Origin of the sequence: Micromonospora sp. NPDC049060 (assembly GCF_040649055.1) — a bacterium.
GTDB lineage: Bacteria > Actinomycetota > Actinomycetes > Mycobacteriales > Micromonosporaceae > Micromonospora > Micromonospora reichwaldensis.
Genome location: NZ_JBEZEV010000046.1, coordinates 1 through 43,831 on the forward strand (window position 1 = coordinate 1; position 43,831 = coordinate 43,831).

The 43,831-nt window shown below is 74.1% G+C and carries 41 protein-coding genes and 2 pseudogenes; 32 read left to right on the forward strand and 11 right to left on the reverse strand.

Annotated features, from left to right (window positions below; genetic code table 11):
- Positions 1-13: 13 nt before the first annotated feature.
- From pnuC to AB0B83_RS17830, 6 genes are all read left to right on the forward strand, one after another.
- Positions 14-709 carry a nicotinamide riboside transporter PnuC gene (gene pnuC, locus AB0B83_RS17805; RefSeq protein WP_357579137.1) on the forward strand — a complete coding sequence of 232 codons (696 nt, stop codon included), beginning with the start codon at positions 14-16 and terminating at the stop codon, positions 707-709.
- 156 nt (positions 710-865) lie between these two features.
- Entirely contained in the window at positions 866-2,131 is a 1,266-nt protein-coding gene (locus AB0B83_RS17810; RefSeq protein WP_357579109.1) for a bifunctional 3,4-dihydroxy-2-butanone-4-phosphate synthase/GTP cyclohydrolase II, read from the forward strand.
- A gap of 2 nt (positions 2,132-2,133) precedes the next feature.
- Positions 2,134-2,631, forward strand: coding sequence for a 6,7-dimethyl-8-ribityllumazine synthase (gene ribH / locus AB0B83_RS17815; protein WP_357579110.1), 498 nt, complete (start codon positions 2,134-2,136; stop codon positions 2,629-2,631).
- Between the two features lie 106 nt (positions 2,632-2,737).
- Positions 2,738-3,001, forward strand: a complete 264-nt coding sequence (locus AB0B83_RS17820) for a phosphoribosyl-ATP diphosphatase (RefSeq protein WP_088947482.1) — start codon at positions 2,738-2,740, stop codon at positions 2,999-3,001.
- Positions 3,002-3,046: 45 nt separating this feature from the next.
- On the forward strand, positions 3,047-3,892 hold the full coding sequence (gene hisG / locus AB0B83_RS17825) for an ATP phosphoribosyltransferase (protein WP_357579111.1): 846 nt from the start codon (positions 3,047-3,049) through the stop codon (positions 3,890-3,892).
- Positions 3,889-4,929 (forward strand): DMT family transporter, encoded by a 1,041-nt coding sequence (locus tag AB0B83_RS17830; protein ID WP_357579112.1) that lies wholly within the window; start codon positions 3,889-3,891, stop codon positions 4,927-4,929. Before hisG ends, AB0B83_RS17830 begins: the two co-directional genes overlap by 4 nt.
- A gap of 40 nt (positions 4,930-4,969) precedes the next feature.
- Here AB0B83_RS17830 and AB0B83_RS17835 read toward each other — a convergent pair whose 3' ends face one another.
- From AB0B83_RS17835 to AB0B83_RS17845, 3 genes are read right to left on the reverse strand one after another with little or no spacing between them, the layout of a single operon-like run.
- Complete coding sequence (locus tag AB0B83_RS17835) at positions 4,970-5,800, reverse strand: hypothetical protein (protein ID WP_357579113.1); 831 nt, start codon at positions 5,798-5,800, stop codon at positions 4,970-4,972.
- On the reverse strand, positions 5,797-8,112 hold the full coding sequence (locus AB0B83_RS17840) for a hypothetical protein (RefSeq protein WP_357579114.1): 2,316 nt from the start codon (positions 8,110-8,112) through the stop codon (positions 5,797-5,799). The genes AB0B83_RS17835 and AB0B83_RS17840 overlap by 4 nt, the downstream gene beginning before the upstream one ends.
- The gene (locus AB0B83_RS17845) at positions 8,109-8,954 is read right to left on the reverse strand and encodes a hypothetical protein (protein ID WP_357579115.1); all 846 of its coding nucleotides are present in this window, start codon (positions 8,952-8,954) and stop codon (positions 8,109-8,111) included. The genes AB0B83_RS17840 and AB0B83_RS17845 overlap by 4 nt, the downstream gene beginning before the upstream one ends.
- Before the next feature lie 176 nt (positions 8,955-9,130).
- Here AB0B83_RS17845 and AB0B83_RS17850 point away from each other — a divergent pair, with 176 nt between their 5' ends.
- From AB0B83_RS17850 to argH, 19 genes and pseudogenes are all read left to right on the forward strand, one after another.
- The gene (locus AB0B83_RS17850) at positions 9,131-10,021 is read left to right on the forward strand and encodes a Crp/Fnr family transcriptional regulator (protein WP_357579116.1); all 891 of its coding nucleotides are present in this window, start codon (positions 9,131-9,133) and stop codon (positions 10,019-10,021) included.
- Positions 10,022-10,092: 71 nt separating this feature from the next.
- Positions 10,093-10,566 carry a PH domain-containing protein gene (locus AB0B83_RS17855; RefSeq protein ID WP_132240188.1) on the forward strand — a complete coding sequence of 158 codons (474 nt, stop codon included), beginning with the start codon at positions 10,093-10,095 and terminating at the stop codon, positions 10,564-10,566.
- 368 nt (positions 10,567-10,934) lie between these two features.
- Entirely contained in the window at positions 10,935-11,558 is a 624-nt protein-coding gene (infC, locus tag AB0B83_RS17860; RefSeq protein ID WP_089000940.1) for a translation initiation factor IF-3, read from the forward strand.
- A 19-nt stretch (positions 11,559-11,577) separates the two neighbouring features.
- Positions 11,578-11,772 (forward strand): 50S ribosomal protein L35, encoded by a 195-nt coding sequence (gene rpmI, locus AB0B83_RS17865; RefSeq protein ID WP_007458415.1) that lies wholly within the window; start codon positions 11,578-11,580, stop codon positions 11,770-11,772.
- Between the two features lie 31 nt (positions 11,773-11,803).
- Entirely contained in the window at positions 11,804-12,196 is a 393-nt protein-coding gene (gene rplT / locus AB0B83_RS17870; RefSeq protein ID WP_030335718.1) for a 50S ribosomal protein L20, read from the forward strand.
- Positions 12,197-12,228: 32 nt separating this feature from the next.
- Positions 12,229-13,074 (forward strand): RNA methyltransferase, encoded by an 846-nt coding sequence (locus AB0B83_RS17875; RefSeq protein WP_357579117.1) that lies wholly within the window; start codon positions 12,229-12,231, stop codon positions 13,072-13,074.
- Between the two features lie 210 nt (positions 13,075-13,284).
- Positions 13,285-14,364 (forward strand): phenylalanine--tRNA ligase subunit alpha, encoded by a 1,080-nt coding sequence (gene pheS / locus AB0B83_RS17880; protein ID WP_357579118.1) that lies wholly within the window; start codon positions 13,285-13,287, stop codon positions 14,362-14,364.
- A gap of 39 nt (positions 14,365-14,403) precedes the next feature.
- Entirely contained in the window at positions 14,404-16,950 is a 2,547-nt protein-coding gene (pheT, locus tag AB0B83_RS17885; RefSeq protein WP_357579119.1) for a phenylalanine--tRNA ligase subunit beta, read from the forward strand.
- Between the two features lie 369 nt (positions 16,951-17,319).
- Positions 17,320-18,525: a nucleotide sugar dehydrogenase gene (locus AB0B83_RS17890; protein WP_357579120.1), complete on the forward strand. Its 1,206-nt coding sequence runs from the start codon at positions 17,320-17,322 to the stop codon at positions 18,523-18,525.
- Complete coding sequence (locus AB0B83_RS17895; protein ID WP_231925639.1) at positions 18,522-19,316, forward strand: glycosyltransferase family 2 protein; 795 nt, start codon at positions 18,522-18,524, stop codon at positions 19,314-19,316. Before AB0B83_RS17890 ends, AB0B83_RS17895 begins: the two co-directional genes overlap by 4 nt.
- 8 nt (positions 19,317-19,324) lie before the next feature.
- Complete coding sequence (locus AB0B83_RS17900) at positions 19,325-20,350, forward strand: NAD-dependent epimerase/dehydratase family protein (protein ID WP_357579121.1); 1,026 nt, start codon at positions 19,325-19,327, stop codon at positions 20,348-20,350.
- 158 nt (positions 20,351-20,508) lie between these two features.
- Positions 20,509-21,510, forward strand: coding sequence for an N-acetyl-gamma-glutamyl-phosphate reductase (gene argC, locus AB0B83_RS17905; protein ID WP_357579122.1), 1,002 nt, complete (start codon positions 20,509-20,511; stop codon positions 21,508-21,510).
- A 90-nt stretch (positions 21,511-21,600) separates the two neighbouring features.
- Positions 21,601-22,773 (forward strand): bifunctional glutamate N-acetyltransferase/amino-acid acetyltransferase ArgJ, encoded by a 1,173-nt coding sequence (gene argJ / locus AB0B83_RS17910; RefSeq protein ID WP_357579123.1) that lies wholly within the window; start codon positions 21,601-21,603, stop codon positions 22,771-22,773.
- Positions 22,770-23,654: pseudogene (gene argB, locus AB0B83_RS17915) on the forward strand (acetylglutamate kinase); the annotation flags it as partial. The gene argJ and the pseudogene argB, both read left to right, overlap by 4 nt.
- A gap of 179 nt (positions 23,655-23,833) precedes the next feature.
- Positions 23,834-25,006, forward strand: a pseudogene (locus tag AB0B83_RS17920) (acetylornithine transaminase); the annotation flags it as partial.
- A 404-nt stretch (positions 25,007-25,410) separates the two neighbouring features.
- Positions 25,411-26,388, forward strand: coding sequence for an ornithine carbamoyltransferase (gene argF, locus AB0B83_RS17925; protein ID WP_357579124.1), 978 nt, complete (start codon positions 25,411-25,413; stop codon positions 26,386-26,388).
- A complete protein-coding gene (locus AB0B83_RS17930; protein ID WP_311414714.1) occupies positions 26,385-26,900 on the forward strand; it encodes an arginine repressor in 516 nt (171 codons plus the stop codon). Before argF ends, AB0B83_RS17930 begins: the two co-directional genes overlap by 4 nt.
- Positions 26,897-28,102, forward strand: coding sequence for an argininosuccinate synthase (locus AB0B83_RS17935; RefSeq protein WP_357579125.1), 1,206 nt, complete (start codon positions 26,897-26,899; stop codon positions 28,100-28,102). The genes AB0B83_RS17930 and AB0B83_RS17935 overlap by 4 nt, the downstream gene beginning before the upstream one ends.
- Before the next feature lie 14 nt (positions 28,103-28,116).
- The gene (argH, locus tag AB0B83_RS17940) at positions 28,117-29,580 is read left to right on the forward strand and encodes an argininosuccinate lyase (protein ID WP_357579138.1); all 1,464 of its coding nucleotides are present in this window, start codon (positions 28,117-28,119) and stop codon (positions 29,578-29,580) included.
- Between the two features lie 59 nt (positions 29,581-29,639).
- Here the strand turns inward: argH and AB0B83_RS17945 are convergent, their stop codons facing one another.
- A complete protein-coding gene (locus AB0B83_RS17945) occupies positions 29,640-29,996 on the reverse strand; it encodes an MmcQ/YjbR family DNA-binding protein (protein ID WP_357579139.1) in 357 nt (118 codons plus the stop codon).
- 50 nt (positions 29,997-30,046) lie between these two features.
- Positions 30,047-30,463: a DNA-binding protein gene (locus AB0B83_RS17950; protein WP_357579126.1), complete on the reverse strand. Its 417-nt coding sequence runs from the start codon at positions 30,461-30,463 to the stop codon at positions 30,047-30,049.
- Positions 30,464-30,553: 90 nt separating this feature from the next.
- Here AB0B83_RS17950 and AB0B83_RS17955 point away from each other — a divergent pair, with 90 nt between their 5' ends.
- A complete protein-coding gene (locus tag AB0B83_RS17955; protein WP_357579127.1) occupies positions 30,554-31,189 on the forward strand; it encodes a DNA-3-methyladenine glycosylase in 636 nt (211 codons plus the stop codon).
- Positions 31,190-31,300: 111 nt separating this feature from the next.
- Here the strand turns inward: AB0B83_RS17955 and AB0B83_RS17960 are convergent, their stop codons facing one another.
- Together AB0B83_RS17960 and AB0B83_RS17965 are read right to left on the reverse strand one after the other, a co-directional pair.
- A complete protein-coding gene (locus AB0B83_RS17960; RefSeq protein WP_357579128.1) occupies positions 31,301-31,525 on the reverse strand; it encodes a type II toxin-antitoxin system HicA family toxin in 225 nt (74 codons plus the stop codon).
- Positions 31,522-31,734 (reverse strand): type II toxin-antitoxin system HicB family antitoxin, encoded by a 213-nt coding sequence (locus tag AB0B83_RS17965; RefSeq protein WP_357579129.1) that lies wholly within the window; start codon positions 31,732-31,734, stop codon positions 31,522-31,524. Before AB0B83_RS17965 ends, AB0B83_RS17960 begins: the two co-directional genes overlap by 4 nt.
- A gap of 237 nt (positions 31,735-31,971) precedes the next feature.
- Between AB0B83_RS17965 and AB0B83_RS17970 the strand changes: the two genes are divergently transcribed.
- Positions 31,972-33,087, forward strand: coding sequence for an LLM class flavin-dependent oxidoreductase (locus AB0B83_RS17970; RefSeq protein WP_357579130.1), 1,116 nt, complete (start codon positions 31,972-31,974; stop codon positions 33,085-33,087).
- Positions 33,084-33,707, forward strand: a complete 624-nt coding sequence (locus tag AB0B83_RS17975) for an FMN reductase (RefSeq protein WP_357579131.1) — start codon at positions 33,084-33,086, stop codon at positions 33,705-33,707. The genes AB0B83_RS17970 and AB0B83_RS17975 overlap by 4 nt, the downstream gene beginning before the upstream one ends.
- 48 nt (positions 33,708-33,755) lie before the next feature.
- On the opposite strand, the gene AB0B83_RS17980 is transcribed toward AB0B83_RS17975, so the two are convergent.
- The 3 genes from AB0B83_RS17980 to AB0B83_RS17990 form a co-directional block, all read right to left on the reverse strand.
- On the reverse strand, positions 33,756-34,613 hold the full coding sequence (locus AB0B83_RS17980; protein ID WP_357579132.1) for a universal stress protein: 858 nt from the start codon (positions 34,611-34,613) through the stop codon (positions 33,756-33,758).
- A gap of 127 nt (positions 34,614-34,740) precedes the next feature.
- Entirely contained in the window at positions 34,741-35,637 is an 897-nt protein-coding gene (locus AB0B83_RS17985) for a universal stress protein (RefSeq protein WP_357579133.1), read from the reverse strand.
- A gap of 49 nt (positions 35,638-35,686) precedes the next feature.
- Positions 35,687-38,392 (reverse strand): cation-transporting P-type ATPase, encoded by a 2,706-nt coding sequence (locus AB0B83_RS17990; protein ID WP_357579134.1) that lies wholly within the window; start codon positions 38,390-38,392, stop codon positions 35,687-35,689.
- Positions 38,393-38,705: 313 nt separating this feature from the next.
- Between AB0B83_RS17990 and AB0B83_RS17995 the strand changes: the two genes are divergently transcribed.
- The 3 genes from AB0B83_RS17995 (at position 38,706) to AB0B83_RS18005 (ending at position 41,336) form a co-directional block, all read left to right on the forward strand.
- Positions 38,706-39,188 carry a GNAT family N-acetyltransferase gene (locus tag AB0B83_RS17995; protein WP_357579135.1) on the forward strand — a complete coding sequence of 161 codons (483 nt, stop codon included), beginning with the start codon at positions 38,706-38,708 and terminating at the stop codon, positions 39,186-39,188.
- A gap of 52 nt (positions 39,189-39,240) precedes the next feature.
- Positions 39,241-39,885, forward strand: a complete 645-nt coding sequence (locus tag AB0B83_RS18000; RefSeq protein ID WP_132240207.1) for a hypothetical protein — start codon at positions 39,241-39,243, stop codon at positions 39,883-39,885.
- Between the two features lie 131 nt (positions 39,886-40,016).
- Positions 40,017-41,336 carry a hemolysin family protein gene (locus AB0B83_RS18005; RefSeq protein ID WP_357579136.1) on the forward strand — a complete coding sequence of 440 codons (1,320 nt, stop codon included), beginning with the start codon at positions 40,017-40,019 and terminating at the stop codon, positions 41,334-41,336.
- A gap of 51 nt (positions 41,337-41,387) precedes the next feature.
- On the opposite strand, the gene AB0B83_RS18010 is transcribed toward AB0B83_RS18005, so the two are convergent.
- Complete coding sequence (locus AB0B83_RS18010) at positions 41,388-41,795, reverse strand: PaaI family thioesterase (RefSeq protein WP_357579140.1); 408 nt, start codon at positions 41,793-41,795, stop codon at positions 41,388-41,390.
- Positions 41,796-41,878: 83 nt separating this feature from the next.
- Here AB0B83_RS18010 and tyrS point away from each other — a divergent pair, with 83 nt between their 5' ends.
- A complete protein-coding gene (gene tyrS, locus AB0B83_RS18015; RefSeq protein ID WP_357579141.1) occupies positions 41,879-43,165 on the forward strand; it encodes a tyrosine--tRNA ligase in 1,287 nt (428 codons plus the stop codon).
- Positions 43,166-43,831: the final 666 nt, after the last annotated feature.

A 43,831-nucleotide genomic window follows, 5' to 3' on the forward strand; every position in this document is an offset into this window, starting at 1 on the left:
GCGGAGCGGCCTGATGGGCCCGCTCGGGTGGCTGCTCCACGCGCAGGTCGACATCGCCGGGTCGCCGGTGCTGGTCCGGGAGATCGTCGGCAACGGCTTCGGGCTGGCGTCGGCGGTGTTCGGCCTGCGCCGGCTGGTCTGGGCCTGGCCCGTCGGCATGATCGGCAACGCGCTGCTGTTCACCGTCTTCCTGGGCGGCGTCTTCGCCACCCCGCAGGCGCACGACCTCTACGGGCAGGCGGGCCGGCAGGTCTTCTTCTTCTCGCTGAGCGTCTACGGCTGGTGGCGCTGGTCGCGCAACCGCCGCCACGGCGTCGGCGACGGGGCCGCCGTGGCGCCCCGCTGGGCCACCGGCCGGGAACGGCTCGGCCTGCTGGCCGCGGCCGGGATCGGCACCGCGGCGGCGTACCCGCTGCTCGCCGCACTCGGCTCCTGGGGGCCGCTGCCGGACGCCTGGATCCTCACCGGCAGCCTGCTCGCCACGTACGGCATGGCGCGCGGCTGGGTGGACTTCTGGCTGATCTGGATCGCCGTCGACGCGGTCGGCGTGCCGCTGCTGCTGCGCGGCGGGTTCTACCCCTCGGCCGCCATGTACCTCGTCTACGGCGCGTTCTGCGCCTGGGGCCTCGTCGCCTGGTGGCGCACCTCGCGGGCCGCCCGCCCGGCGCCCGCCCCGATCCCGTCGACCTACTCGGAGGCCGTGGCATGAGCGAGCGAAGCGAGCGAATCATGAGGCTCAGTGTGGTGGTGCCTCATGGCGGCACGGAGCGAAGCGGAGTGCCGGCATGAGCGAGCGAAGCGAGCGAATCATCAGGCTCAGTGCGGTGCTGCCTCATGGCGGCACGGAGCGAAGCGGAGTGCCGGCATGAGCACCTTTGGCAGCATCGAGCAGGCGGTGGCGGACATCGCCGCCGGCCGGCCCGTCGTCGTGGTCGACGACGCCGACCGGGAGAACGAGGGCGACCTGATCTTCGCCGCCGAGCTGGCGACGCCGGAGCTGCTCGCCTTCATGGTGCGCCACACGTCCGGCTACATCTGCGCGCCGCTGACCGAGAGCGAGTGCGACCGGCTGGACCTGCCGCCGCAGCACCACACCAACCAGGACCGGCGCGGCACCGCCTACACGGTGACCGTGGACGCCCGGGAGGGCGTCAGCACCGGCATCTCCGCCGCCGACCGGGCGCACACCATCCGGCTGCTCGCCGACCCCGGCACCGGCCCGGCCGACCTGGCCCGCCCCGGGCACGTGGTGCCGCTGCGGGCCCGCGAGGGCGGCGTGCTGCGCCGGCCCGGCCACACCGAGGCCGCCGTCGACCTGACCCGGATGGCCGGGCTGCGCCCCGCCGGCGTGCTCTGCGAGCTGGTCAACGACGACGGCACCATGATGCGGGTGCCGGACCTGGAGAAGTTCTGCGCCGAGCACGCCCTGACCCTGGTCACCATCGCCGACCTGGTCGCGTACCGGCGGCGGACCGAGAAGCAGGTCGAGCGGGTCGCCGACGCCCGGATGCCCACCCGGCACGGCGTGTTCCGGGCCCTGGGCTACCGCAGCGAGCACGACTCGGCCGAGCACGTGGCCCTGGTCACGGGCGAGATCGGCGACGGGCGCGACGTGCTGGTGCGGGTGCACTCCGAGTGCCTCACCGGGGACGTGTTCGGCTCGGTGCGCTGCGACTGCGGCCCGCAGCTCGACGCCGCCCTGGACCGGGTCGCCCGGGAGGGGCGGGGCGTGGTGCTCTACGTACGCGGCCACGAGGGGCGCGGCATCGGCCTGCTGCACAAGCTCCAAGCGTACCAGCTCCAGGACCAGGGCCGGGACACGGTCGACGCCAACCTCGACCTGGGCCTGCCGGCCGACGCCCGCGACTACGGCACCGGCGCACAGATCCTCTACGACATCGGGGTGCGCTCGATGCGGCTGCTCACCAACAACCCGGCCAAGCGCGCCGGACTGGAGGGCTACGGGCTGACCGTCATCGGCCGCGAGGGGCTGCCGGTGCGCCCGCACCCGGAGAACGTGCGCTACCTGCGCACCAAGCGGGACCGGATGGGGCACCTGCTGGACGAGCTGGACGAGGTGACCGAGGCCCCGATGGGCCGCCCGGTCCTCGGCGACGAGATCGGAGCGTAGGCATGGCGGGTTTCGGTGAACCGGGCGTGACGGCGGTGGACGCCGCCGGGATGACCGTCGGCGTGGTCGCGGCGCGCTGGCACGGCGAGCTGACCGACCACATGCTCGACCGGGCGGTCGCCGCCGCCGAGGCGTGCGGGGCCCGGGCGGTCACCGCCCGGGTGGCCGGCTCGGTCGAGCTGCCCGTGGTGGCCCAGGCCCTCGCGCGGCGCTGCGACGTGGTGGTCGCGCTCGGCGTGGTGATCCGCGGCGCCACCGCCCACTTCGACTACGTCTGCCGCTCGGTCACCGACGGGCTGACCCGGGTGGCGCTGGACGAGGGCAAGCCGGTCGCGCACGGCGTCCTGACCGTCGACACCCTCGCGCAGGCCCGGGACCGGGCCGGGCTGCCCGGCTCGGCGGAGGACAAGGGCTGGTCGGCCACCGTCGCCGCCCTCGACGCCGCCCTGGCCATCCGCGCCCTCGCCAGCAACGGCCACCGGGCCGGCTTCGGCGGCTGACCCCCGACCGACCGGGGCCGCGCCGCCGCCGTGCCGCGTTCCCGGTCGGTGAGCGGGGCCTGACCCGGCGCACCGGCGCCGTCGGGGCGGCTGGAAGAATCGCGGCGTGAAGACGTTCGAGGAGTTGTTCGCCGAGCTGCAGGCCAAGGCCGCCGCGGGCACCCCCGGCTCGGGCACGGTCGCCGCGCTCGAGAAGGGCGTGCACTTCATCGGCAAGAAGGTCGTCGAGGAGGCGGCCGAGTCGTGGATGGCCGCTGAGCACGAGGGGCCGGAACGCACCGCCGAGGAGATCTCCCAGCTGCTCTACCAGGTCCAGGTGCTGATGCTGGCCAGCGGCCTCGACCTGAAGGACGTCTACCGACATCTGTGAGTGCGCCCCGTCGTTGATCAGTTTCGATCGAAGGAGCACTCCGTCATGCTGCGTGTCGCCATTCCGAACAAGGGCGCCCTGGCCGAGAAGGCCGCCCAGATGCTGCGCGAGGCGGGCTACCGCCAGCGCACCGACCCGAAGGACCTGGTCTGCCGGGACGAGCCCAACGACGTCGAATTCTTCTACCTGCGCCCGAAGGACATCGCCACCTACGTCGGCTCCGGCGACCTCGACGTCGGGATCACCGGCCGGGACCTGCTGATCGACTCCGGCGCGCCGGCCGAGGAGGTCATCGATCTCGACTTCGGCCGGGCCACCTTCCGCTTCGCCGCCCGCCCGGAGGACGTCGACGACGTGCGGGAGCTGGGCGGGCACCGGATCGCCACCGCGTACCCGGGGCTCGTGGAGCGGCACCTCGCGGAGCTGGGCGTCAAGGCCGAGGTGACCCGCCTCGACGGCGCGGTGGAGAACGCCATCCGGCTGGGCGTCGCCGACGTGGTCGCCGACGTGGTCGAGACCGGCACCACGCTGCGCCAGGCCGGCCTGGTGGTCTTCGGTGAGCCCCTGCTGCGCTCGTCGGCGGTGCTGGTCCGCCGCGCCGACGCCGAGGCCCACCCGCAGGCCGCGCAGCTGCTGCGCCGGCTGCACGGGGTGCTGGTCGCCCGCCGCTACGTGATGCTCGCCTACGACGTGCCGGCCGGCCTGCTCGACCGGGCCAGCTCGCTGACCCCGGGCATCGAGTCGCCGACCGTCTCCCCGCTGCACCGCGAGGGCTGGGTGGCGGTGCAGGCGATGGTGCTCCGCGACGACGTGCACCGGATCATGGACGAGCTGTACGAGCTCGGGGCCCGCGCGATCCTGGTCACCAACATCCACGCCTGCCGGCTGTGAGCCGCTCGCCCACGGCGGCGGGTGCCCCGGCGCCGTCCCCGGTGTCGCGTGCCCTGCCGCCGTGGGTGGCGCTGACCCTGGTCACCCTCGCCGGCGTCGCCTCGGCGGCCCAGGGCGCGGCCAACGCCGAGCTGGGCGAGCGGGCCGGCAACGCGACCCTGGGCGCGGTGGTCAACAACCTCGGCGGGGCGCTGCTGGTCGGCCTCGGGGTCCTGGCGCTGCCCTCGGCGCGCACCGGCCTGGCCGCGCTGCGCCGGGCCCGGCTGCCCTGGTGGACGTACCTGGGCGGGCTCGGCGGCGCGGGCATCGTGCTGGCCGGCGCGTACATCGTGCCGGTGCTCGGGGTGGCGGTCTTCACCATCGCCCAGGTCGCCGGCGGCAGCCTCGGCGGGCTGGCCGTCGACCGGGCCGGGCTGGCGCCGGTGGGGCGGCTGGCGCTCACCCCGCCCCGGGTGGCCGGCGCGCTGCTCGGCGTGACCGCCGTGACGCTGGCCCAGGTCGGCCAGCCCGTCGGCGACCTCGCCCTCGGCCTGGTCCTGCTCGCCGTGGCCGGCGGGCTCGGTGTCGCGCTCCAGTCCGCGCTGAACGCGCGGGTCTCCGCCGCCAGCTCGGCCGCCGCCGGAATGGTGGTCAACTTCGCCACGGCCACGCCCGTCGTGCTGCTGGTCGCGGCGCTGGCCGGCGCCCTCACCGGGCCGGGCCCGACCTGGCCGGACGACTGGTACCTCTACACCGGCGGCCTGCTCGGCGTCGTCATCGTGGCCGCCCTGCTGGTCGGCGTCCCGGCGGTCGGCGTGCTGCGCACCGGGCTCGCCCTGGTCGCCGGCCAGTTGGGCGGCGCCCTGCTGCTGGACGCGCTGCTGCCGGGCGGCCCCGGCCTGCGGCTGCCGGTGCTGGCCGGGGCGCTGCTCACCCTGGCGGCCGCCCTGGTCGCCGGCCGAGGGGCCGGCCGGCGGGGTCCGCGCGACGCCGTGCCGCCGACCGCCACCGGTCCGGGAGCCCCCGCCGCGACCGCCGGATCAGCGACGCCGGGGTAGGCGCCGACGATCCGGCGGTACGCGGGAGGGGGCCCGTCGGTCAGTTCGTCCGCTCGGAGAGCCCGTGCCGTCGCTCGTACGTCCGGATCGCCGCGTCCCACGCCTCGGTGTACTCCGACGGCCCCATGCCGAGGTCGCCGTGCCCCCGCACGGCCTCCCGCAGCAGCTGCACCAGGTCCGGCACCGTCCCCCGGCGCTCCTCCACGTACCGGCGGAAGACCTCCGCGAACTGTTCACCGGTCAGCCGGGCCGCGTGCGCGGTGACCGGATCGTCCTCCAGGCTCTGCAGCACGGCGCACCACCGGCGGGTCAGCTCGTCGGCCTGCTGGGCCCTGATCTTCTCCAGCTCGTGGTCGCACTCGAGCTTGATCCGCTGCTCCCAGTACGGCCGCAGCCGCTCCCGCACCCGCTCGTCCGGGCTGACCCGCACCTGCACCCAGAAGTAGGGCTGGGAACCCTCCCGGGGCCAGCGCTGACCGGCCAGCCGGTCGTTGAGCGCCCGCTCCAGGTCGTGCGAGCGGTGCGGCTCGTACTGGCGGGCCAGATCCACCGCCCGCTCCCGGACGATGCCACCCGCCCAGGCGAGATACCGCTCGGCCCGCAGCCGCAGCGCCTCGTAGGGCATGTTCTGCGCGGTCCAGTTGTAGACGACGTGCAGCCGGAAGTCGAAGGCGTCGCCCCTGGCCGGGACCAGGATCGGCTGCGGCACGTCGTGGCGGAACGTCACCGTGTCGGGGACCGGGGGCGCCGGTGGCCCGGCGGGAGGGACCGGTTCGACCGGCGGGAAGAAGGCGTGCCACCAGCGGCGGCGCTCCGGCTGGGGCGGTACGAACGCTGCCGTGGGGGGTGGCCCGGTGGGGTGAGTCGTCATGACAGGTCCTCGTCGATGAGTGCGTGTACGGCGTCGAGCAGGTCGTTGCGCGGCATGATGGGCCGCCAGACGTGGCGGACCTGGTGGTCGAGGCGGTGCCGCAGCGGCGGCCGACCGGCGATCACGTGCCGGAGCAGGGCCACGCAGTGGGCGGCGACCTCGGGATTGCCGTCCGCCCGGTTCAACCAGAAGCCGAGCGTCCGCCACGAGCGGTAGGCCGTCTGCGGCATGCCCAGCGCCACGGCCCAGAGCGCGGCCACGTCGCCCGGGCTGACGATCCGCCGCCGGACGAGGTCCAGCAGCTCCGGCCAGTGCTCCCTGGGCGGCTCGGCCCAGCGGTCGGCGAGGACGCGCAGCGTCCGCGCCGCGTGCAGCCGCACCTCCGGGTCGTCGGACGCGGTCCAGTCGACCAGCTCCGGCACGAGCGTGGCCGCGTGGCCGTCCCGGTAGACCTCGACCAGGCCCCGGACCACGGAGTTGTTCCGCCGCTGCATGCGGGCCTGCGCCACCAGGCGCAACTGCACGAGGGCGGCGTCGGGCCAGAGGCGGGCCAGTCCGAGGCCGTACGCCCGCGCGACGGTGTCCCGCAGGTGCGCCGCCGGCCCGGCGGCCCACTGGTCGAGTTCGGTCCGTACGCGCTGGCGCAGGCCGGGTTGCATCGCCATGGCGACCAGCACGATGGCGGCGGCCTGCCGGACGCCCGCCCGCCGTTCCCGGGCCAGGTCGCCGACCGTCTCCAGGGCTGCCCGCACGTCCCGCCCGGCCGACCAGCCGATGGCGCCCGCGGCGGCCTGCCGGATCCCCGGCACGTCGGAGCGGACCAGGTCCGCCAGCCAGCCGAGCAGCTGCCCGGGCAGCCACCAGTCCGTCCAGGCGACCTCGAGCAACGTCGAACGGAGCTGCTCGCTGCCGGCGCCGAACTCGATCCGCCGGCCCCCCGCGGCGCCTTCGTCGCCGACCACGACGACGGCCTGGCGCAGCGTCGACCCGAGGAGCGTGTCCAGTTCGGGGCCGCGCAGCCGGGGTCCGACGGAGGCGGTCCCGGCGAGGTCGGTCCCGGTGAGGTCGGTTCCGGCCAACCGTCGGGCCGCCTGATCGATCTCCGCCACCGGCTGCCCGGCCAGTACGGCGCAGGTCAGCCGGAAGGCGCGGGCCCGGTCGGCCGCCCAGGCGTCGACCCCGTCCGGGCCGTCGGGTCGGCCGGCGTCGAGGATCTGCGCCGCGCGCTCCCGTAGCTGGCGGGGGAGCAGCTGCTCCAACCGCTCGGTCAGGGCGGGGCCGTGCGGAACCGTCCGGGCGATCAGCTCCACGACGGGCACCACCTCGCCCGGACGGGGCTCGCCGGCGAGGTAGGCCGAGAGCAGCGGATGGGTGACGCACTCGTCGTCGACGTACCGCTCCACGCAGGTGCCGTCGCATCCGTCCGGGCACCAGCCGACGCACAGCCCGGCCAACTGCTGGCGCAGCCGCGCCCGGAACACCTCCACCGCCGGCGGCACCCGATGCTCCACGACGTGCCCGGCGAGGTCCTGACCGCGCCGGGAGAAGTCCCCGACCAGGATCAGCGTCATGCCGGTCGCCTCGGCCCGTGCCGCGAGCGCCACGAGGGTGAACCCGTCGACGGCGTTCGCCGCGCTGTCCGCGAGCCGGAGCACGTACCCGCGTCCGGCGGGCAACCGTTCGCTCGACCCGAGCAGGTCGGCGGGCTGTTCCGCGCCGAGGACGCAGGCGCGGTCGAGCCCGTGCCGGCGGGCGGTGGCGAGGACGGCGGAGGTGAACCGGCCGCTGGCGGACGGGCCGGACAGGCACACCAGGTGGCGGCGCTTGAGGTGACGGTCGAGCTGCTGGTCGCTGGACGTCGGCGCGTACCCCTGCGCCAGTTCCCCGACCTCGTTCCCGCTCAGGCTCTCGTACCAGATCCGCCCCGTGCCGTCGGCTCCCGCGGTGGTCACGTTGACGGTGCCGATCGCGACGGCGCCGTGCCCGGTGGCGTTCTGGCCCCGTACCCGTACGTCGCCCAGGCCGATCGTGGCGCCGCCGAGCAGGTCAGCCAGTCCGCGGATGACGTCCGCCGAGTCGAGCGGCTCCTCCGGCTCGTCCGCCTCGCCGCCCTCCGACGACCCGGTCCCCGTCACCGGGTCCGCCGGGTCCGCCGGGTCCGTCCGCCCGTCCGGTGGGTCCTGGTCCGGGCCCGCCGCCGGGCCTTCCGTGGGACGGTCGTACCCGTCGTCACCGGGGGCGTCCCGGGGCCCGTCCGGGTCGGCGTCGTCGCCGACGACGACGGGCGGGTACGGGAAGTGGGGTGCGGTCACCGTGCCCGGCCCTCCCGTCCGCCACCGAAGGTCAGGTCGCGCCCGACGGAACCGATCGCCGTGGCGCCGTGCCCGATCGCGTTCTGGCCGTCGACCCGGATGTCACCCGTGCGGATGTCGCCCGCGCCCGGCCGCGTCCGGGTCGCCGGGGACTCCGGCGGCCCCCCACCCGGGGCCCCGCCTCCCGGAGCGGGCGGCGTCGTGGAGACGGGCGCCGGGGAAGGCGTACCGGCGTCCTCCGCTGCCGGCAGGGCGGACATGTCCTCGTCCACGACGCAGAACCAGGCGTCCTCCCGGAACCCCTTGTCCGGGTGGGTCACCTCGACCCGCCGGAACCGCTCGGGGCGCATCTCCTCCGGGTACTCGGTGACGACGTCGCGGTAGATCTCCGCCGACACGACCAGCGCCACGCCGGCGTCGGGAAGGGCCGCCAGGGCCTGCTTCACGGGTGCCGCCTCGCAGAGCCGGCAGACGAGGACGACGGCGTTGCCGGGGAAGCCGTTGGCCCCGTCCAGGTGGACGAGTCCCTGGTGGACGGCGACCCGCAGGCGGATCCGGGCGGCCGGCACCCGGCTGCTGTTGTAGCTGCGCAGCCGCCTGTTCAGCTCCGGTACGAAGCGGCCGATGACGCGGGACTCGGCCACGTCGCGGGGGAGGATCGCCAGCTCGCCGTCGCCGGCCTGCTGCGTCGTCCAGGCGACCCGGTCCAGGCCGACGTCGCCGGCCGCCTCGTGCAGCAGTTCCCGGAAGTCCTTCTGCGCCTCGTACTGCTGGAGGTTGGTGCGCCGGCTGTACCGCTCCATGTCCACGGAGATCAACAGTCGTCGCTCGGGATGTCGCATCGTCGTGCCGCCCTTCGTCGCCCGACCCGCCCCACAGGCGGGCACCGCAGGGGACATCGAACCGGGGCGGGCCCGGCGGAACCCCGTAGAAGTACGGCATCGCCCGGAACTGTCGGTGGGGCGTCATCCCGTCCTGTTCGGGGGTCCGGCACACGGCGGACCGGTGTCCTGGTCGCATGAGGATCGGGCTGATGGAGCTGCTGCTCGCGGTCGGCTGGCCGCCGGGCGTCCTGCTGGCGTGGGTGATCGTCCAGCTCGCCGTCGCCGCCGCCCTGCGCCTGCGGGCGTCGCGCTACGCGCAGGGCCGGCTACGCTTCGACGGCTGTCGCTGGCCGAGGAGGATGAGAGCGCTGATGCGACGACCAGCCGAACTGTCCGACGTCACCTGGCCGTACGGCACGTTCCTGCAACGGCTCGGCCCCCCGGTTCGTGCCGCCCTGCTGGAGCTGGGGGTGCGCCGGCGGGTGCCGCCCGGACAGATCGTCATCCACGAGGGCGTACGGGAGTCGCACCTGGTGCTGCTCGAGGAGGGGCTGACGAAGGTCACCGCGACCCTTCCGGACGGGCGGGCGGCACTGCTGGCCCTGCGCGTCGGCGGCGACCTCGTCGGCGAGATGTCGGCGCTCAACGACCGGCCCCGCTCGGCGAGCGTCACCACCTGCGGGCCGGCGACGTACCGGGTCATCCAGCCCGACCGGTTCAAGATGTTCCTCAAGGAGCACCCGGACGCCGCGCTGGAGCTGGCGGCGATGGTGTCGGACCGGCTGCGCTGGTCCAACCGGCGGCGCATCGACTTCACCTCCTATCCGGTGAAGATCAGGGTCGCCCGGGTCGTCGCCGAGCTCTGCCGCACCCACGGCCGCCAGGTTCGCGACGGCGTCGTCATCGACGTGCGGCTCACCCAGCCCGAACTCGCCAGCATCTGCGGCGCCGCCGAGACCTCCATCCAGAAGGCCCTGCGTGACCTGCGCACGGAGGGCCTGGTCGACACGGACTACCGCCGGATCACCGTCCGCGATCTGCCCCGGCTGCGGCGGCTGGGCGAGCTGGAGGCCGGGGAGGACTGACGGGGCGCCGGGCGGGGGGCGGAGCGTGTGGCGGCGCGGGAACGGCCGGGACCGGGTGGCAGACTGGTGGGGTGAGCGAAATCGAGTCCGTCCACCTGCGCCCGCGCCGCATCCGAGTGGTCTGCTGGGCCTGCGCGGCCGTGCTGTTCGTGGTGTTCAGCCTGCTGGCCACCTCGCTGAGCGGCGCGACGGGCAACGGCTACGGCAGCTTCCAGCGGGGCGACCAGATCGCGATGGTCGGGCTCGGCGTCCTCGGTGCGCTCGCCGTCCTGATCTTCACCCGCCCCCGGGTCGACGCGAACGCGTCGGGGGTGCGCGTGCGCAACCTCGTCGGCTCGTACGAGCTGCCGTGGGAGGTCGTCCGGGGGGTCCGCTTCGACCGGGGCGCGCCCTGGGCCAGCCTGGAGCTGCACGACGACGACCTGCTGCCGATGGTCGCCCTCCAGGCCGCCGACAAGGAGCGGGCCGTCGAGGGGGTTCGCGCCCTGCGCCGGCTGCACCAGGCGCACCAGGCCCGGCTCACCGAGGGCGCCGCCGGCCGCTGACCCGGGTGCCCGGTTGAGTGGGTGCCCGGTTGAGTGGGTGTCCGGTTGAGTGGGTGTCCGGGCGAGGGTGTAGTGTTACCAAGTCGACCAGGCTGTCTTCGTGTGTGCGCATCGCGCCCATGCGGGCAGCCTTGAAAGAGGAGCGCCTGCTCCCACCCGAGTCACCACCACGGTGGCCGGGTCCGGTCACCGGTTCCGGGCACGCCCCGGCACCGGATGCGCGATCATGTGATCGTGCCGACCGGTCGAGCGGGCCCTGGCATGCGCCGGGGCCTTCTGCTTTCCGGGTCGGCTCCCACCCGGGAGCCGCGAGGGTCGGCCACGTAGAGATTCCGACTCGAGGAGGCCCCATCAGCGTCGAACCACGCGTGAACGAGCAGATCCGGGCACGTGAGGTCCGACTGGTCGGCCCCGAGGGTGAGCAGGTGGGCATCGTCCCGCTGGAGCGCGCCCTTCAGCTGGCCGCGGACGTCGACCTGGACCTGGTCGAGGTTGCGCCGATGGCGCGCCCGCCGGTGTGCAAGCTCATGGACTTCGGCAAGTTCAAGTACGAGAGCGCACTGAAGGCGCGCGAAGCGCGGCGTAACCAGCAGCAGACCGTCATCAAGGAGATGAAGCTCCGCCCGAAGATCGACCCGCACGACTACGAGACCAAGAAGGGTCACGTGGTGCGGTTCCTCAAGGCGGGCGACAAGGTCAAGGTGACGATCATGTTCCGCGGTCGCGAGCAGAGCCGCCCGGAGCTGGGTTACCGGCTCCTGCGCCGGCTCGAGTCGGAGATCTCGGAGCTGGGGTACGTCGAGGCCGCTCCGAAGCAGGACGGTCGAAACATGATCATGGTGCTCGCGCCGCACCGCGCCACCAAGGCCGCCGCGGTCGCCGCCACGGCCACCCGGGGCGGGCCGCGGGAGCGGGACGCCGAGGGCGCCCCGGCCGGCGAGCCCGCAGCGGCCGGTGACACCGGCACCGTCGCCGACAACAGCGGCGAGTAACAGGGGAGAGACGTTCCACATGCCGAAGATGAAGAGCCACACGGGGATGGGCAAGCGGGTCAAGGTGACCGGCAAGGGCAAGATCGTTGCCCAGCAGGCCGGCCTCCGGCACAACCTGGAGAAGAAGCCCTCCACCCAGACCCGTCGGCTGACCGGCACCGTGGTGCTGGCCAAGGCCGATGTCAAGCGCATCAAGAAGCTGCTCGGCCGCTGACGCGCGCCACCTTACGTAATTAGGAGTTGAGATGGCACGCGTCAAGCGGGCTGTGAACGCCCAGAAGAAGCGTCGTACCCTGCTGGAGACCGCGAGCGGCTACCGCGGTCAGCGCTCCCGCCTCTACCGCAAGGCCAAGGAGCAGGTGCTGCACTCGATGCAGTACGCCTACCGGGACCGTCGCGACCGCAAGGGCGACTTCCGGCAGCTCTGGATCCAGCGGATCAACGCGGGCGCCCGCGCCAACGGGATGACCTACAACCGCCTGATCCAGGGCCTGCGCCTGGCCGGCATCGAGGTCGACCGCAAGATCCTGGCCGACCTGGCCGTCAACGACGCCGCCGCCTTCGCGGCGATCGTCGAGCTGGCCCGGGCCGCGGTCGCGGCCGAGGGCACCGGCGGCGCGGCGGCCCAGGCCGCCTGATCCCCGCGCACCAGCAGATCGAGGCGTCTCCCATGCAGTCACCATCGCGCGGGAGACGCCTCGACGCTGTCTCCGGCCCCTTCACCCCGCGTACCCCCAGGGTGGTCGCCGCCCGCCGGTTGCAGCGCCGCCGGGACCGCGAGGCCGCCGGCCGCTTCCTGGCCGAGGGGCCGCAGGCGGTCCGCGAGGCCCTGGCCCGCCCGGGCGTGGTCACCGAACTCTTCGGTACGCCCGCCGCCCTGGACCGGCACGCCGACCTGGCCGCCGTCGCGGCCCGTGCCGACGTGCCCGTCTCCGAGGCGACCGACGAGGCGCTCGCCGCGCTGGCCGAGACCGTCGCCCCGCAGGGCCTCGTCGCCGTCTGCCGCCACCTCGACGTGCCGCTGGAGCGGGCCCTGGCCGACGGGCCCCGCCTGGTGGCCGTGCTCGCCGGGATCCGCGACCCGGGCAACGCCGGCACCGTGCTGCGCACCGCCGACGCCGCGGGCGCGGGTGTGGTGGTCTTCGCCGGCGAGGCCGTCGACCCGTACAACGGCAAGTGCGTGCGGGCCTCGGCCGGCAGCCTCTTCCACGTCGACGTGGTCCGCGCGCCCGACCCGGTGGACGTCGTCGCGGCGCTGCGCGCCGCCGGGCTCACCGTGCTCGCCACCACCGGCTACGGCGAGGACGACCTCGACGACCTCGCCGACGACGGGCGGCTCGCCGCCCCCACGGCCTGGCTCTTCGGCGCGGAGGCGCACGGCCTGCCCGAGGCGCTCACCGCCGCCGCCGACGCCCGGGTCCGGGTGCCCCTGCACGGGCGCGCCGAGAGCCTGAACCTGGCTGCGGCCGCCGCCGTCTGCCTGTACGCTTCGGCGAGAGCACAGCGGCGGTCGTGACCCGGCCGTCGAGACAGATCGCAGGGGAGACCGTCCGCCCATGAACGCGCCACGGCGTTCGTTTAGCCAGCCCGCCGGTGTCGGCGGGCGGCGGGCCTGACCTGCTCCCCGCACAACTCCCACCGGCGGGCTGCGGCACAGCCGCGCGTCCGTAGACTCGCTTCGCCGCCCGTGAGGGCTGGCGCCGCCGTGAGGGAGTGCCCGTACGCCATGAGCTACCGCAACGATCCGTACGACCCGAAGCAGGTCGCCCTGCTCGACCCGGCCGCCCTGGCCGAGGCCGTCGCCGCCGCCGAGAAGGCGTTCGCCGAGGCCGGTGACCCGGACGCGCTGACCGCGCTGCGCCCGGCGCACCTCGGCGACCGGTCCCCGGTCTCGCTGGCCCGCCGCGAGATCGGCGCGCTGCCGCCGGCCGCCAAGTCCGACGCCGGCAAGCGGGTCAACGAGGCCCGCCGCGCCATCGACGCCGCGTACGCGGCCCGCCAGGAGGTCCTGGACCGGGAACAGGCGCAACGGGTGCTGGTGGAGGAGCGCGTCGACGTGACGCTGCCCCACGACCGGCGGCCCCGGGGCGCCCGGCACCCGATCAGCACCCTGATGGAGCAGGTCAGCGACCTGTTCGTCGGCATGGGCTACGAGGTGGCTGAGGGGCCCGAGGTCGAGCTGGAGTGGACCAACTTCGACGCGCTGAACATCCCCGCCGACCACCCGGCGCGCGGCCTGATGGACACCTTCCACGTCGCGCCGCCGGAGGGCACGGAGGGCTCCGGCCTCGTCCTGCGTACGCACACCTCGCCGGTGCAGGCGCGCACCATGCTGACCCGCAAGCCGCCGATCTACGTGATCGTGCCGGGCCGGGTCTATCGCACCGACGAGCTGGACGCCACCCACGCGCCGGTCTTCCACCAGGTGGAGGGGCTCGTGGTGGACCGGGGCATCACCATGGCGCACCTGCGCGGCACCCTGGACCACTTCGCCCGGGCGATGTTCGGCGAGGGCGCGAAGACCCGCTTCCGGCCGCACTACTTCCCGTTCACCGAGCCGTCGGCCGAGTTCGACGTCTGGTTCCCGGAGCACCGCGACGGCCCGCGCTGGGTCGAGTGGGGTGGTTGCGGCATGGTCAACCCGCGGGTGCTGCGCGCCTGCGGCATCGACCCCGAGGTCTACTCCGGATTCGCGTTCGGCATGGGCATCGACCGGACGGTGATGTTCCGGCACGGGGTCAGCGACATGCGGGACATGGCCGAGGGCGACGTGCGGTTCACCCGCGCGTTCGGGGTCGGGGCGTAGGCGATGCGGGTACGAGTCATGGAGACGGTGGTCTGAGTCATGCGAGTTTCTGTCAGTTGGCTGCGGGAGTACGTCGACCTCCCGGCCGACCTGCCCGCCGGCGACCTGGAGCAGGCCCTGGTCGGCCTGGGCATCGAGGTCGAGTCCGTGGTGGACCTGCGGGAGACCGTCACCGGTGCGCTGGTGGTCGGTGAGGTCCGCGAGATCGAGGAGCTGACCGGCTTCAAGAAGCCGATCCGGTTCTGCCGGGTCGACGTCGGCGACGCCAACGGCACCGGCGAGCCGCAGGAGATCGTCTGCGGGGCGCGCAACTTCGCCCCCGGCGACCGGGTCGTGGTGATCCTCCCCGGCGGCGTGCTGCCCGGCGGCTTCGCCATCGGCGCGCGCAAGACGTACGGGCGCAACTCCCACGGCATGATCTGCTCCGCGCGGGAGCTGGGCCTGGGCGACGACCACGACGGCATCGTCGTGCTGCCCCAGGACACCCCGGCCAAGCCGGGCGACGACGCGCGGCCCGTCGTCGGCCTCGACGACGTCGTGGTCGACCTGGAGATCACCCCCGACCGGGGGTACGCGATGAGCGTCCGCGGCCTGGCCCGGGAGCTGTCGCACGCCCTCGGCGTGCCGTTCCGCGACCCGGGCCTGGCGCCCGCGCCCGGCGGCACCGCCGAGCCGGCATACCCGGTCGAGGTGCGCGACACCGTCGGCTGCGACCGGTTCGCCGCCCGCCTCGTGCGCGGCGTCGACCCGACGGCGCAGAGCCCCGACTGGATGCAGCGGCGGCTCACCGTCGCCGGCATCCGCAGCATCTCGCTGCCGGTCGACATCACCAACTACGTGATGCTCGAACTGGGCCAGCCGATGCACGCCTTCGACGCCGACCGGATCGCCGGGCCGCTGGTGGTCCGCCGCGCCGAGGCGGGGGAGAAGCTCACGACCCTGGACGGGGTCACCCGCGCCCTCGCGCCCGAGGACATGGTGATCTGCGACGACTCTGGCCCGATCTCGCTGGCCGCCGTGATGGGTGGCGAGACCAGCGAGGTCGTCGCCGGGACGACGAACGTGCTCTTCGAGGCCGCCCACTGGGACCCGGTGATGGTCGGGCGTACCGCCCGCCGGCACAAGCTGTTCAGCGAGGCGGCGAAGCGGTGGGAGCGGGGCGTCGACCCGGCCCTGCCGCTGGTGGCCGTCGCGCGGGCGGTCCGGCTGCTCACCGAGCACGCCGGTGGCGCGGCCGGTGACGAGATCCTCGACATCGACCACGTCCGGCCGCGTACCCCGGTCGTCCTGCCGGCCGACCTGCCGAGCCAGCGGATCGGCGTGAGCTATCCGCCAGCGCGGGTGGCCGCCCTGCTGGAGCAGGTCGGCTGCACGGTGGCCAGGGGCGCCGACCGGCTGGCCGAGGACCCGGGCGAGGTCGGCGTGGCCGCCGGCACCGGGGGCGCGCTCAGCGTCACTCCGCCGACCTGGCGGCCCGACCTGACCGACCCGGCCGACCTGGTCGAGGAGGTGGTCCGCCTCGACGGGTACGACCGGGTGCCGTCGGTGCTGCCGACCGCGCCGCCCGGCCGCGGCCTGACCTGGCAGCAGCGCCGCCGCCGGGCCGTGGCCCGGTCGCTCGCCGAGCGGGGGTACGTGGAGGTGCTCGCGCACCCGTTCGTCGCCCCCGGGCTGGCCGACCAGCTCAGCCTGCCGGCCGACGACCCGCGCCGGAGCGCGGTGCGACTGGCCAACCCGCTGTCGGAGGAGGAGCCGCTGCTGCGCACCACGCTGCTCGGCCCGCTGCTCGGCATCGCGAAGCGCAACCTCGGCCGGGGCCAGCGCGACCTCGCCCTCTACGAGATCGGCGCGGTGTTCCACCCGCGTCCCGACGCCGGCCGCCCGCCGGCGATGGGCGTGGACCGGCGACCCACCGACGAGGAGTTCGCCGCCGCCGACGCGGTGGTTCCCGACCAGCCCCGGCACGTCGCCGTCGTGCTGACCGGCGACGTCGAGCCGGCCGGCTGGTGGGGCGCGGGCCGCCCGGCCGGCTGGGCGGACGCCGTGGAGGCCGGCCGCGACGTGCTCGCCGCCGCCGACGTCCCGGTGGACCGGATCGAGGTCCGGGCCGCCGAGTACGCCCCCTGGCACCCCGGCCGCTGCGCCGAGCTGCTGGTCGACGGCACGGTGGTCGGGCACGCCGGCGAGCTGCACCCGGCGGTCGTGGCGGCGCTGGAGCTGCCCCGGCGTACCAGCGCCATGGAACTGGACCTGGACGCGCTGCCGGCCGCCCCGGTGGCGTCCGGGCCGGTCGTCTCGGGCTTCCCCCCGGCGCTGATCGACGTGGCGCTGGTGGTGGACGCCTCGGTGCCCGCGGCGCAGGTGCAGCAGGCCCTCGTCGAGGGCGCCGGCGGGCTGCTGGAGCAGGTGCGCCTGTTCGACGTGTACGCCTCGGAGCAGCTCGGCGAGGGGCGCAGGTCGCTGGCGTACAAGCTCACCTTCCGGGCCCCGGACCGGACGCTGACCGTGGAGGAGGCGGTGGCCGCCCGGGACGCGGCGGTCGCCCGCGCCACGGAGCGCTTCGGCGCCACCCTGCGCGGCGCCTGAGTGACGACGAATGCCCCTCCCGCCGGCGCGGGAGGGGCATTCGGCATGCTCCCGGAGTTCCTGCGCCTCGCGGAGCAAGCGACTCGCTACATGACCGCACGAGCTCGGCGACGACGAGGTTCCCGCGAACACCGCGAGCAGCGATCCCGACGTGACGGGCCTGACCGGGTGTCGCGGTACGTGTCTGGCCGGACTCGGGTGGCCGCCCGCCAGCCGTGCTGCTGTCCAAGATCATCTCCGACGAATCGGCTGAAAGGTCAGGGGCCTCGGAATTTTTGGCTACCCGCCAGTCACATCCGAGCGGTTAACCTGCTTTGATTCCAGGTGTAGCCGGAGTCACACCCCCGCCGCCCCCACGGGAGTCGAGTCATGTCCGAGGATCCGCCGATCACCACCGTCGATGTCTGCATCGTGGGCGGCTGCGGGCGGGTGGGGCTGCCGCTGGGCATCGCCTTCGCCTCGCGCGGCCTCTCCGTCGTGCTGTACGACATCAACGCCGACGCGGTCGACACCGTCAACGCGGCCGGGCTGCCCTTCGCGGAGCCCGGCGCGGCCGAGGCGCTCGCGGAGGCGGTGGCCGCCGGCCGGCTGCGCGCCAGCACCGACCCGGCCAGTGTCGGCGCCTCCGAGCACCTCGTCGTTGTGGTCGGCACCCCGGTCGACGAGCACCTCAACCCGGACCTGAGCGCCGTGCCCCGGGCCCTGGAGCGCTGCGCCGAGCACCTGCGCGACGGGCAGCTCGTCGTGCTGCGCAGCACCGTCTACCCCGGGGTCACCGCGCTGACCGAGAAGCTGCTCGCCGGCAAGGGCATCCGCGCCGACGTGGCGTTCTGTCCGGAGCGCATCGCCGAGGGGCGGGCGATGACGGAGCTGTTCACGCTGCCGCAGATCGTCGCCGCCCGTACGCCGGGGGCGCTCGCTCGCGCCGAGAAGTTGTTCCGGCACCTCACCAGTCAGATCGTGCCGCTCGAGCCCGAGGAGGCCGAGCTGGCGAAGCTGTTCACCAACACGTGGCGCTACATCAAGTTCGCCACCGCCAACCAGTTCTGGATGATGGCCAACGACTTCGGTCTGGACTTCGCCCGGATCCGGCACGCCGTGGCGCACGACTACCCGCGCGCGGCGGACCTGCCGATGCCCGGGTTCGCGGCCGGGCCGTGCCTGTTCAAGGACACCATGCAGCTGGCCGCGTTCAACCGGAACAACTTCGTGCTCGGCCACTCCGCCATGTTGATCAACGAAGGACTGCCGCTCTACCTGGTGTCCCGCCTGGAGGACCGCTTCGACCTGTCCGAGCTGACCGTGGGCATCCTCGGGATGGCCTTCAAGGGCGGAAGCGACGATCCCCGGGAGAGCCTGGCGTACAAGCTGCGCAAGATCCTGACGCTGAAGACCCGCGAGACGCTCTGCACGGACCCCCACGTGGTCGACGAGCGGTTCGTCGACCTGGACGAGGTGCTGCGCCGGGCCGACCTGCTGGTGATCGCCGCCCCGCACGAGCAGTACGCCCGCCTGGAGACCGACAAGCCGATCATCGACATGTGGGGCCTGACCGGGCAGGGGGTGCGGGTGTGAAGCCCCGGGTCTCGGTGATCGTGCCGGTCTACAACGAGGGCGAGGCGATCCTGCGCTGCCTCGAGCGGATGCTGCGCGAGATGCTGCTGCCCGCCGAGGTGCTGGTCGTGCACGACATGCCCGAGGACACCACCGTGCCGTACGTCGAGCAGGTCGCCCGCACGGACCCGCGGGTGCGGGCGGTGCTCAACACCTACGGTCGCGGTCCGGCCAACGCGATCCGGTTCGGCATCGACGCGGCGCTCGCCCCGGTGGTGGTCGTGACCATGGCTGACGGCTGTGACGATCCCCGCCAGATCGACGAGCTGGCCCGGCTGGTAGACCGGGGGGTGGTGGTCGCGGCCGCCTCCCGCTACATGCCCGGGGGCCAGCAGGTCGGCGGGCCCCGGCTGAAGCGGATCATGTCGCGCTGGGCGGGACGCAGCCTCTACACCCTCGCCCGCGTCGGCACCCGCGACGCCACGAACAGCTTCAAGGCGTACGACACCGCGTTCGTGCGGGAGGTGGGGATCGAGTCGCGGACCGGCTTCGAGATCGGGCTGGAGCTGACCGCGAAGGCGACCCGGCTGCGGCTGCCCGTGGCCGAGATCCCGACCATCTGGCTCGACCGGCCGTTGGGGGAGTCCCACTTCGACCTGGGTCGCTTCCTCCCCGGCTACCTGCGCTGGTACTTCTTCGCCTACGGTCGGCGGCTGAGCCGGGAGAGACTGGCCGGCCGCGCCGCCCCGAGCGGGGCCGTGCCGGCCCAGCGCGACCCGCAGGACAGCACCGAGTTCGAGACGACCGCATAGGAGCGCACGTGGCGAAGGTCCTGGTAACTGGTTCGGCCGGCTTCATCGGCGGCTATCTCGTCTCCGAGTTGTTGGACCGGGGCCACGAGGTCGTCGGTGTGGACGACTTCTCCAAGTACGGCCCGGTCACCCACAGCTACGACCAGCACCCCCGGTTCCGGTTCGTCGAGGGCGACGCCCGGGACGCGGACCTGCTCACCGAGCTGCTGGACGGCTGCGACCACCTGGTCGCCGGTGCGGCGATGATCGGCGGCATCTCCTACTTCCACGCGTACGCCTACGACCTGCTCGCCACGAACGAGCGGATCATGGCGGCCACCTGCGACGCGGCGATCCGCGCCCACCGCGACGGCCGCTTGGCGAAGGTCACCTACCTCTCCTCCTCGATGGTCTTCGAGTCCACCGAGCACTGGCCCAGCCGGGAGGGCGACGAGCGCCGCATCCCGCCGCCGCTGTCGTCGTACGGCTTCCAGAAGCTGGCCGTGGAGTACTACGCCCGGGCGGCCTGGGAGCAGTACCAGCTGCCGTACACGATCGTGCGGCCGTTCAACTGCGTCGGCGTGGGGGAGGGGCGGGCGCTGGGGCAGGCCGAGGTGCTCTCCGGCAACGTCAAGCTGGCCATGTCGCACGTCGTGCCCGATCTGGTGCAGAAGATCGTGAAGGGGCAGGACCCGCTGCACATCCTCGGCGAGGGCAACCAGGTCCGGCACTACACCTACGGCGGCGACCTGGCCCGGGGCATCGCCACGGCGATCGAGCACCCGGCGGCGCGCAACGAGGACTTCAACCTCTCCACGGCCGAGTCGACCACGGTCCTGGAGTTGGCCGAGCTGATCTGGCGCAAGATCAAGGGCGAGCACGTGCCGTTCCAGTATGTCTCCGACGAGCCCTACCAGTACGACGTGCAGAAGCGGGTGCCGGACGTCACCAAGTCCCGTGAGGTGCTGGGCTTCACGGCCAGCACCTCGTTGGACGAGATGCTCGACGAGGTGATCCCGTGGGTGACCCGTGCGGTCGAGGAGGGCCGCCTCTGAGCGGTCCCCCGCCGGTTCGAGGCCCGTGTCCGCGCACCGCGGCGCGGGCCTCCGCCAGGACGGGGGTCACGTCTCATTGCCATACGGTCGACTGCATGAACTTGCAGGCGTGGGCTTCCGCTTGCTAGCCTTCTCTGCATAGTCATGCGGAGGTGGGGATGGGTATTCGAGTCGCGGTCGCCGGAGCGAGCGGCTACGCCGGGGGCGAGCTGATCCGTCTGGTGGCCGGGCACCCGGAGTTCGAGCTGGTCGCCGCCACCGCGCACAGCCAGGCCGGGCACCGGCTCGACGTCGTACATCCGCAGCTCGCCGGCCTGGACATGATCCTCGGCGAGACGGACGCGGCGACGCTCGCCGACGCGGACCTGGTCTTCCTGGCCCTGCCGCACGGGCAGTCGGCGGCCCTGGCGGCCCAGCTCCCGCCCGAGGTGCGCGTCGTCGACCTGGGCGCCGACCACCGGCTCGCCGACCCCTACGCCTGGGCCAACTACTACGGCGGCACCCACGCCGGCCCGTGGACCTACGGCCTGCCGGAGCTGCCCGGCCAGCGGGAGCTGATCGCCGGTTCCACCCGGATCGCCAACACGGGCTGCTACGCCGCCGCGATCATCCTGGCCCTCGCCCCGCTGATCGCCGCCGGCGCCGCCGCCCCGGCCGACGTGGTGGTCGTCGCCGCCTCGGGCACCTCGGGCGCGGGCAAGGCGGCCAAGCCGCACCTGCTCGGCAGCGAGGTGATGGGCGACCTGTCGCCCTACCGCGTGGGCACCCACCAGCACGTACCGGAGATCAAGCAGGCCACCGGCGCGACCGGCCTGTCGCTGACGCCGGTGCTCGCGCCGATGCCCCGGGGCATCCTCGCCACGGTGACGGCCGTGCCGGCCCGGGGCGTCGACCCGCGCGCGGTGCTCGCCGAGGCGTACGCGGACGCGCCCTTCGTGCACGTCCTGCCGGAGGGGGCCTGGCCGCACACCGCCGCCACCCTCGGCTCCAACTCCTGCCACCTCCAGGCCACCGTCGACGTCGACTCCCGGCGCATGATCGTGCTGAGCGCGCTGGACAACCTCGGCAAGGGCGCCGCCGGCCAGGCGGTGCAGAACGCCAACCTCATGTGCGGCCTGCCGGAGACGACGGGCCTCTCCACCTGGGGGGTCGCACCGTGAGCGCGAGGAGTGCAGCGCAGCGGAGCCCCGCAGTCGCGAACGAAGGAGTCGCACCGTGAGTTCCGTAGCCACGAACGAAGGGCTGGTGCAGTGAGCGTCACGACCCCACGGGGGTTCCGGGCGGCCGGGGTGGCCGCCGGGCTCAAGACCAGCGGCGCGAGCGACGTCGCGCTGGTCGTCAACGACGGCCCGGACGCCGGTGTCGCCGGCGTGTTCACCGCCAACCGGGTCAAGGCCGCGCCGGTGCTCTGGACGCAGCAGGTGGTGCGCGGCGGCGTGGCGCGCGCCGTGATCCTCAACTCCGGCGGCGCCAACGCCTGCACGGGCCCGGCCGGCTTCCAGGACACCCATGCCACGGCCGAGCACACCGCCGCCGCGCTCACCGCGGCCAGCCCGCGGCTGATGCTGGGCGCCGCCGACGTGGCGGTCTGCTCGACCGGCCTGATCGGCGAGCGGCTGCCGATGGGCAAGCTGCTTCCCGGCGTACGCTCGGCGATCCGCCGGCTGGCGCGCGACGGCGGCCCGGCGGCGGCCGAGGCCATCATGACCACGGACACCCGGCCCAAGACCGCGGTGGCCCGGGGCAGCGGCTGGACCGTCGGCGGCATGGCCAAGGGCGCCGGCATGCTCGCCCCGGCGATGGCCACCATGCTCTGCGTGCTGACCACCGACGCGGTGGCCGGGCCGGAGGACCTCGACGCCGCCCTGCGGGAGGCGTGCCGGGTCACCTTCGACCGGATCGACTCCGACGGCTGCATGTCGACAAACGACACGGTGCTGCTGCTGTCCAGCGGCGCGAGCGGCATCGCGCCGACCCCGGCCGAGCTGGCGGCGGCGGTGACCGCCGCCGCCCACGACCTGGCCCAGCAGCTCATCGCCGACGCCGAGGGTGCCACCAAGCAGATCGCCATCGACGTGGTCGGCGCGGCCTGCGAGGACGACGCGGTCGAGGTGGGGCGCTCGGTGGCCCGCAACAACCTGGTCAAGACCGCGCTGTTCGGCAACGACCCGAACTGGGGCCGGATCCTCGCCGCCGTCGGCACCACCGCCGCCGCGTTCGAGCCCGACGGGGTCGACGTCGCCGTCAACGGCGTCTGGGTGTGCCGCTCCGGCGCCGCCGCCGAGGACCGGTCGAAGGTCGACCTGACCGGCCGGGACGTCACCATCCGCATCGACCTGCACGCCGGCGCCGCCGAGGCCACGATCTGGACCAACGACCTGTCCCACGCGTACGTGCACGAGAACTCGGCCTACTCGACATGAGCCTCTCCACCGACCTCGCCCGCGCCCAGGTCAAGGCGGCCACGCTGATCGAGGCGCTGCCCTGGCTGGCCCGCTTCTCCGGCTCGACCGTCGTGGTCAAGTACGGCGGCAACGCCATGGTCGACCCCGAGCTCCAGCGGGCCTTCGCCGCCGACATGGTCTTCCTGCGCTACGCCGGCCTCCGGCCGGTCGTGGTGCACGGGGGCGGCCCGCAGATCTCCGCCATGCTCGGCCGGCTGGGCATCGCCAGCGAGTTCCGGGGCGGCCTGCGGGTCACCACCCCGGAGGCGATGGACGTGGTCCGGATGGTCCTGGTCGGCCAGGTCGGCCGGGAACTCGTCGGCCTGATCAACGCCCACGGCCCGTTCGCGGTGGGCCTCTCCGGCGAGGACGCCGGGCTGTTCACCGCCGTGCGGCGGCCCGCGTACGTGGACGGGGAACCTGTCGACGTCGGGCAGGTCGGCGACGTCGAGTCGGTCGACGTCTCGGCGGTCACCGACCTGATCGGGGCCGGCCGCATCCCGGTGATCTCCACCGTGGCGCCCGACACCGACGGGGTGCTGCACAACCTGAACGCCGACACCGCCGCCGCCGCGCTCGCCGTCGCCCTCGACGCCCGCAAGCTGGTCGTCCTCACCGACGTGCCGGGCCTCTACGCCGACTGGCCCGACACCGACAGCCTGATCAGCGAGATCACCGTCGACGAACTGGCGGCGCTGCTGCCGTCGCTGTCCAGCGGCATGGTCCCGAAGATGGAGGCGTGCCTGCGAGCGGTGCGGCAGGGCGTGCCGGCCGCGCACGTCGTGGACGGCCGGGTCGCCCACTCCACGCTGCTGGAGGTCTTCACCTCGGAAGGATTCGGAACCATGGTCGTGAGCGCGAGGAGTGCGGGAGCGGAGCGACCGAGCCCCGCAGTCGCGAACGAAGGTGGTGCCGTGAGCGCGAGGAGTGCGGGAGCGGAGCGACCGAGCCCCGCGGTCGCGAACGAACCGGACACCGTCAGCGCGCGGAGCGGGCCTGTCAGCTCCGCCGCCGCCAACCAGGAAGGCACGATCGCCGGATGAGCACTCTCGTCGAGCGCTGGGCACAGTCCATGATGGACAACTACGGCACGCCGCCGCTCGCCCTCGTCGCCGGCTCCGGCGCCGTCGTGGTTGACGACGCCGGCCGGGAGTACGTCGATTTCGTCGGCGGCATCGCGGTCAACGCTCTCGGTCACGCCCACCCGGCCGTGGTGGCCGCCGTGTCGAAGCAGGTCGCGACCCTCGGGCACGTCTCGAACCTCTACGTCGCCGAACCGCCGGTGGCCCTCGCCGAGCTGCTGCTGGCCCTGGCCGGGCGGCCGGGACGGGTCTTCTTCGCCAACTCGGGCGCGGAGGCCAACGAGGCGGCGTTCAAGCTCTCCCGGCTGACGGGCCGCACGCACGTCGTCGCCACCCGGGGCGGCTTCCACGGCCGGACGATGGGCGCGCTCGCCCTCACCGGCCAGCCGGCCAAGGCCGACCCGTTCCGCCCGCTGCCCGGCGAGGTGACCCACGTCGACTACGGCGACGTGGCGGCCCTGGAGGCGGCGGTCACCGACGCCACCGCGATGGTGATCCTGGAGCCGATCCAGGGGGAGAACGGCGTGGTGGTCCCGCCGGCCGGCTACCTGGCCGCCGCACGCCGGATCACCGCCCGGCACGGCGCGCTGCTGGTGCTCGACGAGGTGCAGACCGGTGTCGGGCGTACCGGGCACTGGTTCGCGCACCAGGCCGAGGGGATCGAGCCCGACGTGGTGACCCTGGCCAAGGGCCTCGGCGGCGGGCTGCCGATCGGCGCCTGCCTGGCCTTCGGCCGCGCCGCCGAGCTGCTGGCCCCCGGCTCGCACGGCACCACCTTCGGCGGCAACCCGGTGAGCTGCGCCGCCGCCCTCGCGGTGGTGTCGACCATCGCCAGCGAGGGGCTGCTCGACCACGTCACCCGGATCGGCGAGCGGCTGCGCCGGGGGATCGAGGCGCTCGACCACCCGCTGGTCGACAACGTACGCGGCGCGGGCCTGCTGCTCGGCGTGGTGCTCACCGCGCCCGTCGCGAAGGTGCTCGCCGAGGCGCTGCGGGAGGCCGGCTTCCTGGCCAACCCGGCGCAGCCCGGCGTGCTGAGGCTCGCCCCGCCGCTGATCCTCACCGTCGCCCAGGCCGACGACTTCCTGGCAGCCCTCCCGGCCGCCCTCGACGCGGCGTCCCCGGCCGCCGCCGGTGCCGCCGCTGCCACTTCCACCGCCGGCTCCGTCGCGACCGCCGCCGCCCCCGTCCCGCCCGCCGCCGCCCCCGTCCCGCCCGCCGCCGCCTCCGTCCCGCCCGCCGCCTCTGTCCCGTCGGCTGCCGGAGCATCCCCGGCTGCCGCCGCCGGCTCCGCGTCGGATCTTGGTGAGAAACGGCCCCTCCAGGGGCCGGAACCTACCAAGATCTCGACGCCACCCACCGCACCCACCGCGTTCACGGCGTCGACAGCGCCCTCCGCGCCCTCCGCGCCCACGCCAGCCACCGCGCCGGCCGCGTTGACGCCGCCCACCGTGTCCACGCCGCCGACCACGCCCACCGCACCCAGGCCGTCCAGCGGCGGCGGGGCGATGCCGAGCACGGCGGAGGCGGGGGCGTGATCCGGCACTTCCTGCGGGACGACGACCTGAGCCCCGCCGAGCAGTCGGCCGTGCTCGATCTGGCGGCGCGGATGAAGGCCGACCGGTTCGGTCACCGGCCGCTGGCCGGGCCCCGGTCGGTGGCGGTGCTGTTCGACAAGCAGAGCCTGCGTACCCGGTTCTCGTTCGACGTCGGCATCGCCGAGTTGGGCGGGCACCCGCTCGTGGTGGACACCCAGGTCACCCACTTCGGGCGGGGCGAGACCCTGGCCGACGCCGGCCGGGTGCTGTCCCGCTACGTCGCGGCGATCGTGCTGCGTACCCACGGCGACGACCGGATCGCCGAGGTGGCCGACGGCGCCAGCGTGCCGGTGGTCAACGCGCTCACCGACGGGTTCCATCCCTGCCAGCTCCTGGCCGACCTGCTCACCGTCCGCGAGCACTGCGGCGGCACCGCCGGCCGGACGCTGGCGTACGTCGGCGACGCGGCGAACAACCTCGCCCATTCGTACCTGCTGGCCGGGGCGACCGCCGGCATGCACGTCCGGGTCGCCGGGCCGGCGGGCTTCGGCCCCGACCCGGAGGTGGTCGCCCGGGCCGCGAAGATCGCCGCCGGCACCGGGGGTTCGGTGCAGGCGCTGACCGATCCGGTGGCGGCGGTGGCCGGCGCCGACGTGGTCGCCACGGACACCTGGACCTCGATGGGGCAGGAGGACGACGGGCTGGACCGGATCACCCCGTTCCTGCCGTACCAGGTCAACGCCGCGCTGCTCGGGCACGCCGCGCCCGACGCCGTCGTGCTGCACTGCCTGCCCGCGCACCGGGGCGAGGAGATCACCGACGAGGTGCTCGACGGCCCGCAGAGCGTCGTGTTCGACCAGGCGGAGAATCGGCTGCACGCCCAGAAGGCGCTGCTGACGTTCCTCCTCGGGGCCGCGCCCGCCGCCCCGGACGCGGCGGCGCCGGGCGTCGCCGCGACCAGGGAGACACCATGACCGCCCCGCTGACCCGTGCCGCCCGGCACGCCCGCATCGTCGAGCTGATCCGCGACAAGGCGATCCACTCGCAGACCGAGCTGGCCGACCTGCTCTCCGGCGACGGCATCCAGGTCACCCAGGCCACCCTCTCCCGGGACCTCAAGGAACTGGGGGCGGTCACCGCGCGCGGCGGCGACGGGCGGGCCGTCTACCTCATCCCCGAGGACGGCCACCGGCCGCTGCGCGACGCCGAGGCGGCGCCGGCCCGGCTGGTCCGGCTGCTGCGCGAGCTGCTCAACGGGGTCGACGCCAGCGGCAACATCGCCGTACTGCGCACCCCGCCGGGCGCAGCCCACTACCTGGCCAGCGCGTTGGACCGGGCGGGCCTGCCCGAGGTCGTCGGCACCATCGCCGGCGACGACACCATCCTCGTCGTGGCCCGCGAGGCCGTCGGCGGGGCCGCGCTCGGCGACAAGCTCGCCGGCTGGGCCCGCCGCGAAGAGAACGTCGAAGGGAACACCACACCATGACCGAGCGGGTCGTGCTCGCCTACTCCGGAGGGCTCGACACCTCCGTCGCCATCCCGTACCTGGCCGAGGAGACCGGCGCCGAGGTGATCGCCGTGGCGGTGGACGTCGGGCAGGGCGGCGAGGACCTCGACGCCATCCGGCAGCGCGCCCTGGACTGCGGCGCCGTGGAGTCGGAGGTGGTCGACGCGCGCGACGAGTTCGCCGCCGGGTACTGCCTGCCGGCCATCCGCGCGAACGCGCTCTACATGGACCGCTACCCGTTGGTCTCCGCGCTGTCCCGGCCGCTGATCGTCAAGCACCTGGTGGCCGCGGCGCGCAAGCACGGCGGCACCATCGTGTCGCACGGCTGCACCGGCAAGGGCAACGACCAGGTCCGTTTCGAGGTCGGCCTCGGCGCGCTCGCCCCCGACCTGAGGATCGTCGCGCCGGCCCGGGACTTCGCCTGGACGCGGGACAAGGCGATCGCCTTCGCCGAGGAGAAGGGGCTGCCGATCGACGTGTCGGCGAAGTCCCCGTACTCCGTCGACCAGAACCTGTGGGGCCGCGCCGTCGAGACGGGCTTTCTGGAGGACATCTGGAACGCGCCGATCGAGGACCTCTACTCGTACACCTGCGACCCGGCGCAGGAGCGCGACGCCGACGAGGTCGTGATCACCTTCGACGCCGGCGTCCCGGTGGCGATCGACGGCGAGACCGTCACCCCGTACCAGGCGATCCGGGAGCTCAACCGGCGCGCGGGCGCCCAGGGCGTCGGCCGGCTCGACATGGTCGAGGACCGCCTGGTCGGCATCAAGAGCCGCGAGGTGTACGAGGCACCGGGCGCGATCGCGCTGATCACCGCCCACCAGGAGCTGGAGGCGGTGACCGTGGAGCGGGACCTGGCCCGGTTCAAGCGCGGCGTCGACCAGCGCTGGGGGGAGCTGGTCTACGACGGCCTCTGGTTCTCGCCGCTGAAGCGCGCGCTGGACGCGTTCATCGACGACGCGCAGCGGCACGTCACCGGCGAGGTGCGGCTGACCCTGCACGGCGGCCGGGCCACCGTCACCGGGCGCCGCTCCGAGGCCAGCCTCTACGACTTCGGCATGGCCACCTACGACACCGGCGACACCTTCGACCAGTCCCTGGCGAAGGGCTTCGTGCGGCTCTGGGGCCTGCCCAGCGAGATGGCCGCCGCACGGGACGCCCGGTTGGGCGGCTGCTGACCATGACCACCAGAATGGGCGCCGTGGACGACAAGAGCCTGACCGAGAACAGCGCCGCCACCAACCGCACGAGCCTGTGGGGCGGCCGATTCGCCGGCGGCCCCGCCGAGGCCCTGGCCCGCCTGTCGGTGAGCGTGCAGTTCGACTGGCGGCTGGCCCCGTACGACATCGCGGCGTCCCGGGCGCACGCCCGGGTGCTCGCGGGGGCCGGCCTGCTCGACCCGGAGGAACTGGGCCGCATCCTCGCGGCCCTGGACGATCTGGAGGCCGCCTGCGCCTCCGGGCAGTTCCGTCCCACGGTCGACGACGAGGACGTGCACACCGCCCTGGAGCGCGGCCTGCTGGAGCGGCTCGGCAGCCTCGGCGGCAAGCTGCGCGCCGGCCGGTCCCGCAACGACCAGGTCGCCACCGACCTGCGGCTCTACCTGCGCGACCACGCCCGGGGCGTGGCCGGTCGGCTGGTCGAGCTGGCCGAGGCCCTGGTCGAGCAGGCCGAGCGGCACGTGGAGACCGCCGCACCCGGCATGACGCACCTGCAGCACGCCCAGCCGGTCACGTTCGGGCACTGGCTGCTGGCCCACGTGCAGCCGCTGCTGCGCGACCTGGAGCGGCTGAGCGACTGGGACCACCGCACGGCGGTCAGCCCGCTCGGCGCGGGCGCGCTCGCCGGTTCCGGCCTGCCGCTGGACCCGGTGGCCGTCTCCAAGGAGCTGGGCTTCCGCACGTCCTTCGCCAACTCGATGGACGCGGTCGCCGACCGGGACTTCGTCGCCGAGTTCCTGTTCGTCACCGCGATGATCGGGGTGCACCTGTCCCGCCTCGGCGAGGAGGTGGTGCTCTGGACGTCGCAGGAGTTCGGCTGGGTGGAGCTGGACGACGCGTTCGCCACCGGTTCGTCGATCATGCCGCAGAAGAAGAACGCGGACATCGCCGAACTGGCCCGGGGCAAGTCCGGCCGGCTGGTCGGCGGGCTGATGAGCGTGCTCACCATGCTCAAGGGCCTGCCGATGAGCTACGACCGGGACATGCAGGAGGACAAGGAGCCGGCCTTCGACGCGGTCGACACCCTGGAGCTGCTGCTGCCGGCGCTCGCCGGGATGATCTCCACGATGACCGTACGCGCCGACCGGCTCGTGGCCGCCGCGCCGGTCGGGTTCTCCCTCGCCACCGAGGTGGCGGACTGGCTGGTGCGCCGCAACGTGCCGTTCCGCGACGCGCACGAGATCACCGGGCGGCTGGTGGCGCTCTGCGTGGCCCGGGACTGCGCCCTCGACGAGGTCAGCGACGACGACCTCGCGGCCGTCAGCGAGCACCTCGACCCGTCGGTGCGCGACGTGCTCTCGGTCCGCTCGGCGCTCGCCGCCCGGATCACGCCCGGCTCGACCGGTCCCGGGCCGGTCGCCGACCAGCTCGCCGCCGCCGCCGACAAGCTCGCCACCTGGCGGGAGTGGGCCGCCGAGCGGGTCGTACCCCGCTGAGTCGCCGACCCCGCGCGGCGCCGCCGACCCCGCGCGGCGCCGCCGGCGTCGCGCGGGGTTCAGCCCGCCGGGCGCTCCCGCTTCGGCAGCTTCGCCACCACCGCGTCGTACGAGGCGTCGACCGCCTCGATCAGCTCCTCCTCGTCGAGGCCGCCGGCCAGGCGCAGCGTGTTCCAGCCGGCGCGCCCGATGTACGGCGACGGCCGCGCGTCGCCCGGGTGCCGGTGCAGCCACTCGTCGGCCACGTCCCGGCTCGGGCCGCACTTCACCCCGACGGTCGGCTGGTCGCCGCCGGCGGAGCCGAGGAAGGCGAAGATCCGGCTGCCGACCTTCACCACCTCGTCGCCCTCCCACGGCCGGTCGAGCCAGGCTCCCGGCTTCCCCAGGCAGTACGCCAGCATCTCCTCGCGCGTCATCGCGTCCTCCTCGACACCGATCCCGCGCCCAGTCTCGTCCATCGGCGGCGTCACCCGGTGGTGGCGGTGCGGGCGGAGAGCCGTTCGAAGCGCTGCTTGGCGGCCTGCGCGCTGCCCAGCCCGAGCCCGTACGCGATCTGCTGCCAGGTGAGTCCGCGGCTGCGGGCCAGCGTCAGCAGCCCCGCCTCCATCGTGTCGACCTCGGCGCGCAGGTGCGGCACGAGGGTGAGCGCCGCGACGAGGTCCGCCTCGTCGACGGGCTCCTCGTCGGACTCCACCTCGGCCCCGCCGGCGGCCAGGGCGATGACGAGCGCGACCGCCTCGTAGGTGTCCGGTACGTACGGGTTGGTGTGCCGGCGGCGCCGCGTCTCGGTGCCGGCGTGCCGCTCGCTGATCCGGTGCAGCGCCTCGTAGGTGCGGTGGGCCCGGGACGCGCCGGCGTCGGGGGCGGTGAAGGAATCGGTCATGCGAGCACCTCATCACTTCAACGCTACGTTGTCAACGGAATGTTGAGGGCTCTCCGGCATTGGGCGGCGCCGGCGGATAGGGTCGTGCTCGTGGTGGCGTACTCCCAGCGCCGGCCCGCCGACCTCGCGGGGCTGGCCGACCTGCTCGCCGGCCCGGTGGTGCCGGCCGCCCGGGCCCTGCTCGGCTGCCGGCTGACCGCCGGCGACGTGACCGTCCGGATCACCGAGGTCGAGGCGTACGCCGGGACGGCCGGCGACCCCGCGTCGCACGCGCACCGCGGTCGCACCCCGCGCAACGCCGTCATGTTCGGGCCGGCCGGGCACGCCTACGTCTACTTCACCTACGGCATGCACTGGTGCATGAACGTCGTCACGGGCATCGAGGGGGAGGCCTCGGCGGTGCTGCTGCGCGCCGGCGAGGTGGTCGACGGCGTCGAGACGGCCCGCGCCCGGCGCCCCGCCGTACGCCGGGACGTCGAACTCGCGCGCGGGCCCGCCCGGCTCTGCGCGGCCCTGGGCATCGACAAGAGCGCCTACGGTCGCTGGCTGCTCAACGACGGGCCGGTCCGGCTGCGCCCGGCCGAGGTGCCGGTGCCCGACGAGGCGGTCGCCGCCGGGCCGCGCGTCGGCGTCACCGGCGCGCACGACGTGCCGTGGCGGTTCTGGATCACCGGCGACCCGACGGTCAGCGCCTACCGCCGGCACGTGCCGCGCCGGCGGTCGTGACGCGGCTGTCGTCAGAGGGCGGAGGCCAAAGTGGCGCAGCCGGCCCGGCCCGCCGGCAGGCCGTTCCAGTCCCGCCGGGCGACGGCCTGTCGGCGGTACGCGGGAACGACGTCAGCCGAGCAGTTGCTGGAACTCCGCCGGCGTCAACCCGGCCTGACGGAGGATGGAGGCGAGAGTTCCCCGCTTGATCGTGTTGTGCTGTGGAACGACGACAACGTTGCCGGCAGAGTTGCGGTAGACCGCATGGCTTCCTTTGGTCCGTACGTGTTCGAATCCGGCCTTGGTGAGTGCGGCGAGGACCCTGCGTAGCGGGAGATCGGCGAGTGCCGGGCTCATGCGGCCTTTTCCACCTGGAAGGATGTCACCAGCGGAGTCGCCTCGATGCTCGGCTCGAAGGCCTCGTCGAGGTAGACCTCCACCGCTTCCCTCAGGTTGGCCATGGCGTCATCGAGTGTCTCGCCCTGGCTGGCGACATCCAGCTCAAGGCATCGGGCGACGTACCAGTCGTCTTCCTGGTGAACCGCCGCAGTGAATGTCCGAACCATCAAGGTCCTCCTGATCCGGCGAGTCGGCTCCGTCATTTTACGCGTCAGGCGGTTCGTGGGACACGTTGTGCCAGGGCGCCACGCGCGGCGCCTTTCGAAGCGAGGCACCTGCGCGGACAGGTGGCGGCGGCCACCGGCGGTGCCTCCGGTGGCGGAATAGTTGACTCGTCAAACATGTTGTGCGGTGCGTCCGGGCGCCGCAGCGGCCCCGGCCAGGGACAACGCGAGGAGCTGGTCATGCAGTTCGGAGTCTTCACCGTCGGCGACGTCACGGTCGACCCGACCACCGGTCGCGAGCCGACCGAGCATGAGCGGATCAAGGCGATGGTCACGATCGCGCTCAAGGCCGAGGAGGTCGGCCTCGACGTCTTCGCCACCGGCGAGCACCACAACCCGCCGTTCGTGCCGTCGTCGCCCACCACCATGCTGGGCTTCATCGCCGCCCGCACCGAGCGCCTGCTGCTCTCCACCTCCACCACGCTGATCACCACCAACGACCCGGTGAAGATCGCCGAGGACTACGCGATGCTCCAGCACCTCGCCGACGGCCGGGTGGACCTGATGATGGGGCGCGGCAACACCGGGCCGGTCTACCCGTGGTTCGGCCAGGACATCCGCAACGGCATCCCCCTCGCCATCGAGAACTACGACCTGCTGCACCGGCTCTGGCGCGAGGACGTGGTCGACTGGAAGGGTCGCTTCCGTACCCCGTTGCAGTCGTTCACCTCGACGCCGCGCCCGCTCGACGGCCTGCCGCCGTTCGTCTGGCACGGCTCGATCCGCAGCCCCGAGATCGCCGAGCAGGCCGCCTACTACGGCGACGGCTTCTTCGCCAACCACATCTTCTGGCCGAAGGAGCACACCCAGCGGATGGTCGGGCTCTACCGGCAGCGCTACGCCCACTACGGCCACGGCTCCGCCGACCAGGCCATCGTGGGCCTCGGCGGGCAGGTGTTCATGCGGCGCAACTCGCAGGACGCGGTACGGGAGTTCCGGCCGTACTTCGACAACGCGCCCGTCTACGGGCACGGCCCGTCGCTGGAGGAGTTCACCGCGCAGACCCCGCTGACCGTCGGCAGCCCGCAGCAGGTCATCGACCGCACGCTGGGCTTCCGCGACTACGTCGGCGACTACCAGCGCCAGCTGTTCCTCATGGACCACGCCGGCCTGCCCCTGAAGACCGTGCTGGAGCAGCTCGACCTGCTCGGCGAGGAGGTCGTCCCCGTGCTGCGCAAGGAGTTCGAGTCGCTGCGCCCGGCGCACGTGCCGGCCGCGCCCACCCACGCGACCCTGCGGGACGCCGCCACCAGCGGCGACGCCGCGGATCGCGCCGGGACGGGAGCGGGCCGATGACCCGCCGCACCCTCGCCGTGGTGTCGGCCGGGCTGGGGCGGCCCTCGTCGACCCGGCTGCTCGCCGACCAGCTCGCCGCGGCCACCCGCGACGAGCTGGCCCGGCGCGGCGACGACGTCGACGTCCGCCCCGTCGAGCTGCGCGAGCACGCCCACGACATCGTCAACCACCTGCTGACGGGCTTCCCGTCGCCCGCGCTGCGGGAGGTGCTCGACACGGTCACCGGCGCGGACGGGCTGATCGCCGTCACGCCGATCTTCCACGCCTCGTACAACGGGCTGTTCAAGTCGTTCTTCGACCTGGTCGGGCCCGGCGCGCTCGCGGACCGGCCGGTGCTGGTCGGCGCCACCGGCGGAACGGCCCGGCACTCGCTGGCGCTGGAACACGCTCTCCGTCCGATGTTCGCCCACCTGCGGTCCGTCGTGGTTCCCACCGCGGTCTTCGCCGCTCCGGAGGACTGGTCCGCCGGGTCCGCCGACGGCGCGCTGCGGGCGCGGATCGCCCGCGCCGGCGGCGAGCTGGCCGATCAGGTCCACCGGCGGCCGGCGTCCACCGGCCCCGCCGACCCGTTCGCCCTCACCACCAGCTTCGACGAGCTGCTCGGCGGCCGGGACCACTGATCGCCGCCGACCCGCCGGCCCCCCCCGGGGCCGGCGGGTCGGGGCACGTCAGCGGGCGTGACCGTACGGGCGGGCCACCAGCACCGGGCAGTGCGCGTGCTGCACGAGGGCCTGGCTGACCGAGCCGAGCAGCAGCCCGGCGAACCCACCCCGCCCCCGGGAGCCGACCACCACCAGCGCCGCGTCCCCGCTGGCCTCGACGAGTGCCTGCTCGGCCTTCGGCGCCCGGAGCACCCGCTCCTCCACGGCCAGCCCCGGGTGGCTGCCCCGAACGGCCGCCGCGGCGGTGGCCAGCAGCTCGGCGGCCTGCGTCTCCGTCGCCTCGTCCGCCGGCGCGCGGTCCGGGGGCCCGACGTGCAACAGCACCAGCCCGTCGCCCCGGCGGGCCGCCTCGTCGGCCGCGTACCCGACCGCCAGCTCGGCGGGCTCCGACCCGTCCACCCCGACCAGCACCGGCCCGGCGACGGGGATCGGCTCCTCTGCGGGGCGCACCACCAGCACCGGGCAGTGCGCGTGGGCGGCCACCTGCGTGCCGACCGAGCCGAGCAGCAGCCCGGCGAAGCCGCCCAGCCCCCGGCTGCCCACCACCACCAGCTCGGCCCGCCGGGACTCCTCCACCAGCGTCGCACCCGGCCCGCCCGCCACCTGGCGTACCTCGACGGTCAGCCCCGGGCAGCGCTCGGCGAGGTCGGCGGCCGTCGTCTCCAACATCTTCTGCGCCTCCTCGGTCGGCGCCGGCAATCCCAGGTCGTACGGGTTGACCGGCACGCCGTAACCGAGCGGATGCAGGTATCCGTGCACCAGGTGCAGGGGGCGGGACCGCAGCACGGCGGCCCGGGCGGCGTGCTCCGCCGCCAGCAGGCTCGCCGGTGATCCGTCCACACCCACCACCACGGGTCGGTTCATGAGCCCTCCCAGAGATCGATCAGGCCATTGTCGACGTGGCACCGCCGACCCGCCGGCATTTGCGTCGACGCCGTCGCGCCGGCCGGGGGAGCGGCCGACGCGACGGCGTCGTGGTGCGGTGACCGGATCAGGACGCGTCGGCCCGCTTCGGGTGCCGCACGATCACCAGCGGGCAGTGCGCGTGGTGCAGCACCGCGTGGCTGACCGAGCCGAGCAGCAGCCCGCCCAGCGCGCCCCGGCCGCGCGCCCCCACGACCACCAGCTGGGCCTTCTTCGACTCCTCCACCAGTACGCCGCCCGGGGAGCCCCGGACCAGCCGGTGCTGCACCGGCACGTCGGGATAGCGCTCGGCGAAACCGGCGACGGACTCCGCGAGGGCGCGTTCCTCGTCCGCGGCGTAGGCGTCCAGGTCGTACACCAGGGGCAGGATGTCGCCCGGGCCGACCGGCGTGGGATAGAGCCAGGCCTGCACCGCGAGCAGCGGGGCACCCCGGCGGCTCGCCTCCTCGAAGGCGAACTCCACGGCCTCGAGGGAGCACTCGGAGCCATCCACGCCCACGACGACCGGGCCGTCGGCGCGCACCTCGCCACGCACCACGAGGACGGGCACCTGCGCGTGGGCGGAGACCTGCACGGTGGACGAGCCGAGCAGCAGCCCGGCGAAGCCGCCCAGGCCCCGGTGGCCAAGCACCAGAAGGGCGGCGTCCTGGGACTGCGCGAGCAGGACGGGGGTCGCCGCGCCGTCGACCACCACACCCGTCACCGGCACGTCCGGGGCGACCTTCGTGGCCTCGGCGATCGCCTCGGCGACGTACCGCTCGGCCTGGTTGCGTAGGCCGGCGCCGGCCGGCGCGCCCTCGGCGGCACCGAGCGGGGCGCGCGTCAGGGGCCAGATGAAGGCGTGCACGACCCGCAGCGGACGCTGCCGCTGCGCTGCCTCCCGCGCCGCCGCCCGGACCGCGTCGAGCGCGGCGGCCGAGCCGTCCACACCCACCACGACGGGGGCACCGGTGTTGATGGTCATCGACTCCTCCTTCGTCCACCTTCAGCCTGCTCCGTCCGCACGCTACCCGTCAGAGGCGGTCGTCCCGACCAGCGGGACCTTGGTCCCGAATCGCAGGCTGACGGTCACCGGCCGGGCCGTCCGACACCGACGCGCTCCGCGCGGGCCCTCCGACACCGGCCACCGCGTCCGGACCCCCTGCGCTCCCGTCCGGCAGGGGCGCGTCCGTCGGGCCGTCGCCGCCACCCGGGCGGCGGGCCAGCCGCAGCACCAGCCCGGGCAGCACGCTGACGGCGGCGCAGGCCAGCAGTTCCGCCGCGTCGAGCGGCTGCGTGCCGAGCAGCTCCCGCAGTGGCGGCAGCAGCACCCCGGCGACCTGGAGCAGCGCGGAGACCGCCACCGCGACCGGCAGCGCCAGGTTGCCGTGCCGGGCGCCGTGCGGTCGCGGCGCGCGGACCGCGAGCGCCACCCCGAGCTGGGCCAGGCCGAGCACCACGAAGACCACCGACTGCCAGGGCCGGTCCCAGTGCGCGGCGAGCACGCCGGCGCCGAGCACCACGGCGGCGATCAGACCGCCGGTGACCAGCACGTCGCGGCCCAGGCCGGCCCCGAGCACCGACTCCGACGGGGAGCGCGGCGCCCGGCGCAGGGTGCCGGGCTCCGCCGGCTCCGCGCCCAGCGCCACGCCCGGCACGCCGTGGGTGAGCAGGTTCACCCAGAGGATCTGCGCCGGCAGCAGCGGTACGGCCAGCCCGAACAGCGGGCCGAGCAGCATCACGGCGATCTCGGCGACCCCACCCGAGAGCGCGTAGCGCAGGAACCGCCGGATGTTGTCGTAGATGCGGCGGCCCTCACCGATCGCGGCGGCCACCGTGGACAGGTCGTCGTCGACGAGCACCAGGTCGGCGGCCTGCCGGGCGACCTCCGTGCCGCCGCCCATCGCCACCCCGATGTCGGCGCGACGCAGCGCGGGGGCGTCGTTCACCCCGTCGCCGGTCATCGCCACCACGTGCCCCCGCGACTGGAGGCCGGCGATGATGTCGAGCTTCTGCTCCGGCTGGGTCCGCGCGAACACCCGCGCCTGCGGGTGCGCCCGCGCCGGGTCGCCGTCGTCCCCGCGTACCACCGGGTCGCCCTCGCGCCAGAGCCCCAACTGGCCGCCGATCGCCGCGGCGGTCGCCGGGTGGTCGCCCGTGACCAGCACCAGCCGGACCCCGGCGTCGTCGAAGCTGCCCGCGATGTCGGCCGCCCCCGCGCGCAGCGGGTCGCCCACGGCGACCAGCCCCACGGGCCGCAGCCCGACCGGCCGGGCGGGATCGGCCGGCGGGGCGTCCACCACGGCGGACGCGACGGCCAGCACCCGCAGCCCCTCGGCGGCTAGCCGGTGCGCGACGGCGGTCAGCTCGGCGATCTCCTCGGCGGAGGCGTCGACAAGCGGCGCGGCCAGCACGTTCTCCGGCGCGCCCTTGCACACCACCAGGTACCGCCGGTCGCAGGAGCGGTGCACGGTGGTCATCCGGCGCAGCTCCTGGTCGAAGGGGTGCTCCGCGACGCGCGGCCACGCCGACCGGGTGAGTTCCGGGTCGAGGCCGCACCGGCCGGCGAAGGCGACCAGGGCCGCCTCCAGCGGGTCGCCGACGGCGGCCCACTCCGGCCGCTCGTCGGTGGGCGGGGCCAGGGTCGCGTCGTTGCAGAGCAGCCCGGCGCGCGCCAGGCGGCGCAGGTCGTCCGGTACGGCCACCGGCGCCCCCTGCTGGTGCACCGCGCCCTGCGGCGCGTAACCGCTGCCGGTGACGCCGTAGCGGGAGCCGCCGGCGGTGACGGCGTGCTGCACCGCCATCCGGCCCTCGGTGAGCGTGCCCGTCTTGTCGGAGGCGATGACGGTGACGGAGCCGAGCGTCTCGACCGCGTGCAGCCGGCGGGGGATGGCCCGCGCCCCGGCCATCCGGCGGGCGCCGAGGGCGAGGGCGAGGGTGACGACGGCCGGCAGCGACTCGGGCACGGCCGCCACCACGAGGCTCACCGCGGTGACCGCCATGTCGACCACCGGCCGCCCGCCGACGACGCCGATGACGAAGACCAGCCCCGAGAGCACCACCGCGGCGAAACCGAGCATCCGGCCGAGCCCCGCGAGGCGGCGCTGCAACGGGGTGGCGGCGGGCCGGGTGGACGCCACCAGGGCGGTGATCCGGCCGAGCGCGCTCGCGGCGCCCGTGCGTACGACCGTGCCGGTGGCCCGCCCGGTGGTGACCACGGTCCCCGCGCTGGCCTCCTCGCCCACGGCCCGGGTCACCGGCACCGACTCCCCGGTCAGCGCCGACTCGTCGACGCTCAGCCGGGCCGCCTCGGCGAGCAGCAGGTCGGCCGGGACCACGTCGCCGGCCTCGACCCGCACCAGGTCACCACGGACGAGGTCGGCGGCGGGCAGGACGACGTCCCGGCCGTCCCGGACGACCCGGGCGGTGGGCGCGGCGAGCTGGTCCAACGCGGCGATCGCCTGGTCGGCGCGGACCTCCTGCACCACGCCGATGGCGGTGTTCACCAGCACCACCAGCACGATCACCGCGGTGTCCGGGTAGTCGCGCAGCACGGTGGTGACCACGGCGGCGGCCAGCAGCAACGCCACCAGCGGGTCGCTGAGCTGGTGCAGGACGCGCCCGCCCAGACGGCGCCGGGCCGGCGCGACCGCCGCGTTCGGCCCGTCCGCGCGCAGCCGGGCGGCGGCCTCCGCCGAGCTGAGCCCGGCCGCCGGCCTGGTCGAGGTGTCAGCGGGCACCGGTACGCCCCCACGGCCGCCGTTCTCCGCACCGTCCCACATCGCCCTCCGCCCTGCCGGCGCCGTCGCGGCGCACCGTCCCGATCCCACCCTCGTCCCGTCGGACGGCACCGGCCAGGGGAGTTCCGCCCAACCGACCCGGGACCAACGGCCCTGCCGCCCACGGCCGGCGCGCGGGTGCGACGCGGATCCGGGCGTCCCGGCCAGCGGTCCGGTGTGACGCGGATCCCGCAGCGCCACCGGGCCACCGGGCGTCCCGGCCAGCCGGGCGCCAGCGGTCCGGTTGTCGGTGGTCGGCCCTATCCTCGGGCCCGTGACCGCCGAGCTGCGCCTGCGCCCCGTCCGCGACGACGACCTGCCCCACTTCTTCGCCCACGAGCAGGACGCCGAGGCCAACTGGATGGCCGCCTTCGGGCCGGAGGACCCGACCGACCGGGAGCGCTTCGACGCCCACTGGCGCCGCGTGCGCGCCGACGAGCGCAACGTCCCACGCACCGTGGTCGTCGGCGACGAGGTCGTCGGCCACGTGGTCGCGTTCCCGGCCGACGGGCGCACCGAGGTCAGCTACTGGATCAACCCGCGACGCTGGGGTCGGGGCCACGCCACCGCGGCGCTCGCCGCGCTGCTGCGCGAGCTGCCCCAACGGCCGGTGCACGCCCGCGCCGCCAAGGACAACCGCGCCTCGCTCGCCGTGCTGCGCAAGTGCGGCTTCGTCGTCATCGGCGAGGACCGGGGCTACGCCAACGGCCGGGGCACCGAGGTGGAGGAATGGGTGCTGGAGCTGGCCGGCGACTGACCCGCCGCCGCCCGCCGGGTCACCGCATCCGCGCGAGCACTACTCTCGCGGGGTGAACTGGCTGGAACTGATCGGCTGGACCGGCTCCGCGCTGCTGGTCTGGTCGCTGCTGCAGACGCGCATCCTCCGGCTGCGTGCCCTGAACCTGGTCGGCTGTCTGATCCTGATCGGCTACAACGCCGCCGTGCAGGTCTGGCCCATGGTCGGGCTGAACGTCGTACTCGCCGTGATCAACGTCTGGTACCTGCGGAGCATGCTCGCCACCCGCCACGACGAGGCCACCTACCAGGTGGTCGAGGTCGGCGTCGACGACCAGTTCCTGGCCCACACGCTGAGTGTGCACGCCGCCGACATCGCCCGGTTCAACCCCGGCTTCCGCTGGCCCCCCGGCACCGCCGCCGAACGCTCGGCGTTCCTGGTCGTACGCGCCGACGAGGTGGTCGGCGTGGTGCTGTCACACGCCGAGGCCGACGGCGTGGCGCAGGTCGACCTCGACTACGTGACCCGGCGGTTCCGGGACTTCACCCCGGGCGAGTTCGTCTACCGGCGCAGCAGCCTCTTCACCGACCGGGGCTTCCGCCGGGTGATCACCCCGCCCGGCATGGTCGCCCCGTACTACCACCGGCTGGGTTTCCGCCCCGAGGGCCGCTCGTACGCCCTCGACCTGCCCGCCCCGCCGGTCGCCGGGCGGATCTGATCACATCCCGCCCGGGGCGAGGATTCGCCGGCCGGTCCGGTGGGCACAGAGTGCCCTACGCCGGCCGGGGCCTTCGGCCGGCGGTGACCGTCGTACCGGCGGGCACCTGTCCCGCGTGAGGAGAGCCGGGCGTGCAGAGCATCTGGACCCAACTGGCCCTGGTCGGCGTCCTGGTCGTCCTCAACGCGGTCTTCGCGGGCAGCGAGATGGCCCTGGTCTCGCTGCGGGACAGCCAGATCCAGCGGCTGGAACGCACCAGCCGGGCCGGGCGGGTGCTGGCCCGCCTCGCCAAGGACCCGAACCGCTTCCTGGCCACCATCCAGATCGGGATCACCCTCGCCGGCTTCCTCGCCTCCGCCGCGGCGGCGGTGTCGCTGGCCAAGCCCCTCGTACCGCTCCTCAGCGCGTTCGGCGGCGCCGCCGAGACCGTCGCGATCGTGGCGGTCACCCTGGTGCTGACCTTCGTCACCCTGGTCTTCGGCGAGCTGGCCCCGAAGCGGATCGCCATGCAGGCCGCCGAGCGGTGGGCCCTGCTGGTGGCCCGCCCGCTCGACCTGCTCTCCTCCGTGACCCGGCCGGCCGTCTGGGCCCTCGGCGCCACCAGCGACCTGGTGGTACGCCTCGTCGGGCTCAACCCGAAGCACGAGCCCGACGAGATCGGCCCCGACGAGCTGCGGGACATCGTCGCCGGCAACCACGGCTTCACCAAGGAGCAGCGGACCATCATCGCCGGCGCCGTCGAGATCGCCGACCGGCAGCTGCGGGCGGTCCTCGTACCCCGGTTGCAGGTCTTCACGCTCGACAGCGGCACCACGGCGGAGGCCGCGCGGCTGCTGCTGGCCGCCACCGGCCACTCCCGGGCGCCGGTGGTCCGGCACGGCGGCCTCGACGACGCGGTCGGCGTGATCCACCTGCGTGACCTCGTCGGCGTCCCCGAGGACCGGCCGGTCGACGAGTGCGCCCGCCCGCCGATGCTGCTGCCGGACTCCCTGCCGGTGGTGGACGCGCTGCGGCAGTTCAAGGCCGAACGCCAGCACATCGCCCTGGTGGTCGACGAGCGGGGCGCGGTCGACGGGATCGTCACCCTGGAGGACATCCTCGAGGAGATCGTCGGGGAGATCTACGACGAGACCGACCGGGACGTGCGCTCCGTGCGCACCGAGCCCGACGGCGCCCTGCTGCTCCCCGGCACCTTCCCCGTGCACGACCTCGTCGATCTGGGCGTCGAGCTGCCCAGCCGTCCCGGCGGCGACTACACCACCATCGCGGGCCTCCTGCTCGCCTGCCTCGGCCACATCCCCACCGTGGCGGGGGAGAGCGTCGTCGTGGACGGCTGGGAGCTGGAGGTGACCCGCATCGACCACCGCGCGATCGTCGGGGTCCGGCTGCGCCGGCAGGCCGAGCCGGCGCCCGACGAGGCCGAGGCCGTGCTGGACGAGGCCCGGGGCTGAACGCGTCCCCGCTGCCGCCGTGCGGCCGGCGCCGTCACGCGCCTCGGCCGGTCAGGCCGGGTAGAGGTTCTGCAGCCGGACCTGGCCGCGGGCCACGAGCCGGGCGTCGGCGTCGGTGATCTCCACCTGCCAGAGCTGCTGGCTGCGCCCCCGGTGCACGGGGGTGCCCACGGCGGTCAGCTCGCCGTCGCGGACAGCGCGCAGGAAGTCCGTCTGGTTCGACACGCCCACGACGCGTCCGCGCTCGCCGAGCCACAGCGACCCGCCGATGCTGGCAGCCGTCTCGACCACCGAGCAGTACACGCCGCCGTGCTGGATCCCGAACGGCTGGTGCAGCTCGGGGCGGACCTGCCAACGGATCACCACCCGGTCGCCGTCGACCTCGTCGAGCTTGAGGCCGAGCAGGGCGACGAAGCCACCCGTCAGATCCGGCACGTCCACGGTGGTCCCCTCCTTGATCACGGCGTGGCCAGCCTACGCCGCGGCTCGCCCGGGCAAACCCGGTACTGCCCGCCGGGGCTCGTGAGGGAGAATCGGTGACCGTGACCGACAGCAGCCTCCCGCCGCCCGGGCGGGACTCCCTGACCGACGACCTGCGCTGGCGGGGCCTGATCCAGGACTCCACCGGCCTCGACGAGCTGCGTGCGCTGCTCGACGGCGGCTCCACCGCCTACTACGTGGGCTTCGATCCGACGGCGCCGAGCCTGCACGTCGGCCACCTCATGCAGGTCGCCACGGCCCGCCGGATCCAGCTCGCCGGGCACCGTCCGCTGCTGCTCGTCGGCGGCGCCACCGGTCAGATCGGCGACCCGAAGGAGAGCGCAGAGCGGAGCCTCAACCCGCCCGAGGTGGTCGCCGGCTGGGTGGCGCGGATCCGCGACCAGCTCGCCCCCTTCGTCTCGTACGAGGGGGAGAACGCGGCGCACCTGGTCAACAACCTGGACTGGACCGGCGAGATGTCGGTGGTCGAGTTCCTCCGCGACGTCGGCAAGCACTTCCCGGTCAACAAGATGCTGGCCCGGGAGGTGGTGAAGGCGCGGCTGGAGAGCGGCATCAGTTTCACCGAGTTCAGCTACCAACTGCTCCAGGCGAACGACTTCTTCGAGCTGCACCGCCGGCACGGCTGCCGGCTCCAGTTCGGCGGCTCGGACCAATGGGGCAACATCACCGCCGGCGTCGACTACGTCCGCCGGCGCGGTGCCGGGCCCGTGCAGGCGTTCACCACGCCGCTGGTGACGAAGTCCGACGGCACGAAGTTCGGCAAGACCGAGGGCGGCGCCATCTGGCTCGACCCCGAGATGACCAGCCCGTACGCGTTCTACCAGTTCTGGGTCAACGTCGACGACCGGGACGTGAGTCGCTACCTGCGCTACTTCAGCTTCCGCTCCCGGGAGGAGCTGGAGGCGCTGGAGAAGGAGACCGCCGAGCGTCCGGCGGCCCGGGCGGCGCAGCGTGCGCTCGCCGAGGAGCTGACCACGCTGGTGCACGGCGAGCGGGAGATGGCACAGGTGGTCGCCGCGAGCCAGGCGCTCTTCGGCCGGGGCTCGCTGGACGGGTTGGCGCCGGCGACGCTGCGGGCCGCGCTGACCGAGGCCGGTCTCGTGCACGTCGACGAGCTGCCCGACGTCGCCGGGCTGCTGCGGGACTCAGGGCTGGTGCAGAGCCTCAAGGAGGCGCGTCGGGTGATCGCCGAGGGCGGCGCCTACGTGAACAACACCCGGATCACCGAGACGGACGCCACCGTGGGCCCTGGCGACCTGCTGCACGGCCGGTACCTGGTGCTGCGCCGCGGCAAGCGGTCGTTCGCCGGTGTCGAGCTGCGGGGTTAGCCGTACGTTCCAGACGTGACGTGGGACGCCCCCGGCGGATTTGACGATCGATCCGCCGGGGGCGTAACTTTCTCTCTGCCAGCGCGGAACGGACGAACCGGGGCAAAGTAACCGGAGGCCGGGCGCGGCAACGAGCTTTCGGGTCCGGCGAGTTGCACTCACCGGCCCGTGACCGGGCGGTGCCCCGGATCCGCCGCGAGGCGGATTTGGCGAGGCGGAGCCGACCGGGTATGGTTCATCGCCGGTAGGGAACCGGGCGAGCTCGCGGGAGACCGCGGCGGCCGGCCTGCCGGAAGTCGCAATCGACAACGGCGCAAGCCGATGTCGCGTGGCGCCCGGAAATCGGGTTGAAGTGGTGCGGATCGCTACGAAGCGGTTTGACACGGCGGAAACCACCGGGTAACGTAGTAAAAGTGCCCGGCGCGGAAAGCGGCGGGTGCGATGAACGAAATGCCCCGGGTTGGGTGCTCCACGGTGTGGGGTTCCTGGGCGGTGTGTGGTTGTTCTTTGAGAACTCAACAGGGTGCTTGATAAGCCAGTGCCAATTATGATTTATACCCCGGACTGGCAGGCCATTTATGGTTTGTTGGTCTTGGATTCCTTTGGCAACACTTTTTGTTGTCGGGACAGTTTTTCAACAAGTTTTTGTTGGAGAGTTTGATCCTG

What these genes read in the sequence shown, in the direction of transcription:
- AB0B83_RS17930 (WP_311414714.1), top strand. Translation starts at nt 26,385, where the DNA reads ATGACCGCCCCGCTGACCCGTGCCGCCCGGCACGCCCGCATCGTCGAG.
- pnuC (WP_357579137.1), top strand. Translation starts at nt 14, where the DNA reads ATGGGCCCGCTCGGGTGGCTGCTCCACGCGCAGGTCGACATCGCCGGG.
- AB0B83_RS17980 (WP_357579132.1), bottom strand. Translation starts at nt 34,613, where the DNA reads ATGAACCGACCCGTGGTGGTGGGTGTGGACGGATCACCGGCGAGCCTG.
- AB0B83_RS17975 (WP_357579131.1), top strand. Translation starts at nt 33,084, where the DNA reads ATGACCCGCCGCACCCTCGCCGTGGTGTCGGCCGGGCTGGGGCGGCCC.
- argH (WP_357579138.1), top strand. Translation starts at nt 28,117, where the DNA reads ATGGGCGCCGTGGACGACAAGAGCCTGACCGAGAACAGCGCCGCCACC.
- AB0B83_RS17810 (WP_357579109.1), top strand. Translation starts at nt 866, where the DNA reads ATGAGCACCTTTGGCAGCATCGAGCAGGCGGTGGCGGACATCGCCGCC.
- AB0B83_RS17950 (WP_357579126.1), bottom strand. Translation starts at nt 30,463, where the DNA reads ATGACCGATTCCTTCACCGCCCCCGACGCCGGCGCGTCCCGGGCCCAC.
- AB0B83_RS17960 (WP_357579128.1), bottom strand. Translation starts at nt 31,525, where the DNA reads ATGAGCCCGGCACTCGCCGATCTCCCGCTACGCAGGGTCCTCGCCGCA.
- AB0B83_RS17875 (WP_357579117.1), top strand. Translation starts at nt 12,229, where the DNA reads ATGCAGTCACCATCGCGCGGGAGACGCCTCGACGCTGTCTCCGGCCCC.
- rpmI (WP_007458415.1), top strand. Translation starts at nt 11,578, where the DNA reads ATGCCGAAGATGAAGAGCCACACGGGGATGGGCAAGCGGGTCAAGGTG.
- AB0B83_RS17985 (WP_357579133.1), bottom strand. Translation starts at nt 35,637, where the DNA reads ATGACCATCAACACCGGTGCCCCCGTCGTGGTGGGTGTGGACGGCTCG.
- AB0B83_RS17890 (WP_357579120.1), top strand. Translation starts at nt 17,320, where the DNA reads ATGTCCGAGGATCCGCCGATCACCACCGTCGATGTCTGCATCGTGGGC.
- AB0B83_RS17935 (WP_357579125.1), top strand. Translation starts at nt 26,897, where the DNA reads ATGACCGAGCGGGTCGTGCTCGCCTACTCCGGAGGGCTCGACACCTCC.
- pheT (WP_357579119.1), top strand. Translation starts at nt 14,404, where the DNA reads ATGCGAGTTTCTGTCAGTTGGCTGCGGGAGTACGTCGACCTCCCGGCC.
- AB0B83_RS17965 (WP_357579129.1), bottom strand. Translation starts at nt 31,734, where the DNA reads ATGGTTCGGACATTCACTGCGGCGGTTCACCAGGAAGACGACTGGTAC.
- AB0B83_RS17845 (WP_357579115.1), bottom strand. Translation starts at nt 8,954, where the DNA reads ATGCGACATCCCGAGCGACGACTGTTGATCTCCGTGGACATGGAGCGG.
- pheS (WP_357579118.1), top strand. Translation starts at nt 13,285, where the DNA reads ATGAGCTACCGCAACGATCCGTACGACCCGAAGCAGGTCGCCCTGCTC.
- hisG (WP_357579111.1), top strand. Translation starts at nt 3,047, where the DNA reads ATGCTGCGTGTCGCCATTCCGAACAAGGGCGCCCTGGCCGAGAAGGCC.
- ribH (WP_357579110.1), top strand. Translation starts at nt 2,134, where the DNA reads ATGGCGGGTTTCGGTGAACCGGGCGTGACGGCGGTGGACGCCGCCGGG.
- argC (WP_357579122.1), top strand. Translation starts at nt 20,509, where the DNA reads ATGGGTATTCGAGTCGCGGTCGCCGGAGCGAGCGGCTACGCCGGGGGC.
- AB0B83_RS17945 (WP_357579139.1), bottom strand. Translation starts at nt 29,996, where the DNA reads ATGACGCGCGAGGAGATGCTGGCGTACTGCCTGGGGAAGCCGGGAGCC.
- rplT (WP_030335718.1), top strand. Translation starts at nt 11,804, where the DNA reads ATGGCACGCGTCAAGCGGGCTGTGAACGCCCAGAAGAAGCGTCGTACC.
- AB0B83_RS17850 (WP_357579116.1), top strand. Translation starts at nt 9,131, where the DNA reads ATGAGGATCGGGCTGATGGAGCTGCTGCTCGCGGTCGGCTGGCCGCCG.
- AB0B83_RS17835 (WP_357579113.1), bottom strand. Translation starts at nt 5,800, where the DNA reads ATGACGACTCACCCCACCGGGCCACCCCCCACGGCAGCGTTCGTACCG.
- AB0B83_RS17970 (WP_357579130.1), top strand. Translation starts at nt 31,972, where the DNA reads ATGCAGTTCGGAGTCTTCACCGTCGGCGACGTCACGGTCGACCCGACC.